Genomic DNA, 55,481 nt, shown 5'->3' on the forward strand with positions numbered 1-55,481 from the left:
GCCAGCACGTCCGGTTCCAGCACATTGGTCGCATCGAAGCGGCCGCCGAGGCCTACCTCCACCACGCAGGCGTCGGCGGGGACGCGCGCGAATTCGGTGAATGCGGCGGCGATGGTGACTTCGAAGAAGCTGGGGTTCAGGTCCTCGCCCGCATCCAGCACTTCGGCGAGGAGGTCCGCCAGTCTCGCGTCCGTAATCAGGTCGCCCGCAACACGGATACGCTCATTATACCGGACGAGATGCGGGCTGGTGGTAACGTGAACCTTGTACCCCTCAGCCTCCAGCATCGCGCGCAGGAATGCGCAGGTCGATCCCTTGCCGTTGGTCCCGGCGACATGGAACACTGGCGGCAACCGGAGATGCGGATTGCCGAGGCGCTCCAGCAAAGCCCGGATCGTCTCCAACCCCAACCGCCCGTCGGGCACGCTCAGCCTTGCCAGCCGGTCGAGCTGGGCCTGCACCGAAGCATCGTCGGAGCGGGCAAAATCCCGCATGCGAAAGGTCAGGCCGCCTTGGCGGGCGCCAGGTAATCGAGCACCGTCGCCAGCGTATCGCGCAGATCGTGGCGGTGGACCACCATGTCGACCATGCCGTGCTTGTGGAGGTATTCGGCGCGCTGGAAACCGTCGGGCAATTGCTCGCGGATGGTATCCTGGATCACGCGCTGCCCGGCGAAGCCGATGAGCGCGCCCGGTTCCGCGATATGGACGTCGCCCAGCATGGCATAGCTGGCAGTGACGCCGCCCGTGGTCGGATCGGTCAGTACCACGATATAGGGCAGGCCGGCTTCCTTGAGACGGCGCGTCATCACAGTCGCCTTGGGCATCTGCATCAGGCTGAGAATGCCTTCCTGCATCCGCGCCCCGCCCGCAGCGGTAACGACGACATAGGGCGCACGCAGCGTCAGCGCACGTTCGGCGCCCTGGCAGAAGGCCGTACCCACCGCCATTCCCATGCTGCCGCCCATGAAGGTGAAATCCTGCACGCCCACGACTGCCGGCTTGACTTCGATCGCGCCTGCGCCGACGAGGAAAGCATCCTTGTGCGGGCTCTTGGCGCGCGCTTGCTTGAGGCGATCGGTATATTTCTTCGAGTCGCGGAACTTGAGCGGGTCTTCCTTCACGTCCGGGATCGGAAGCGTCTCGAAGCCTTCATCGAGCAGCATGGCGAGCCGCTTGTCCGCGCCGATACGGCCATGATGGTCACAGCGTGGGCAGACATCCATGTTCTCGGCATATTCCTGACCGAAGACCATCTGTTGGCAGCCGGGGCATTTGACCCAGAGATCCTTCTCGGTCGCGCGCTTGGGAAGCCAGCTGATATTGTTACGGACGCGTGTAAACCAGTTCATGCCTAACCTTCTTTCGAGGGGGCCTTTGCCGCCGAATGCACCGCCTTGGCAAGGCCTGCCGTATATTCGCGCAGTTTCGACGGTGCGCCGGAGCCGTGTTCACCGACCAGTTCGACCAGTGCGGATCCGACCACGACTCCATCGGCGACCTTCGCGATCTCGCCTGCCTGTTCCGGTGTACGCACGCCGAAGCCGACTGCGATGGGCAGGTCGGTTGCGGATCTCAGGCGGGCGACTGCCTCCTCGATGGAGGTTTGCGCGGCCTGCTGCTTGCCGGTGATCCCGGCGACCGAGACATAGTAGAGGAACCCGCCCGAGCCTTCGAGCACCTTGGGCAGGCGCTTCGCATCGGTGGTCGGGGTGGCGAGCCGGATGGGCGCGATACCGAACTCGCGCAACATCGGTCCTAAGGCCTCGTCCTCCTCGGGTGGAATATCGACGCAGATCACTCCGTCGACTCCAGCTGCAGCGCATTGACTACCAAACCATTCCGGACCTCGTCGGATCATTGGATTTGCGTAACCCATGAGCACTAGCGGCACACTCTTGTGACGCTCGCGAAATTCGAAGGCGATGGCGAACACGTCATGCGTAGTGGTGCCCGCGGCAAGCGAGCGGATATTCGCTGCCTGGATCGCCGGGCCATCGGCCATCGGATCGGTGAAGGGCATGCCCAGCTCAATCACGTCCGCGCCGCCCTCGACCAATGCGTCGAGATTGGCAGCCGTGTCGCCATCGCCTGCGGTTATAAAGCAGACGAGTGCGGGGTGGGGCTTGGCGAATACGGAGGAGAGGCGATTCGGTGTGGGCATGGTGTCAGGTTCGTTCCCTTAATCCGGCAGAAGTCTGAGACATGGACCGGGTGTTACACTGTCCAATGGCAAAAAAGTTCAGGGGCGGCGGACCCCTGAAAAGGCGGCGATAATGGGTGTGTTTGGTGGTCGTCATGCGACTATAGTCGCACGAATGGGCTGCTGTAGGACAGTATCCATCCCGTTATCGTCACGCCGGCCCCCGAGCCGGGATTCCGCTGCCTTTTGCGCGACGCTGGAAGAAGCCGGACCCCAGATCAAGTCCGGGGTGACGCTGATGGGGGGCGGTTTAGCGAACTTGGATGTGAGGCAGTCAGTCATGAGGGACGGTTGTCGATCCATCTCGCATAGCCAAGCAAGAGCAGCACGGGGAGACCAATTAACAGGAAACCGGGCCTTTGACCTGAGAGGTCATAAGCGATGAGATCGGCTACAATCGGATGTTCTTGAAAATAGAGGACTAGACCGAGACCACCCAATAGAACGCAGCCGAAGTACAGTCCAAGCGCTGCTGCGTTCGGCGGATTGGAAGCGGAACCCTCGTTATTGTCGCTTGGAGCGTTGGCCGAAATGTAGCTAACCAGCCGGTCCAAGGCTGCGAGTAAAGCTAGAAGAACGACCAAAGTCAGTATACCAGGCAATGCGATCTTTGCGGCTGCCTCACCATCGATTTCGCCTGTTATGATGAAAATCGGCAGGATGAAGAACAATACGGTCGCGAGAAGCGCAACTCCCCTCACATCTCCACTCCCAACCTCTCGGCCACGGTGAAGATGTCCTTGTCCCCGCGCCCGCACAGGTTTGCGAGGATCACGCTGTCCTTTGGCATTTCCTTCGCGCGCTTCTGCACCGCTGCGATGGCGTGGCTGGGCTCCAGCGCGGGGATGATGCCCTCGGTGCGGCAGAGGAGCTGGAAGGCCTCCAGTGCCTCCTCGTCCGTAATAGCGGTGTATTCGACGCGGCCATTGTCCTTGAGCCAGGCGTGTTCGGGGCCGATGCCGGGATAGTCCAGCCCGGCGCTGATCGAGTGGCCCTCGGTGATCTGGCCGTCATCGTCCTGTAGCAAATAGGTCTTGTTGCCGTGGAGCACGCCGGGGAAGCCGCCGAGCAGGCTTGCCGCGTGCTCGTCGCCATCCAATCCGTGACCCGCCGCTTCGACACCGAGCATCTTTACGTCGGGATCGTCGAGGAAGGGGTGGAACAGGCCGAGGGCGTTCGAGCCTCCTCCGATAGCTGCAACCAGCAGATCGGGCAGGCGGCCGATGCGGTCTTGCATCTGTGCGCGCGCTTCTTTGCCGATCACGCTCTGGAAATCGCGCACCAGCTCCGGATAGGGATGCGGCCCGGCTGCGGTGCCGATGATGTAGAAGGTGTCGTGGACGTTCGCGACCCAGTCGCGCAGCCCTTCGTTCATCGCGTCCTTGAGCGTGCCGCGCCCGCTGGTGACCGGCACGACCTCCGCGCCAAGCAGCTTCATGCGGAAGACATTGGGCGACTGCCGCCGCACGTCCTCTGCGCCCATATAGACCACGCAGGGCAGGCCGAACCGCGCGCAGACGGTGGCAGTGGCGACACCGTGCTGGCCGGCGCCGGTTTCCGCGATGATCCGCGTCTTGCCCATGCGGATCGCCAGCAGGATCTGCCCGATACAATTGTTGATCTTGTGCGCGCCCGTGTGATTGAGCTCGTCGCGCTTGAACCACACCTGTGCGCCGCCGATCGCGTCGGTAAGCCGTTCGGCGAAATAGAGCGGGGAAGGGCGGCCCACGTAATGTTCCAGCAGGTCGTCGAACTCGCGCTGGAATTCGGGATCGGCCTGCGCTTTGCGGTATTCGCGCTCGAGATCGAGGACCAGCGGCATCAGCGTCTCGGCGACATAGCGCCCGCCGTAATCGCCGAAATGCCCGCGCTCGTCAGGCTGGTTGCGGAAGGAGTTGGGATTGCTCGACATGGGACCCCCCATGCCGAGGTGCCGCGCGCAAGTCGAGAGTGGGTTTCGTTTCCCCTCGACAAGGGGCAATCGCTTCGCCATGCGGCGCGGCCATGAGTAACGATTTCAAGCTGCCCGAAGACTGCACCGACATGCGCGAAGTGCGGATCGGCGTGGATACGACCGACCGCGAACTGATGGAACTGCTGGACCGCCGTTTCGGCTATATGCGCGCGGCGGCTCGTATCAAGGAAGACCGCAATGTGGTCCGCGATGAAGCGCGCAAGGCCGAGGTCATCGACAATGCGCGGGTCGATGCTGCAAACCGCGAATTGCCTAGTGAAAAAATCGCCGAAATTTGGGAACTTCTGGTCGAAACCTCGATCGCTTACGAACTCGCCGAGTGGGACCGGATCAGGGCTTAGGCCCGCGACCGAGCGAGGAGAGCACTCCGCGCAGCGTGCGCACTTCGAGGTGGTTCCAGCCCGGCTTGGTCAGCACGCCGCGAAGTGTCCTGCGGGTGGCATCTGCACGCGGCTCGGGGAGGAAATATCCCTTCGGTTCGAGCATAGCTTCGAGATGGGCGATGAGGCCTTCCAGCTCTTCCTGCGGCGCGGGCGGCAGGATTTCTTCCTGCGTCGGCTGGACGAGGCTTTCGTGTTTCGACCATTCATAGGCGCACAGGATCACCGCCTGCGCGAGATTGAGCGATCCGAATTCAGGGTTGATCGGCACGGTGAGGATCGCGCGGGCGAGCGCGACATCCTCGGTCTCCAACCCTGAACGTTCGGGGCCGAACAGGATCGCGCTGCGCCCCTCGGCCTTCGCAATTTTGAGGGTCGCTTCCTCGGGCGTATAGACTGGCTTGGTGACGCCGCGCTTGCGGACGGTGGTGGCATAGACATGCGCGCAATCCGCCACGGCTTCGGCAGTGCTCGCGAAGACCCGCGCCTTCTCCAGCACGACATCGGCCCCGGCGGCGGCAGGTCCTGCATCGGGATTGGGCCAGCCGTCGCGCGGTTCGACCATGCGCAGTTCGGTCAGCCCGAAATTGAGCATCGCCCGCGCCGCCTTGCCGATATTCTCGCCAAGTTGCGGACGGACGAGGACGATGACGGGCTTGCGGCTGTCAGGCCCGTTCATTCGCGGCTTCCTGCACCGTGCTGGCGAATTCCTCGAAATCGCGTGCCTCGCTGAAATCGCGGTAGACGGAAGCGAAGCGGATATAGGCCACGCTGTCGATCTGGCGCAGGCCGTCCATCACCATTTCGCCGATACGCTGCGAAGCGATTTCCGCCTCGCCGGCAGTTTCGACCTGGCGCTGGATGCCGCTCACCAGCTGGTCGATCCGTTCATGCGCCACGTCGCGCTTGCGGCACGCCAGCGAGATCGACTGTTCGAGCTTGCCCCGGTCGAATGGCTGGCGGCGGTCGCCCGATTTGATCACGGTGACTTCGCGAAGTTGCACGCGTTCGAACGTCGTGAAGCGCGCGCCGCAGCTGGAGCATTGGCGGCGGCGGCGGATCGAGGTCGAATCCTCGGTCGGACGAGAGTCCTTCACCTGACTGTCGTCATGGGCGCAGAATGGGCAGCGCATTTCTTATCCGTAAATCAGGGGCGCAGGCGCTTGTAGAGCATGAAGCCCGCACCGGCGACGAGGCCGATGGGCCAGGTAACCACGGGCAGGATGCCGCCTGCAATTGCGCCGATGGCGGCACCAGTCAACACAGGCTTGGTCGAAGGGTGATTGAGGCCTTCCTTCGCCATGCCCTTGATCTCTGCAGTGGCGTCCGGAACAAGGTCGTGGTCCTGATGCTTGGTGCGGCGATCTTCCGGCTCGCGGTCGTCTGGATCTATGGCCATGAAATTCTCCTCAGCGTCCGGGGTAGACGGGGAAAGCATCGCACAATTCGGCCACCCGGTCACGCACGCTCTGTTCGATCTGGCCATCACCTTCGGGTCCGTTGCGCGACAGGCCGTCGACGACTTCGCAGATCAGCTTGCCGATGGTCGTGAACTCGGCTTCGCCAAAGCCGCGCGTGGTCCCGGCGGGCGTGCCGAGACGGATGCCGCTGGTCACGAAGGGGCTGCGCGTGTCGTAGGGAATGCCGTTCTTGTTGCAGGTGAGCCAGGCACGGTCGAGGCCGGTTTCCGCCGCTTTGCCGGTCACATCCTTGGCCGTGAGATCGACCAGCATGGAATGATTGTCCGTTCCGCCGGAAACGACGCGTAGGCCGTTCGCCTCTATGCTCTTCGCCAGCGCATGCGCATTGGCGACGACATTGGCGGCATAGTTCTTGAACTCCGGCCGCAGGGCTTCGCGAAAAGCGACCGCCTTGGCCGCTATGACATGCATCAGCGGGCCGCCCTGCATGCCGGGGAAGACCGCCATGTTGATCGGCTTGGTCAATTCCTCGTCATTCCACAGGATCACGCCAGATCGCGGGCCTCGCATGCTCTTGTGGGTGGTAGTCGTCACGACATGGGCGTGAGGGATAGGCGAGGGGTGCGCTCCGCCTGCAACCAGCCCTGCAATGTGGCTCATATCAACCATCAGATAGGCGCCGACCTCGTCCGCGACCTTGCGGAAGGCTGCCCAGTCCCAGATACGCGAATAGGCGGTGCCGCCCGCGATAATGAGTTTGGGCTTGTGCTTCTTGGCGATCGCCATGACATCGTCCATGTCGATCAGCTCGTCGCCTTCGCGCACGCCATAGCTGACCGGGTTGAACCACTTGCCGCTCATGTTCACCGGCGATCCGTGCGTCAGGTGGCCGCCCGAATTGAGGTCGAGACCCATGAAGGTATCGCCCGGCTGCAGCAGCGCGAGGAATACCGCCTGGTTCATCTGGCTGCCGGAGTTCGGCTGGACGTTGGCGAAATTGCAGCCGAACAGTTCCTTGGCGCGTTCGATCGCCAGCGTTTCGACCACGTCGGCATAGTCGCAGCCGCCGTAATAACGCTTGCCCGGATAGCCTTCGGCATATTTGTTGGTGAACACGCTGCCGGTCGCTTCGAGGACCGCGGTGGACGCGATGTTCTCACTCGCGATCAGTTCGATCTTATCCTGCTGGCGCTTCAGTTCGTTGCGGACTGCCGCATGGATTTCGGGATCGGCTTGTTCGAGCGTGTCGTTCCAGAAACGGTTGTCGGTCATGCTTGTCCTTAGCAACTTGGGTTCGAGAGCTTGTCGACGCGGCGCTGGTGGCGCCCGCCGGTGAATTCGGTTTCGAGAAAGGCGGTGACGCAGGCCTTGGCCATGTCCACCCCGATGAGCCGCGCGCCCAGCGCAATGCAATTCGCGTCGTTATGTTCGCGGCACAGGCTGGCGGAAAGCGGTTCGGAAACGAGTGCGCACCGGAGTTTCGGATTGCGGTTCACGCTCATCGAAATGCCGATGCCGCTGCCGCACAGCGCGATGCCGCGTTCTGCCGTGCCGTCTGCCACGACTTCTGCCAGCCTGTAACCGAAGTCGGGATAATCGACGCTGTCGGTGGTTTCGGGCCCGAGGTCGGCGACTTCGTGACCCATCTCGATAAGCCAGTCGCGCAGAACTTCTTTCAGTTCGATGGCGGCATGGTCGGATGCAAGGGCGATACGCATGGTGAGCCCCATAGGTGCTGACGGCGATTCTCTCCACCCCGTTCGCTACCCTCTTACACACGAATATGCCGCCGGACGCAGAACTTGGTCAAATTCCTTAATAAATTGCGATTAGGGCCATAGGTATGACGATGCTCGCTCCTTCAATGCTGGTGCCCGCCGCGGCATCGAGACTCTCGGTCGAACCGCTCCAGAATTCGTCGATCGACAGGATCCTGCACGCCGTTCGTGTGCATCTAGGTACCGAGATCGCCTTCGTTTCGCGCTATGTCGAAAATAACGAGAAGGAACTGACGCATGTCGATTCCGATCTTGATTTGCCGATGGGGCCGGGCTTCCGCGATCCGCGCGAAAACAGTTATTGCTGGCATATCGCGGAGGGGCGGCTGCCCGAGCTGATACAGGATCCGGCGGACCATCCCTTTACCGGCACCATGGCGATCACCGAATTCCTGCCGGTAGGTTGCCACCTCAATACGCCGCTGCGCTTGTCCGATGGCACGCTATACGGAAGCTTCTGCTGCCTGAGCCGAAATCCCGACCGGAGCATGACGCAGCGCGATGTCGATGTGCTTCGAGCCTTCGCCGCCCTGGCAGTCGAGCAGATCGAGGACAATCTGGAAAAGGACCAGCGCCTGAGCAGGCTGGACGCACGGATCAGCGGGCTGATCGAGAGCAGCGGGATGCAGATCGTCCAGCAACCGATTCATTCGATCGGGGCGGGAAAGCCGGTAGGGGTGGAGTGCCTCGCTCGTTTTCCCGACGCGATGATACGCAGCCCCGACAAGTGGTTCGACGAGGCTGCGGAGATCGGGCGAGGAGTGGAGCTCGAGTTGCTCGCAATTCAGTGCGCGCTTGCCAGTGCCGATCTGATCCCGTCCGATTTCTACGTCTCGGTCAATGCGTCGCCTGAAGCGATAATGTCCGGCGCGCTAGAGGCCATTCTTGAAAGCGCAGGTCCAAGAAACATCGTCGTCGAGGTAACCGAGCATCAGCAGGTCAGCGATTTTGCAGCATTGCGCGAGGCTCTCGAGCCGATCTCCCGCTACGCCCGCATCGCGATCGATGATGTCGGGTCGGGATATGCCGGATTGCGACATTTGGTCGATCTTTCACCGGGCCTGCTGAAACTGGATATGAGCCTGACGCGCGATATCCATGAAGATGTGGCCCGACGCGCGCTAGTGGGAGCAATGGTTCGTTTCGCCGAAGCGATAGGATCGAAACTCATTGCCGAGGGCATCGAGTGTCCTGCCGAGGCGACCGTTCTGCAGGATCTGGGTGTCGAATACGGGCAGGGGTATCTCTACGCGAAGCCGATGCCGATTCAGGAAGCTGTTCGGTACCTGAAGAGAAACTGACCAACTTGCAGAGGTCTATCCCGTGAGGGGAGACCGCTTTTCATTCGCGTCAATTCCTACCGGAAATTTCGTCTGCGGTCTGCACTATCTGCACCAGCGAATATGGCTTGGTCAGCGTGGGAACCTGGGCGAAGTCTTCCGGGTGTTCCGCATCGCCATAGCCGGTTGCGAAAACAAAGGGGATTCCCTTGTCTTTCAGTTGATAGGCGAGAGGATAACTCTTCTCTCCATGTAGGTTCACGTCGAGAATCGCGAAATCGTAATTCTCATGCGAGAGAGTTTCCGTCGCCTCGCTCAACGAACTGGCGACCACTACAGTTGCACCTTGGTCGATCAACATATCTTCAAGAGCGAAAGCGATGATCGGTTCGTCTTCCAGGATCAGGACATGCTTGTCGGACAGATTCATATTCTACCCTCGATACGGCAGTGAAGACCGGTGTCGCGATAATCGATACTCGTGCGGCTCTGAGGGCTTCCGAGCCCTCGCTTGATCAGCCTCGTACCGAAGCCACTCCTGCTCGGTTCGTCGACAACGGGACCGCCATGCTCCTGCCAGTCGATAATCAAGGATTTTTCCTTACCCGTATTCTCGGTGTTCCAGGTGATATCGACGAATCCCTCGTCATTTGAAAGCGCCCCGTATTTCAAGGCATTGGTACTCAGTTCATGAACGATCATGGAAAGTGCAACAGCCGCCTGAGGGGCGAGCACGACGGATGGGCCATCGAGCGAATAGCGTGCGGAATCGAAACCTGCAGCCGCTTCGAGCGAGCCTTCGACGATCGTTCGCAAATCGGCGGATTCCCAGCTTCGTTCGGTAAGAAGATTATGCGCGCTCGCCAGAGCTGCGATACGATCCGTGAATACTTTCAGGCCGTGCGAACCTCCGTTGTCACGGAATGATTGGTGCGCAAGGCTCTGAACGACCGCCAGGGTGTTCTTTACCCGATGATTCAGTTCATTGATGAGAACCCGCTGGTGCTCTTCGAAGGCGACCTCTTCGGTGACGTCGTGGCCCTGCACCAGAATCCCCCGAAAGCCTTCCGCCCCATGGATCGGCTGGTAGATGAACTCGAGGAAGCGTGCTTCCAGCTCGTCATTGTCTCCGGTCTTGAGCAGGACCCTTTCCCTCTTGCCGAAGTAGGGCCGATCATTCTCGTGGACCTTGTCGAGCAGGGTGACGAAGCCTTGGTCGATAACTTCGGGCAGGGCCTCTGCCACGGTCTTGCCGACGAGGTCGCGCTGACCGACCAACTGGCGATATGCGGCATTCGCCATGATGAACCGATGGCTCCGGCCGCTGACCACCGCCACGAAGCCCGGTGCCTGTTCAAGGAGCGCGCGGAAGCGTTCGAGCTGTTTTGTCGCACCCTGATATCGCTGTTCGACCGCCTCGGCACGGCGTGCCACCCCGGCAGCATCCCGCTCGGAGCCGGACTGATCCATACCCGTGATCTTAACGGTGTGTTGGAGAACGTATTCGACGTTCCCTTCACCGTCGAGAAAGGGCGTATGGGTCGCGCTCCACACATGCGTGTCGAAACCGCCTTCTGCATTCGGTATCTGGTAAGGGATATGAGCGATCTCGTCCGGTTCGCCGGTTGTGAGAACTCTCTCGAACGACGACTTCAACTGGCGATAGCTCTCGCCTTCGCTGGGGAAGGCTTCGAACATGCCCCTGCCTTCGATTTCGCCCAAATTCCTGCCCGTCACCCTCAGATAGGCATTGTTGGCCCAAAGTATGTTCAGCGATGGATCGAGGATGACATAGGGGTTGGGGGAATGGGCAAGCACTTTCTGGAAGTCGATATTCATTCCCGGCACCAGTCTGGCGAGGCTTTGCGGTCTGCCACAAAGCCTTCGCTCAATTCGCCCAACCACATGCAGTGAGGAAAGCGCGGGAGAGAATACCGTTCCTGTCTTTTGATAAGCAGGTCGGCGCAGTGTGACACTTCGGTCACAAATCGTCCTGACGGTGCAGTCCTACTATTGATCGAGGAAGCTGCGCATCTTGCGGCTGCGGCTGGGATGCTTGAGCTTGCGCAGGGCCTTGGCCTCGATCTGACGGATACGTTCGCGCGTGACCGAGAACTGCTGGCCCACCTCTTCGAGGGTGTGGTCCGTGTTCATCCCGATGCCGAAACGCATGCGCAGCACGCGTTCTTCGCGCGGGGTGAGGCTGGCCAGGACCCGGGTGACCGTTTCCTTGAGGTTTGCCTGGATAGCGGCATCGACCGGGATGATTGCGTTCTTGTCCTCAATGAAATCGCCGAGGTGGCTGTCTTCCTCGTCGCCGATCGGGGTTTCGAGGCTGATTGGCTCCTTGGCGATCTTCATCACCTTGCGAACCTTTTCGAGCGGCATGGAGAGTTTCTCCGCCATCTCTTCGGGCGTGGGTTCGCGGCCTTGATCATGCAGGAACTGGCGCGAGCAGCGTACCAGCTTGTTGATCGTCTCGATCATGTGGACCGGGATGCGGATCGTGCGCGCCTGGTCGGCGATCGAGCGGGTGATCGCCTGCCTGATCCACCAGGTCGCATAGGTGCTGAACTTGTAGCCGCGGCGGTATTCGAACTTGTCGACCGCCTTCATCAACCCGATGTTGCCTTCTTGGATCAGGTCGAGGAATTGCAACCCGCGATTGGTGTATTTCTTTGCAATCGAAATCACGAGGCGCAGGTTCGCCTCGACCATTTCCTTCTTGGCGATACGCGCCTCGCGCTCGCCCTTCTGGACCATGTTCACGATGCGGCGGAATTCGGGCAGGGCCATGCCGGTGGCGCTGGCGATATCCGAAATCTCGGTGCGGATACGGTCGATCGCGTCGGCTTCCTTATCGGCGAAGGCAGCCCACTTCTTGTCCTTCTTGACGCGGTCGTCCATCCAGTTGTCGTCGAGTTCGTTACCGATATAGGCATCGAGGAAATCGACGCGCTTGACCTTGTGACGCTCGGCCAGGCGCAGCATCTGGCCGCCGAGTGCGGTCAGGCGGCGGTTGAAGGCGTAAAGATTGTCGACCAGGAATTCGATCTTGGTCGCATGGAACTGGACGCTTTCGACTTCTGCGGTCAACTGGTCGGAAAGCGCTTCGTACTTCTTTTCCTTGGCGGGCGGGAAAGCATCGCCGCGGCCCAGCACATCGACGCGCTCGGCCTGGAGCTTCTCGAATTTACCGAACAGGTCCTTGATCCGCGCGAAGCGTTCGATGGCATCGGGCTTGAGCGCCGCTTCCATCTGGGCGAGCGACATGGTGTTGTCCTCGTCGTCATCGTCGTCTGACTTGGACGAACCTTCCTCGCCGTCTTCGCTCTCGGAATCGGAATCGTCATCCTCCTCCTCGTCATCGTCGCGGATGGTCGGACCGGCGGTTTCTTCCGAAATCTCGCCGTCGTCGTCATCGTCCTCCGCGCCTTCTGCCAGCTTGTCTGCCGGTGGCTCCTTGGAAAGCATGGCATCAAGATCGAGGATCTCGCGCAGTTGCATTTCCTCGTTGTTGAGCGCTTCGGACCACTGGATGATGGCGTGGAACGTGATCGGGCTCTGGCACAGGCCCATGATCATCATGTCGCGGCCGGCTTCGATCCGCTTGGCGATGGCGATTTCGCCCTCGCGGCTGAGCAGTTCCACCGCGCCCATTTCGCGCAGATACATGCGGACCGGATCGTCTGTCCGTTCGCCGGCGGCGAGCTTTTTCGGCGCGGCCTTCTTGGTTTCCTTCTCCTTCGCGGAGGAAGGTGCGGGCGCAATTTCCTCGATCTCGTCTTCCTGTTCGGCATCCTCGTCGTTCTCGACGATCTGCACGCCCATTTCGGACAAGGCGGACTGGATGTCCTCGATCTGGTCGGAACTCATCTCGCCCTGCGGCAGGGCATCGTTGAGCTCGTCATAGGTGACGTAGCCCTTTTTCTTCGCCTTGGTGATGAGCTTCTTGATCGACGCTTCATTGAGATCGATGAGGGGAGCGTCGTCCTTGTCGCCAGACTTCGATTTGGTGGCCATAAACTGCAATCGGTCCGTTCTATGCACCGCCCGCAGGTTCTGTACCCTGCGCGCTGTCTCTATCCTTGGTGGCCGACGAAGCGGCCCTTCGACTTGCCATGTGTCCGAGTCGCGCCTCGAATTCCAGCTTCCGCTTCAACAAACGCTGTTGTTCGGCGAAAGCTCCTTCGGGGTCGGTTTCGAATCGCGCAGTCGCCTCTGCGAGCGCAGCTTCGAGCGCCGGCCTTTCGACCAGCAACGACACGGCTTCAGCCAGATCCTCGCGCGCATTAACCGGGTCGGTGCCTTTATCTAGAAAAGCGAAACGGGTGTTTGCCGGTGGGGCGGGTAGGCCTTCTGGCAGCGATATGGGCGATTGGGCGTGCGAATCAAGCATTTCCGCAGCGGCAAGTAAGGAATCTATCGCAGGGCCGACATTTCGGTCACGCGCGGCGAAGCGCGAAAGGGCCGCTTCGTGCCGGGCGATCTCGCCGGGATGGCGCAAAAGTCCGTGGATTACAGCGCTTGAAAGGGTGTCACGCGAACCGCCCGACATGGCGTGTTTCAGCCGGGCAGCAGTCTCGGGGGAAAGGCGGGGCGGGGGCGGTTTGAAACCGCCTTGCCATTGTCCACGCGGCTTGAATTCCCGGGGAGGGCGGGGCGGAAAGGCGAAATTGGAGAATCGCTCGAGCAGTTCGCGCTTGTAGAGCGCCTTGATATCGGGGTGCTGGATTGCGTCGACATGGTTCAGCAGGCGCTCCTTGAGCCCGGCTTTCTCTTCGGGAGAATTGAGCGGCATGGCATCGCGCTCGAAGGCCCAAAGCGTATCGAGCAGGCTTTCGGGATTGGCGAGAAGTTCCTCCATTGCGGCGGTGCCCCTCTCGCGCAGGAGATCGTCCGGGTCCTTGCCTGCGGGCATGCGCACGATGGCGAGCGAATGGCCCGGACGAAGCATCGGAAGCACGCGTCCGATTGCGCGCATGGCTGCGCGTTGCCCGGCGTTATCGCCGTCGAAGCACAGAATCGGCCGTTCCACCTGGCGCCAGAGAAGCTCGATCTGGTGCTCGGTCAGCGCCGTGCCGAGTGGCGCGACGGCTTCCGCGATACCGGCATTCGCGAGCGCGATAGCGTCCATATAGCCTTCAACGACCACGATACGTCCGCTCTGACGGGCGGCAGGCGCGGCGCGGTGCAGATTGTAGAGCGTGCGTCCCTTGTCGAAGAGCGGCGTGTCGGGGCTGTTGAGATATTTCGGCCCATGCGCCTCCGCATCCAGGATGCGTCCGCCGAATGCGATCACCCGGCCGCGCGTGTCCTGGATGGGCAGCATCAGGCGGTCCCTGAAACGGTCGTAGGGATCCTTGCCCTCGACCTCGATCCGCATCCCCGCTTCGACGAGCATGGATTCATCGAAGGGCAGGGCGTTCTTGAGAGCCTGCCGGTCGGACGGTGCGAAGCCGAAGCCGAATTCGCGCACCACTCTGTCGGAAAAGCCCCGGTTCTTCAGATAGGTCCGCGCCTCGGCGCCTTCGGATGAGGAGAGTCGATCGACGAACCACTGCTGCGCCGCGGATGTGACATCATGCAGGCTCGCCCGCTTTTCCGCCCTTTCCGCAGATCGCGGGTCGGGTGCCGGAACTTCCATCCCGGCTTCGGCGGCCAGTTCCTTTACCGCATCCATGAAGGGCATGCCGCGCTGGTCGGTCAGCCAGCGGATTGCGTCGCCATGTGCCTCGCAGCCGAAGCAGTGGTAGAATCCCTTTTCGTCGTTGACGTAAAAGCTGGGCGTCTTCTCGTTGTGGAAGGGGCAGCAGGCTTTGAACTCGCGCCCCGCCTTGGTCAGCCTGACCGTGCGGCCGATCACAGCGGACAGCGTCGTCCGCATGCGCAATTCGTCCAGCCATTGGGGTGAGAGGGCCATGCCCTTTCCCTACAACGGCGGGCTGCCAATCGCTAGTTCGCGCGCGGTGCCCCTGCCGGTTTTTCTTCGGCGGGGAAGGGGCCCTTGGCGACCGCCTGATTGCCATCGACCTCCAGCAGATAGGCATCGGCGGGACCCGCAGGGGGCAGGGTGGATTGCCACCAGAACGTCAGCGACGAACCCGGCTCCCAACTGCCCTGCGTCACACGCCAGATGATGCGTCCATCATCGCTGGTGATGGAAATCGCATCCTCACTGCCGAGCGCTGCCATCGCCTCGGCATTCGAATAGCCGACTGCGCGGTTGAAGCCGTGGGCTCTCTCCGTAGTTCGAAAGAGAGTAGGCGGGCTTTCGACCACCTCGGGCCCTTCGGTCGGCTCCGCTTCGGGTTCCTCTATATCGATAAGCGTCACGCGGTGGACATAGGTGTAGATGGTGCCTTCGGGCATTTCGCCCGGCTTGCATTCCTCGGTGCTCTCGGGACAGGCGACGAAGCTCACCATCTTGCCGATTTCACGATTTCCGGCGCTCAATACGGTTTCCACCTCAGGGCCCTGAGGCCCGACGATTTTCGCACCGAGCGTGGACAGGTCGAGGTCGGCCGCGGCCAGCGTACGGGGCTGGGCGACCGTGGGCGTCGGGGTGGGTGCAGGCTCGGGTTCGCTCTGGGAACAGGCCGCAAGGGCAAGCGGCGCGATCAGTAGCAGCTTCCTCAAGACAGGGCCTCCTTCACCAGCCCGCTCGCCTTGCTCATATCCAGGGTGGCGCCGTGGCGCGCTTTCAGTTCGGCCATGACCTTGCCCATGTCTTTCATACCTTCCGCACCGGTATCGGCCTTGATCTGCGCGATGGCGGCGCGGGTTTCGTCTTCGCTCATCTGCTTGGGCAGGAATTCCTCGATGACGGCGAGTTCGGCCTTCTCCTTGTCCGCCAGTTCCTGGCGGCCGCCGCTTTCATACATCTCGATCGATTCGCGGCGCTGCTTGGCCATCTTCATCAGCACATCGGTGACCAGCTCGTCATCACCCGGCTTCTTGTCCGAAGTCCGCAGCTCGATATCGCGGTCCTTGATCTTCGCCCCGATGAGGCGGAGCGCCGCGGTGCGCTCCTTTTCCTTGGCCTTCATGGCGGTGACTGTTTCGGACTGGATCTGTTCGCGGAGCATTTTGTCTCTTCTTGTTTAAACTGTGGATGTTTCGCCCTTCATTTAATGGAAGGTCGCGGAAAGCCAAGTGTTCCGCCGGGCAAGGTCATAAAGCGGCGCTTGACGGGACTCGTCGCTGGCCCTAGCGGCTGGGACTTAGCACACATCGCTGGAAACCCCTTACCCGGAGCGCCCATGGCCCTGTCCGCATTTTCGCACGCGCAACCCAAAGATGCGACGGGAGTCCTCGTTCTGGCAGATGGCACCTGCATCTGGGGCAAGGGCTTCGGCGCGTCCGGCAGCGCGGTGGGCGAAGTCTGCTTCAATACCGCGATGACCGGATACCAGGAGGTGATGACCGATCCCTCCTACGACAGCCAGATCGTCACCTTCACCTTCCCGCATATCGGCAATGTCGGCGCGAACGAGGAAGACGTGGAGAGCCGCGGGCTGGGCGCAGTCGGCCTCGTCGTGCGGCAGGACGTGACCCGCCATTCGAATTTCCGTGCCCGCGACGAATTCGTGGAGTGGTGCGTGCGGCACGGCAAGATCGGCCTGTCCGGCGTGGACACGCGGGCGCTGACCCGGCGCATCCGCATTCAGGGCGCACCCAACGCCGTAATCGCACATAATCCGCGCGGCCAGTTCGACATGAAGGCGCTCAAGAAGCAGGCCGCCGAATGGAGCGGCCTGGAAGGGCTCGACCTCGTGCCCGGCGTGACCCGCGATACGCACGAAGACTGGAAGGGCGGCTACTGGCAGCTCGGCACCGGCTATGCAGAAGCCGACAATGCAAAACCACATGTGGTGGCGATCGATTATGGCGCGAAGGACAATATCTTCCGCAACCTCGTGAAAGCGGGCGCGAAGGTCACGGTCGTGCCGGCACGCACCAGCCTTGATGACATTCTCGCGCTGGAACCGGACGGCGTGTTCCTTTCCAACGGTCCAGGGGATCCGGCGGCGACAGGCGAATATGCCGTGCCGGTGATCAAGGGACTGCTAGAGCGCGACGTGCCGCTATTCGGTATCTGCCTCGGCCACCAGATGCTCGGACTTGCCGTAGGGGCGAAAACCGCCAAGATGTTCCAGGGCCACCGCGGCGCAAACCACCCCGTCCAGCGGGTCGGGGAAGGGTGGGGCGAAAGCACCGGCCTCGTCGAGATCACCAGCATGAACCACGGCTTCGCGGTCGACGGCGAAACCTTGCCCGACGGTGTGGAGCAGACCCACGTCTCGCTATTCGACGGCACCAATTGCGGGATCAGCATCAAGGGCAAGAAGGCGTTCGGGGTGCAGTATCACCCCGAGGCATCGCCGGGGCCGCAGGATAGCTTCTACCTGTTCGAGAAGTTTGTGGGGATGTTGGTATGATGAATCTGCCAACTATTCTTCGTCAGACTTCAACAAAGCGAACTAGCGCACTCTCTGAAGGGTCGAAGTTGTGTGGAATTATTCTTGCAATTTGTGCGGCACCATTGTTCGTCGTCGAAGGTTGGATGGCAATTTGGTTGCTCTCGATAATTTCGCTCGTGGGCCTCGGGACGTTTGGTCTGTGGTTTTATAAAGAATTGAAAGGCAAAAATCTTCCCACGGAAGAACACACAGAAAACATGGCAGCTATCTCTTTGATGGGACAAAACCGCGACGGAAAAGAGCCGATCATCGAAGCGATTATGGACGAAACTCCTGTGGCAAACCCCCGACTTGGACAGGGGGAGCAAGCGCAATGACAAATTTTGTCTACGTTCTTTCCTACAATGCATTCGCGGCTAACCCAAGCGATAGCCAAGTACAGATTTTTATGAAGTCACACCGTGACATCGATAGGTGGTATCTGCCGTTTTTGGGTACATACATTTTTAAGTCTCATCGCGGAGTGCAGGAGCTGGCACCCGAGTTTCGGCAATTTTTCGGAGAGACTTTTTTCACACTCACTTACGCCGTTCCTCATTTCATGGGCGGTTCTCTCCCTTCAAGCGTGTGGCACTGGATAAATGACCTGCCGCCTCCCCCTCCTACGCTGGGAAGCTCTTCATAATGCCCAAACGCACTGACATCTCCTCTATCCTCGTCATCGGCGCTGGCCCGATCATCATCGGCCAGGCCTGCGAATTCGACTATTCCGGTACGCAGGCGATCAAGGCGCTGAAGGAGGAGGGCTACCGGGTCATCCTGGTCAACTCCAACCCCGCCACGATCATGACCGATCCGGAAATGGCCGACGCAACATATGTCGAGCCGATCACGCCCGAGATCGTAGCTAAGATCATCGCCAAGGAGCGGCCCGACGCGGTGCTGCCGACGATGGGCGGGCAGACCGCGCTTAACTGCGCGCTGGCGCTCTATCATGACGGCACGCTGGAGAAATACGGGGTCCAGATGATCGGCGCCGATGCGGACGCCATCGACAAGGCTGAGAACCGCCAGCGCTTCCGCGAGGCAATGGACAAGATCGGCCTCGAAAGCGCGCGCAGCGGCGTGGCCAAGACCGTGGACGAGGCTTACGCCGTGCTGGAACGCACCGGCCTGCCTGCCATCATCCGGCCCAGCTTCACGCTTGGCGGGACCGGGGGAGGCATTGCCTACAACCGGGCCGAGTTCGAGCGGATCGTGCGCGAAGGTCTCGACGCTTCGCCCACCACCGAAGTCCTGATCGAGGAATCGCTCCTCGGCTGGAAGGAATACGAGATGGAGGTGGTGCGCGACCGCAAGGACAATTGCATCATCATCTGTTCGATCGAGAACGTCGATCCGATGGGCGTGCACACGGGGGATTCCATAACCGTCGCGCCGGCGCTGACGCTGACCGACAAGGAATACCAGATCATGCGCACCGCCAGCATCGAGGTGCTGCGTGAAATCGGTGTGGAAACAGGTGGTTCGAACGTACAGTTCGCAGTCAATCCGAAGGACGGGCGCCTGATCGTCATCGAGATGAACCCGCGCGTTTCGCGATCTTCCGCACTGGCATCCAAGGCCACCGGCTTCCCCATCGCGCGGGTCGCTGCGAAGCTGGCGGTAGGCTATACGCTGGACGAGGTGCAGAACGAGATCACCGGCGCGACTCCGGCCAGTTTCGAGCCGACGATCGACTATGTCGTCACCAAGATCCCGCGCTTCGCCTTCGAGAAATTCAAGGGGGCAAAGCCTGAGCTGTCGACCGCAATGAAATCGGTCGGAGAGGTGATGGCGATCGGCCGATGTTTTGCGGAATCGGTCCAGAAGGCCTTGCGCGGCCTCGAAACCGGCCTCGACGGCTTCAACCGCGTGCCAGAACTCGAAGGCGTCAGCCGGGAAAAGATCACCGCTGCATTGAGCCAGCGCACACCCGACCGCATCCTCCGGATCGCGCAGGCTTTCCGCGAGGAATTCACCGTCGAGGAAGTGGCCCAAATCACCGGTTTCGACCCGTGGTTCCTGCGCCAGATCGAAGCGATCATCTACGAAGAGAACATGCTGGGCCATAATGGTCTTCCGCGTGACGAGGCGGAAATGCGCCGCCTGAAAGCAATGGGCTTTTCCGACAAGCGCCTCGCCACGCTGGCGGTGCGTTCGGTCGGTGTTGCGGGCGGCATGGCCGAAACGCAGGCGCGGCGTTCGGGCCTGCTGCACGATGCCCTTCGCGCCATGGCCGGTGCGACTTCGGAGCAGGAAGTGCGCAAGCTGCGCCACAAGCTCGGCGTCTATCCGGTCTACAAGCGGATCGACAGCTGCGCCGCCGAATTCGAAGCGGTGACGCCCTATATGTACTCGACTTACGAGGCCCCAAGTTTCGGTGAGCCCGAAGACGAGGCCGAGCCGAGCGACGCCAAGAAGATCGTCATCCTCGGCGGCGGTCCCAACCGGATCGGGCAAGGTATCGAATTCGATTACTGCTGCGTCCACGCCTGCTTCGCGCTGGCAGAAGCCGGGTTCGAGACCATCATGGTCAACTGCAACCCGGAAACGGTCTCCACCGATTACGACACTTCCGACCGCCTCTATTTCGAACCGCTGACCGAGGAAGACGTGCTGGAGATCATGCGCGTCGAAATGTCCAAGGGCGAAGTGGTCGGTGTGATCGTTCAGTTCGGCGGGCAGACCCCGCTGAAACTGGCCGCCGCGCTGGAGCGCGAGGGGATCCCCATCCTCGGCACCAGTCCCGATGCGATCGACCTCGCCGAAGACCGCGAACGCTTTGCCCGCCTAGTCAACCAGTTGAAGCTCAAGCAGCCGCTCAATGGCATAGCAAAGAGCCGCGACGAGGCGGTGGCTGCCGCTTCGCGCATCGGTTATCCTGTTCTCCTTCGCCCGAGTTACGTGCTTGGTGGCCGAGCCATGGAAATCGTCGACAGTGAAGCGCAGCTCGATGATTACATCGCGACCGCGGTTAATGTTTCGGGCGACAGCCCAGTGCTGGTCGACCAGTACCTGCGCGACGCGGTGGAATGCGACGTCGATGTGGTAGCCGACGGCAATGAAGTCCGCATAGCAGGCGTCATGCAGCATATCGAGGAGGCGGGTGTCCATTCGGGTGACAGCGCCTGTACCTTGCCGCCCTACAGCCTTCCTGCGGAAATCATCGAGGAGATGGAGCGTCAGGCGACTGCGCTCGCCGAAGCGCTGGAAGTGCGCGGCCTGATGAACGTCCAGTTCGCGGTGAAGGATGGCGAGGTTTACCTGATCGAGGTCAATCCGCGCGCGAGCCGCACGGTGCCCTTCGTCGCCAAGGCCATCGGGCGGCCCATCGCCAAGATCGCTGCCCGCGTGATGGCGGGTGAGCCCCTGTCCAGCTTCGAGCCCTTCGACCTCAAGCCGGGCCACATGGCGGTGAAGGAAGCCGTTTTTCCTTTCGCGCGTTTCCCCGGTTCTGACCCAGTGCTTTCGCCCGAGATGAAATCCACCGGCGAAGTGATGGGCATCGACCGCAGCTTCCCGGCCGCGTTCTACAAGTCGCAGCTCGGTGCGGGAATGCAGCTGCCCACGCAGGGAACGGTGTTCGTTTCGGTGAAGGACAGCGACAAGGAGGTCATCCTCCCCGCCGTGAAGACGATCATCGAGAAGGGTTTCCGCGTCATCGCGACAGGAGGCACCCAGCGGTTCCTGTCAGAACAGGGCCTGGAAGTGGAGCGCGTCAACAAGGTAGCCGAAGGTCGTCCGCATATCGTCGATGCGATTATCGACGGAGAGGTCGCGCTGATTTTCAACTCGACCGAAGGCTGGCAGTCGCTGCTCGACAGTCAGTCGATCCGCGAGGCCGCTCTCGAAAAGAAGCTGCCATACTATACGACGGCGGCGGGCAGCCTGGCCGCAGCGCGGGCAATTGCGGAGGTTTCGACCGAGCAACTTGAAGTGCGTTCCCTGCAAGACTATTATAGCTGACAAGAAACAAACGCGTACCCTCCAAACATTCGGTCACGATACGCACCGCAAGTTCGCGGTGCACGGTCGAATTGTCCGGATCGGTAGGCAAAGCAGGAAGGATTGAAGCCCATGGAAAAAGTGCCGATGCTGGCCGAGGGCTATGAAAAGCTGACCGCCGATCTCAAGGCATTGCGTGCCGAGCGGCCGAAGATCGTCGATGCGATCGAGGAGGCGCGTGCGCATGGCGATCTTTCGGAAAACGCCGAATATCACGCCGCCAAGGAACGCCAAGGCCAGGTCGAAGCGATGATCGGCGATCTGGAAGACAAGATCAGCCGCGCGCAGATCATCGATCCGACCACGCTTTCCGGCGACAAGGTCGTTTTCGGGGCGACCGTTACGCTGCTCGACGAGAACGACAAGCCGGTGAAGTACCAGATCGTCGGACAGACCGAAGCCGATGCTGGCAAGGGCCGGATCAGCTACACTTCGCCGATCGCTCGCGCACTGATCGGCAAGCAGGTCGAGGAAGAAGTCGAAGTCACCGTGCCGAGCGGGGACAAGTTCTACCTGATCGACAAGATCGAATTCGTCTGATCCATATATGAAGCGCCGCCGACCATGCTGCGCTTTCCGATCAAGCGGTATTCTTGGCCCTGTTTACGGGTTCGATGGTCTTCACCATCGCCCAGTTCGTGATCTCGACGCCTTCGATCTCGAAGGTGCGCTTCTTCATCGCCGTATAGCCCGCGCTTTCGAAGGCCGGCTTCGCGATCTCGCTCGCTTCGGTGAAGAGGTGGGTGATCCCGTGGTACTTCGCATATAGCGCTGCCGTTTCCAGCAGGCTCGAGGCGATGCCCTCGTTGGTATGGTCGGGATGGCAGTAGAGATGATCGAGGTGGCCGGTCTGCTCGAGCATGGCATAGGCGACCGGGACCTCGTGGTCGTCCGTGGCGATGAATATCTGTGTCCCGGCATCCGCCTGCGCCTGATAGACTTCCGGACCTGCGAAATTCGACAGCCAGGCTTCGACCTGCTCTTCGCTGTAGGCGTCCGGGCCGATTGCGCCGATGGCCGCGCGTCCGAGCTCGGCGAGCGCTTCGGCATCGCCTTCTTCGAACGAGCGGATCGAATAGCCCATTGCCGAACCCTCAGGCTTCCGGATCGAGCAGCTTGTGCAGGTGGACGATAACGTACTTCATTTCGGCATCGTCCACGGTGCGCTGGGCATTGCCGCGCCAGGCGTCCTCGGCGTCGTCGTAGTTCGAGTAAACGCCCGCAACATGAATGCTCTCCGGGTCGGAGAAGGTGACGCTGCGCGGATCGGTAACCCGGCCGCCCATCACCAGGTAGAGCGTCTGTTTGCTCTCTTTTTCTTCCATTGGTCCGTTCTTTCTCAAGGGAGGAGATAACGGCCACGCCCATAGCGGAAGCGGCGCGACAGGCAACCCTGTCACGCCGCTACTGCAAGTTGGTTTAGGAAGCGTTTAGTCCGTCAGGCGCGCACGCAGATCGCGATAGGCACGCGACGACTTGCGACCGGCCCGGCGCTTGCTTGAACGCAGTTTGTCGCCCATGGAATCGAGACGGTATCCGGTGTCGCGTTTGAGGCGGCGGGCCTGCGTACCGGCAGCATCGCCGAAGTCTTCGATCTTGTCGCCCGCTCCTTCCAGCATCGAAAGCCCGTAGGCGAGGGCAGTATCCGCTGCATAGGCCGCGAATGCACCACCGCGCCTGCCGAGATCGCGTCCACGGCGCGTCATCGCACCGATAACGAGACCTATGGTGATTGCACCGGCAATGGTGGCCACCGGGTGCCGCTTGGCGAAATCGACGGCACTGTCCGCGACATCCTTCGCCTGGTTCATCAAGCTGCGTTCCTCGTTCCGCTGCTCGCCTGCTTCAATACGGGCGCGGAGCTGGTCACGCTTTTCCTGATCGGTAAGCTTGCCGTCGGCGCTGATCGGGGTGACGTTGGTTTCGGCGGTGTCTGCCATGATTTTCCTCATTATTTCGTGTTCGCTAACCCAACGGTTTCAGCGACCGAAGTGTTCCGCCGGTTCGTCCCGAAGGTCCCACCCGTCGCCTTCTTCTTCTTCTTCGGCCTCGGGACCAAATCCGAAGATCGAAAGGATAGGGTTGCGGGCAAACCACACCACAATGGCGGCGACCAGGGCCGCAAGGGCGCCTTTGTTATCTTCCGCCACATCGATCGCCTCTTCATAGAGATCGATCGCACCTTCCTTGGCGCGGTCGATGATCCGCGTTCCGATGCTCTTCTGAACAAGGTCCGTCTTGAGGTGCTGTATGTCGGCTTCGAGAAGGGCCCGCGCGGAATCACGGAGGTACTTGTCTTCCAGCATGCGGATCTTGCGATCGCTCATTTTTCCTCATCCGAAAAAGCCGCGCGAATGTCGTCGATCCGCTTCTTGAGCATGCGCAATAACACGATGCCCACCACGATGAGTGTGAGCGAGACAATGGCCGTGGCGATCCACGGACCCACCAGCGGCATCAACGCGATAACGACACCTACGGTGAGGGCGATCAGCGCAAGGTGCAACACGCCGAAAGCGCCGAAGCCGAGGGCGACGGCGCTTTTCAGCCGGTTGGCGGTATAGCCTGCACGGCTCTTCTGATAGGCGACCTCCGCCTCGGCGTAGGTCTTGCCATCTTCGAACAGGGCAAGAAGATCATCGGCAAGGGAAGGGCCGTGTGGCGCCTCGTCCTCGTGATGAACATCGTGCTCGTCAGGCGTGTCGAGCGGGCTTTCGTAGCCCGCCCGGTCCCTTGGTTCTTCGTCCAGCATCCCGCTCCCTGTTTCCGGAGCGATCAGCGACGAAACAGGCGCGAGAGCAAGAAACCGGCCACGGCCGCGATGCCGATCGCGGTTCCCGGGCTCTTGCGGACAAATTCGCGGCTATCTTCGACAAGATCGTCGACGCTCTTCTGGTCGAGCTTGGCGGCATAGTCCTCGAGCGCAGTGGACGCGCTGCGGGCATATTCACCATATTTCGCGCCGAGCTTTTCGTCGACCTGATGCGCGTTCTCATTGATCGTGCGGCTGAGCGAACGGAGGCCTTCGCTGGTCTTGACCTTGCCTTCGGTGGCAAGCTCCCGCCCCTTGACCTTGGCGTCCTTGCCGTAGGTCTTGGCTTCGCTGACCCAGTCCTGGCTCTTGTCCTTGGCTTGACCGCGATAGGAAGCGGCACGCTCGCGACCCTCAGCTTTAAGCGCGGCGGCACCGGCCTTTGCTTCTTCCAGGGCGGCGTTGAAACGGCTCTTGGCTTCGGCGCGGTGCGGATTGGACGCGCCGGTCTTCGATTCCTGTGTCGTGGCAGTGTTGGTCACGGGGGTCATCTCCTTGGCTGCACCCTTCTTGGCCACGGTCTTGCGCGGCTTCTTCGCGGTGCTGGTTTTACTTGCGGTGGTAGTTTTGCGTTTCTTTGGCGTTCCGCCTGCGGTCGTATCGGCCATGCTTCTGTCCTAGCCCTCAATTCGTGATCGTATCCGGGCTCTGGAAAGCGCCCGGTCTTCTATGGTGCAACGCGGCTTGCGCGGGTGTGTTCCGGCGCATAGAGCGCTTCGCGTATTCCCCGATTTGGGGGTGTTTTACACCATTACAACACCAGAGGCCGGAGACTGTTCCGAAATGACCGCAATTATCGATATCCACGCTCGCGAAATTCTCGACAGCCGGGGCAATCCGACGGTGGAAGTCGATGTACTTCTGGAAGACGGCAGCTTCGGCCGCGCGGCAGTACCTTCCGGTGCATCGACCGGTGCGCATGAGGCGGTCGAACTGCGGGACGGGGACAAAGGCCGCTATCTCGGCAAGGGCGTCACCAAGGCAGTCGACGCGGTGAACACCGAAATCCGTGATCTTCTCGTCGGCAATTTCGATGCCGAAGATCAGCGCGACATCGACCATTCGATGATCGCGCTCGACGATACGCACAACAAAGGGCGTCTCGGCGCGAACGGCATTCTCGGCGTCAGCATGGCGACCGCCAAGGCAGCGGCAAACGCACGCGGCCTGCCACTCTACAGCTACATCGGCGGTGTTTCCGCGCATGTCCTGCCGGTTCCTATGATGAACATCATCAACGGCGGCGAACATGCCGATAACCCGATCGACATCCAGGAATTCATGGTCATGCCGGTGGGGGCGGACAGCTTCGCCGAAGCGGCTCGTTGGGGGGCGGAGATTTTCCACACGCTCAAGAAGAAGCTGGGCGAAAAGGGGCTGGCGACCTCGGTCGGTGACGAAGGTGGCTTCGCCCCGAATCTTGCGAGCACCCGAGACGCGCTCGATTTCATCATGGCGTCGATCGAGCAGGCCGGCTTCAAGCCCGGTGATGACGTGGTACTTGCGCTCGACTGCGCCTCGACCGAATTCTTTAAGGACGGCAAATACGAGATCTCGGGCGAGAACCTCTCCCTCGACGGGCCCGAAATGGCCGAATATCTCGACAAGCTCTGCCGTGATTATCCGATCCGTTCGATCGAGGACGGCATGGCCGAGGACGATTTCGAGGGCTGGAAGGCGCTGACCGATCGCATCGGCAAGAGCATCCAACTCGTCGGCGACGACTTGTTCGTCACCAATCCGCAGCGTCTGCGCGAAGGCATCGACCAGGGCCTCGCCAATTCCCTGCTTGTGAAGGTCAACCAGATCGGCACGCTCAGCGAGACACTGGACGCAGTCACCATCGCCAACCGGGCGGGCTACACGGCCGTCATGTCGCACCGCTCGGGTGAAACAGAGGATGCGACGATTGCGGATCTGGCGGTTGCCACCAATTGCGGCCAGATCAAGACCGGCAGCCTCGCACGGTCGGATCGGCTCGCGAAGTACAACCAGCTCATCCGTATCGAGGAAGAACTGGGTGACAGCGCTCTCTATGCCGGTCGAGATTGCTTCGGCAAGATCATCTGCTGACCATCAATCTTCCTTCCGGTTCTTGGGATGTAGCCAGTACTGGTACACCCCCCAGGCATTGATCAGCAGGAGGACGCCGTTCATCGTGGCAAGCGGAATGGCGTCCTCGGTCAGACCGATGTAGATCCAGAGCGCCGAGACGATACAGAACAGGATGAAGCCCCAGGCGGTCGCCCGCCGTCCCAGGTCGAAGGCGATCATCGAGGCCGCCGCGACCGTGCCGATCGAAGCAATCCATTCCAGCGGCCCGTTCATGATTTTCTGTCTCGCATAGAGCCGAGGACGGACGCGGCGTGATTGTGTTCCAAAAACCGCTGTTTATTCAGGCCTCGGTTCGACCTAGCTCGCGAACCGGCTCCGCAGTTCGAGCAGGGCGAGGGCAGCCTTGGCAGCTTCTCCGCCCTTGTCCTTCTGCTTCGGATCGGCGCGAACGAGAGCTTGCGCGTCGTTCTCGACCGTGAGGATGCCGTTGCCGATCGCAATACCGTCCATCGTCAGTGCCATGATGCCGCGTGCGCTTTCCCCAGCCACGATCTCGAAGTGGTAGGTGTCGCCGCGGATCACCACGCCGATGGCGACAAAGCCGTCATAGCGTCCGCTGTCCGCAGCAAGAGAGATCGCGCCGGGTATTTCCAGCGCGCCAGGGACGGTCAGGACCTCTACCGAATGCCCTTCGGCCTCCAGCGCGGACTTCGCACCTGCTATCAACTGGTCGTTGAGATGGTCGTAGAAACGGGCTTCGACAATCAGGAAATTGGCCAAAGGCTTACTCCGGAATGGGCATGTGATCGACGATGTTCAGGCCATAGCCTTCGATCGCGACGACATTGGGTTGTGAATTGCTGAGCAGGATCATGTCTTCCACACCCAGGTCTGCAAGAATTTGCGATCCGATGCCCACGTTACGTTCGGATTCGTTCTGGCCATAGCCCGAAGCGGGCCGGCCGGTGATAATCACGATGACGCCCGAGCCATGTTCGCCCATCGCCTGCATGGCGCGCTGGAGTGTGCGCTTGCGCGGACCAGGCTTGCCGAGCACGTCGTCGAAAATCGAGATCGGGTGAACACGGGTGAGGGTGGGCTTTCCCTCCTGCACCTCGCCCTTCTGCAGGACATAGCTCTCGCTGCCGTCGATCTTGTTGCGGTAGGTCAGCATCCGCCAGCTTCCCCCGTAATCGGAATCGAAGCTGTCTTCGGCGATGCGTTCTACCAGATGATCGTACCGCATGCGGTATTCGATCAGATCCCGGATCGTCCCGATCTTCATGTCATGCTTGCGCGCGAAGGCGACGAGATCGTCAAGCCGGGCCATCGTACCATCGTCCTTCATGATCTCGCAGATCACGCCCGATGGATTGAGCCCCGCAAGGCGCGAGATATCGACTGCAGCTTCGGTATGTCCAGCGCGGACCAGAACGCCTCCGTCGCGTGCGGTAAGCGGGAAGACATGCCCCGGGGTAACGATGTCCTCGGGACCCTTGGTAGGATCGATGGCGACCGACACCGTTCGCGAACGATCCGCGGCACTGATGCCGGTCGTCACGCCCGTCTTCGCCTCGATCGAAGTGGTGAAGGCGGTCTGCATGCTTTCGCGGTTGTCGCGGCTCATGGGCTGGAGGCCAAGCGCCTTCACGCGCTTGCTGTCCAGCGACAGGCAGATCAGCCCGCGGCCATAGGTGGCCATGAAATTGATGGCATTGGGCGTTGCCATCTGGGCCGGAATAATGAGATCGCCTTCGTTCTCCCGGTCTTCGTCATCGACAAGGATAAACATCCGCCCGTTGCGCGCCTCGTCGATGATTTCCTCGGCACCGACTATGACCGGCGTTTCGTCATTGGCCTCTAGAAAAGCGGCCAATTTGTTGAGCGTATCAGTGGTCGGGTTCCAGCCATCATCCGTACAGTCGCGCAAAGTATTGGCGTGAAGCCCTGCCGCACGTGCGAGGCCAGCCCGGGTCATCAACCCGTTGCCGACCAGGGTGCGAACTTTTTCGATCGTATCCATACCCGCCCATATATCACATCACAATGTGAATTCAATTCACAAATCACATTACGATGCATTTAAAGTCCTATTGCTCGTTGGCCTCGCGGCCATCGTGGCGTGGCGATCACGGCTTGTAGGGTGAGTTTCCAGGGGAGGAGTGAGTTTCTTGGCGCCGACTAGCTGGGCAAGAAAACAGACGTTGGCCAACATCTCTAAAAGGGGATAAGTATCTGAAAGGTTTGGTGGACGCACTAGGGCTCGAACCTAGGACCCGCTGATTAAGAGTCAGCTGCTCTACCAACTGAGCTATGCGTCCACACTCACGGCATGTCTCCGTGCCCGGCCCGGTGGTACGGGCGGCCCCGACTCGGGGAGGCGCTCATATAGCGGCTGTTCTGCGAATGAAAAGTCTCAATGTGGACTTTCAGTCGGCATTTCGACCTTTACCGGCGCGAGGCCTCAGCTGCTCCGTCATCCAGGAGGATCAACCTGGCACCGAAAGGGTCTGTTGGGTCATCCTCGATTCTTGCCAGTCTTTCGAATTCCAGCTTGCGGACACCTCCGAAGCATTCACTGAGGGTGAAGCCGGTTATCTGCGGCAGATCGTAGACCGGAAGGGCGAAACCCTGTTCGGCGCTCCGGTGCAGGATCCGCAGGATGGTGTTCGAAAGTTTTTCGTCATCTTGGCCTTGATGATCCGGGTGGAGGTCGTCTGCCCCTTGATGGCGAGAATCCACTCTCCCTGCAAAGGTGTAGTTGTCCGTTTTCATTGCGCGATCCCTTTTCACAAGGTCCGGATTCCACCGGGCTCCTGCGATCGGGTGTCCACATAGTCGCCGATATGCGCTAAGATAGTCACGCGGCTGGGGGACAGCCACGGCGGTTCAGCGCGAATGCGAACATTTTCGGCAGATATCGAACGGATGGAGGATTGCGAGGCAATCCTTGAATACGTATACTATTCTTGCCGAGAAGAGGGCGCGGCCTGGTTCAGCTATCATTTCACTCCAATTTTCGAATCACCCACTTCGCATAACGCTTTCATCTGGGCGCGGGGCTATCCTCTCGATCTCCAGAAAAAGTATTTCGGAGAGGGATATCGCCAAATCGATCCGGTTCCGCGGCTGACCCTGGAGCATGGCCACATACTTACTTGGCGAAAAGCAATGCAGCTTGCCAAAGGCGATCCCACTGCCAAACGATATATCGAGGAGTTCGGGATCGAGAACTGGGCGGGTTTCGCGCTATACGGTCCACGCAACCGGGATGCGTTCGCTGCGCTGACTTTCCTCGAAGATCCCGAACTGTTCGAAGCAGGGCGTCTGGCACATCTGCACACGTTGCTCCAAACGGCACATCTCCAGATATGCAAGGTGATGGATAATGCAGAGCCAGAAGTGATTTTGTCCGCGCGCGAACGAGAAGTTCTCACATGGATGGGGCGCGGCAAATCGGCGACCGAGACTGCGGAAATTCTGAACATTTCGCCGGAGACGGTCAAAACCTATGTAAAGCGGGTGTACGAAAAACTCGAAGCGAATGACCGGGTGACAGCGACCGTTCGGGCACTGAAACTCGGTCTCGTGAAGCTCTAGGCTTCAGCTGAGGATCAGGCCCGTCCGAGGCGACTTCTGGTTCCATCTGTGAACCATCATCAGCACGCCGATGCAGATCATGTTGGTCATCATCGAGCTGCCGCCGTGACTGATGAAGGGCAGCGGTATGCCCACCACCGGGGCGAAGCCCATTACCATTAACAGATTGATCGCGACGTAGAAGAAGATCGTGGCGGTCATGCCGGCCGCCAGCAGCTTGGCAAACCGGTCGGTACTCGCTTTCGCTACCTTGAGACCCCAGAATAGGATCAGGCCAAAGGCGCCGATTGTGAACAGGCCGCCGGCAAAACCCCATTCTTCGGCCATGGTCGCGAATACGAAATCCGTATGCGGCTCGGGAAGATAGTTGAGGTGGCTTTGCGAACCTTCATTGAAGCCTTTGCCGAACATGCCCCCCGATCCGATTGCGATCTTTGACTGGGTGATTTGATAGCCGTCGCCCAAGGGATCATTTTCAGGATCGAGGAAAGTCAGAACGCGCTTCTGCTGATAGTCCTGAAGCCCCACAAAGAATGCGACGGGTGCCAAAGCGATTGCCGCTATGCCCGAGAGCACGAACCAGCGCAGTGGCAGGCCAGCCAGAAACAGAACGACAAAGCCGCCGAATGCTATGGCAAGCGACGTACCGAGATCGGGCTGCAGAAGTACGAAGGCCATTGGCAGCAAGATGATCGCGGCGGCAGGCATGAGAGCTCGCCACGTCGGCACCATGCCGACGGGAAGCGAGCCGTAGTATTGAGCCAGTGCAAGCACGACTGCCGGTTTCATGAGTTCCGAAGGCTGAATGCGGATCGGGCCGAGTTCAAGCCAGCGCTGGCTCCCGCCTCCGACCTGACCGACGATTTCGACTGCGATCACGAGCAGCAGGATGGCGATATAGGCCGGGTAGGCGAGCAGCCCGACTACATCTCTTCCAAACCGTGAAATAACGACTGCCATGACAATGAAAATGGCAAAACGGATCAAATGCGACTGCGCGTAAGCCTCGAAGTTGCCGGCCGCCGCCGACGTGAGAACAAGTGCACCGAAACCAATCAGCGCGAACAGCGGGAACAGCATCATCCACGGCTGCCGGGCCACGGGCGCTGGAACGATATTGCTCATTCGACCTGATCCTCAGTCATGGAGGACGGGCCGCTGGGCGTTGAAGGAGACGGCGAACCTTCGGCCCGGGAGCTGCGTTGTTGCTGAGCCAGTTCTTCCGATTGACGTTGCGCCAGACGCGCTTCGGCATCAACCTGATCGAAGATCTGTTCGGTGCGCAACGGTACGGGTTCCACAACTTCGCCAGCTGCTGCGGCGTACGCGCGGTACTTGGCCTCGAGCCGCTGCGAGGCGGTGCCACCCCATTGTTCTTCCAGAGGACGCAAGGCCTCCATTCCCTTCACAGGGTCGAAGAGGAAAGTCATCACATCCCGAGCGATTGGATAGGCTGCGCCCGATCCTCCGCCATGTTCAATCACGACGGCGCCAGCATATTTCGGCTTGTCGAAGGGCGCGAAGAAAACGAAGAGCCCATGGTCGCGATATTTCCACGGGCCACTCCTACCGTCCGAAACGCTGAGCGAGACGACCTGTGCCGTTCCCGTCTTGCCCGCCATCTGGATGCCTTCGATCGGCAATCTTGCGCGGCCGGCAGTGCCTGGGCCGTTGACCACATCGCTCATTGCCTGACGAACGTAGTCGATTTCGTCCGAACTGAAATCGAAGTGCTCGAACTTTGGCCTGCGATCATCCATCCGAAGATGCGGCATCACCTTGTACCCAGTCGCAAGTCGTGCACTCATCACGGCAAGCTGGAGTGGATTCACAAGGTAATAGCCCTGTCCGATCGAAGCGTTGACGGTATCGTAAGGTTGCCAGGCCTGATCGTATTTCCGCTGCTTCCACGCAGGGTCCGGGACCGTTCCGTAGAACTGGCTGGCAACGGGCAGGTCGAATTCTTCGCCCAGGCCCATTTTATGCGCCCATTCGGCTACTTTCTGGAAGCCGATCTGTTGCGCGAAGTGATAGAAATAGCTGTCGCAGCTCTGATAAATGGCCTTGGCCATGTCGACCCGGCCATGATTGCTCCAGCAGTTGAAGAACCGGTTTCCGATCCTTCGGCCGCCGCCACACATGATCGCTTCGTCCGGCTTCACACCTGCATCGAGGAAAGCCATGCAATGCATCGGCTTGACGGTAGAACCGGGCGGGTAAAGTCCCTTGAGGACCTTGTTGCGCAGTGGCACGCGCTCGTCCTCGCGCAGCATGGAGTATTCGACCCGGCCAATCCCAGCAGAAAAGCTGTTGGGATCGAAGCTCGGCATGGAAGACATGCACAGTATGTCGCCGCTTTCACAATCCATGACGACGCAGGAGCCGCTTTCAAGTCCGATGCGGCGCGCGGCGTAATCCTGCAAAGGCCCGTCGATCGTCAGCCGTACCGAAGCGCCCTGCCTGTCTTCCCGCGTTTCGAGGTCACGTACAATCCGGCCCGAGGCAGTTACCTCGACACGGCGCGCGCCGGGTTCACCTTGCAATTCCTCCTCGAATTGCGCTTCGAGCGCGTCCTTCCCGATCTTGTAGCCGGGAGTGATGAGGAGGGGATCGGGATTTTCCTCATACTCCTCCGCCGAGGCCGGTCCCACATAGCCGATAAGATGGCCGACGCTGGGGCCTGTGGGATAAAACCGTGAGAAGCCGCGCTGCGGCACGACCCCGGGCAGATCGGGAAGGCGAACGCTTATAGCAGCGAATTGATCGTAATTGAGCCCGGTAGCCACCTCGATTGGCTGGAACCCGCGCGCCTCTTCGATACGCTTCGATATGTCGGCCAAATTGTTTGTCGACAAATCGAGGATATTTGACAGCACGCTGAGCGTCTTTTCCGGATCAGCCAACCGATCCGGAATGACATCGACGCGAAAGTCGGCGCGGTTGGAGGCTAGCGGCGCACCGTTCCGATCGAGTATCCAACCCCGCCGGGGAGGGATGAGCGACAGGTTCACCCTGTTGCTTTCGGACTCCAGCACCCAGCGTTCATTTTCTGCAATGGCGATATAGGCCATGCGGGACGCGAGGATCATCCCGATCCCGCCCATGCCCGCACCGATCACGAAGGTGCGCCGATCGAAAGTGTTGTCGAGAGTGGTCTGGCTGACCAGTTCGCGCGGTTTCGCACCAGTTCTCCGGCGTCCGAACAAACCCATCAGACCCGCCTCCAGCGCCTCAGACGGAGTTCGTCGAGACGGGATACGAAGACGGCTACGAGTGGATAGATCAAAACTGTAAACACGAGTTGGGGCACGATAGCGACGAGCGAGGGCAGGGTGGGCGTGGCACCGGAAAGTAGCCAGCCTGCGCAGAGATAGCTGCCCGCCAATATACCGGCTGTGAACCAGTCCTGCCAGAATGCGCGCCATGGCCAGCGCATTTCCACCGCTTCGATCACGAGTAGAGTGACGGACCAGGTAAGGATCGCGAAGCCGAAGGGTTGCCCGCTGTAGAGATCATCGAACAGCCCAAGCGGGAAACCGGCCCACACGGGGAGCAATCCAGGCCTGACGAGCCGCCAGGCAAGAAGCATGAGAAAGCCCAGCGGGGGTACTATCGGCAGAGCAGAGGCAATCGGAAAGATCGGCAGAAGTGAACCGATCAGGATAGAGCCCCATGGAATGATATTGGCGAGCAGCGGCGAATGCGAACGATTGATGCGGCTGCCGTAGGCATCACTCCGGGCGCGCGGTTCGATCCGCTCCATCAGTCGCCCAGCTCTTCTTCGATCGGTGTCTGCGAGCCGACTACGGCTTCAGGTTCGAAGATCGGTTCTACCGAGACGAAATCGGTCGCCGCAGGATCGCTTACGATGCGCGCGAGTGCCCCGTCGTCGGTCAGTTCGGTTACAATGGCGACAGCTATGCCCGGTGGATAATAGCCACCGGCACCGCTGGTCACGAACATGTCACCCACCGCCAGCGGGTTGATGCCGAGATTGATGAGCTTGATACGCAGGAAGCTGTCCCCGCGGCCTTCGGCGAAAGCGACGGTTTCGCCGCCGGCGCGGATCACAGGCAAGACGCTTTCGCTGTCGGTCAGCAGCAGGACACGCGAGGAGGTCGTCCCGGTTTCGAGGATGCGACCCACGACGCCCCGCGCCGAGCGAACCGGCATTCCCACTTCTACTCCGTCCTCGGAGCCTGCACCGAGATAGGCGAAGCGGCGCGTGCTCGACGCAGTCGAACCGACGAGCCGCGCCACTGCCACGGGCTTGCGCTCTTCGTCCTGCAGATCGAGAAGGCCTTTGAGACGTACATTCTCGCGCCGGAGTGCCTCTGCTTCTGCGAGGCGAATGCGCGCAAGTTCCATCTCGCGCTTCAATTCTGCGTTCTTCGAACCAGCGCGGTAATAGCCGCTGATCGAATCCCACAGGGATTTCGAGCCGGTTCGTGCCACTGCGACCGTCTCCGTGGCCGGAGAGGCGGCATCTTGCGCGGCACCTCTCGGTCCGTCGAATATATCCGGCTGGAAAAAGGATATGCCAAGCAGAACCGCACCGATCAGCGCACCGGCCCCGGCGACGATGTAGCCGGTGAAAAGATTGTATTGCGCTCGCTTGGAATAGCTGGAGCGCCGCTGGCCGCTCGGCGCCATGGCCGGGTCCCCCTTATGCGGTCATCAAGACCCCGCGATAGATCGGATCTTCCATCGCACGTCCCGTTCCCAGCGCCACGCAGGACAACGGGTCTTCCGCGATCGTGACGGGAAGACCGGTTTCTTCGCGAAGATATTCGTCGAGCCCGCCGATCAGCGCTCCGCCGCCGGTGAGCACGATACCTTGGTCGACGATGTCGGCCGCCAGTTCTGGCGCCGTATTCTCCAGTGCGATGCGCACACCTTCGACGATCGCGCCAATCGGTTCGCTGAGCGCTTCGGCGATGTGACCCTGGTTGATCGTAATTTCCTTGGGCACGCCGTTGACGAGATCGCGGCCCTTGATGGTGATCTGTTCGCCAACACCGTCTTCGGGCGGACGTGCGACGCCATAGTCCTTCTTGATACGCTCGGCAGTGCTTTCGCCGATCAGCAGGTTGTGGTGTCGTCGGACATAGGAGACGATGGCTTCATCCATCTTGTCACCGCCGGTGCGGACCGAAGTGGTGTAGGCGAGACCACGCAACGATAGCACCGCGACTTCCGTCGTCCCACCGCCGATATCGACGACCATGGAGCCGACTGGTTCGGTAACCGGCATGTCGGCACCGATGGCCGCAGCCATGGGCTCGAGAATCAGATAGACCTGGCTGGCACCGGCATTCGATGCCGCATCGCGGATTGCGCGACGCTCGACGGAAGTCGAACCCGAGGGGACACAGATGGTGATTTCGGGATAACGCATCAGGCTCTTGCGGCCATTCACCTTGCGGATGAAGTGCTTGATCATTTCCTCTGCCACGTCGAGGTCGGCGATCACGCCGTCACGAAGGGGGCGGATGGCTTCAATCGAGTCGGGCGTCTTGCCCATCATCATCTTCGCATCATCGCCAACGGCTTTGACGCGCTTCATGCCGTTGATCGTTTCGAGCGCAACCACGCTCGGTTCGTTCAGGACGATGCCCTGATCCTGTACGTAAACCAGCGTATTGGCGGTCCCGAGATCGATCGCCATGTTCTGCACGCCAAATTTGAAGATATTATTCCAGAGGCCCATATTCGTTCGATAATCCGTGTGATGTCGGGGTCAGTCGACGGTTGTGAGGAGCCGCGCGCATCCACCCGTGAGGAAACGGTGGCGGAGCCTTAGCGATATTACGCGCCGAAAGCCAAAAATTTCCTTAGGGCAATTGGGGGATAGGCAAACGCGCCGTCTCGGATTCCTCGCGATTCGTCGCTATCGTTGCCTGTCCATGCCTGAAATACGACGCCTGCCCGATACTCTCGTCAACCGCATCGCTGCCGGAGAGGTGGTCGAGCGCCCGTCTTCCGCGCTCAAGGAGCTGGTAGAAAACGCAATCGACGCAGGTGCTTCGCGCATCGCGGTCAAGCTGGTCGAGGGCGGGCTGGCGAGCCTCGAAGTGACCGATGACGGCTGCGGAATGAATCCGGATGAAATGGCTTTGGCGCTGGAACGACATGCGACCTCGAAACTACCCGATGAAGCCATCGAACAGGTGTCGACGCTTGGCTTTCGCGGAGAGGCCCTGCCAAGCATAGCCAGCGTCTCACGGTTCACGCTGGAGAGCCGCCCTCAAGGTGCGGAGCAGGGCTGGAAGCGTGTGGTCGATCATGGCGAATTGATCAGCGAAGGTCCGGCTGCACTGCCACCGGGGACGCTAGTGCGGGTGGAGAATCTGTTCGGCAAGATTCCCGCGCGCCGCAAGTTCCTGCGTACCCCGCGCAGCGAGTATGCAGCCTGTCTGGATGTGGTAAAACGCCTCGCGATGGCGCGGCCTGATGTTGCAATCACGCTCGACCACGGGGATCGCCGCATCCTTGGCCTTCGGGCCGGAGAAGGGCTGGCCAATCGCGTTGCCCAGGTGGTTGCTCGCGAACTCAAGGAAAACGGCGTCGCTATCGATCTGGATCGAGGATCGATGCGACTGACGGGGATCGCGGGTCTGCCTACCTACAACCGTGGCATCGCCGATCACCAATACCTTTTCGTCAATGGCCGTCCGGTGAAGGACCGGCTTCTGACAGGCGCAGTGCGCGGCGCATACGCAGATATGCTTGCGCGTGATCGCCACGCCGTGCTGGCGCTGTTCCTCGACCTTCCCCCAGAGGAAGTGGACGTAAATGTCCACCCCGCCAAGACCGAGGTACGCTTTCGCGATGCGCAGGTGGTGCGCGGATTTATCGTCTCCGGTCTCAGGCAGGCGCTGGCAACCGGCGACAAGCGGAGCGCGCAGTCTCCCGATGCGGGAGCAATGTCGCGCTGGCAGCAGGAACCGGAAAGGGCGGAACCGGCGCCCGCGCTACGTTCCATCTTCGAAGGGCGCGACTGGTCGGCGCCGCGACAGGGGGTTTCCGAACCGGGTTCCACCTGGCGCGGCCCGGATACCGAGGTCATGGCCGCGCCGCGCGGCCGGGCAGAGGAAGCGGCTCCGGTGGCAAGGGAAGAAGCAGACTATCCCCTGGGCATCGCACGCGGACAGGTGGCGAACACTTATATCGTGGCCGAAGCGAAGGATGGCCTGGTCCTCGTCGACCAGCACGCTGCACACGAGCGCCTTGTGCTCGAGCGGCTGAAGGCGGCGGGTGCCGAGGAAGCGGTGGCCCGCAGCCAGTCGTTGCTTATTCCCGAAGTCGTGGAACTGGAAGAAACAAGCTGCGACCGGCTGGAAGAAGCGGCAGGAAGTCTGGCGAAACACGGGTTGGTCATCGAACGCTTCGGCCCCTCGGCCATGCTGGTGCGGAGCCTGCCGCATGCCATCGCGCGAACCGATCGCGAGAAATTGCTGCGCGATATCGACGACGATCTGGCCCTGAACGGGGAGGCGCTGCATCTTGGCGAGAAGCTCGACCTCGTGCTCGCCACGATGGCCTGCCACGGTTCAGTGAGGGCAGGGCGCGTATTGCGCGTCGACGAGATGAATTCTCTTTTGCGCGAGATGGAACGCACCCCGCGCTCGGGCCAATGCAACCATGGACGGCCCACGTGGGTTAAGCTCTCGATGGAAGATGTCGAAAAGCTGTTCGGGAGACATTGATGCGCTGGATTGCCTTGGCACTGCCCTTCGCGCTTCTGGCCTGCGACGAACCTACGCCTGCCGAAAAAGAAGCTGCGCGCCAGCAGGCCGTGGCGGAGGTCAAAGCCAATCAGAAACCGCCGCCGGAAGAACTCGTGCTCGATCCCATCCGCTATCCGGAAATTGAAAAATACGATTTATATGGTGCGGGATGCAGCTTCGTGCCCGATGGCGGCGGGCTCGGAGCGGTTGCGATCGGGATGGCGGACAAGGGTTACATGATTCGCAAAGGTGAATTGATGATATTCGCGGCGGATATGGGTAGTCACGAGCTACCGTACCTGGCGCGGCGTAAATACGATGGCCGGGAATATTCCTTTGTGCTCGATCTCGAGGAAGCGGGCGGAACACAAAGCGGGCACGAGACCACCGATTATCGAGGCACGCTGACTGTCAGGGATGGCACCGACGCTGTGGTATACAAGGCCAAAGGCCTGACCCAGTGCGGAGCCTGAGTTAGTCAGAACCTTCCGGATCACGGGTCCGGATCAGGCCATTGGAAACCATTTCAAGCACGATTTCATCGTTCTGGTTGAAGGTGCGGATACGGCTTTTGAAAATGCCCATTTCTGGCCGTGACGCGCTGCGGCGCTTTTCGATCACTTCGGTTTCGCAGCGCAGTGTATCGCCGGGATAGACAGGTTTTTTCCAGCGCAGCTGGTCGATCCCCGGCGAACCAAGACCGGCCGATTTTTCGCTTTTCATGTTTTCGACCATCATGCGCATGGTCATGGAACATGTGTGCCAGCCGCTGGCCGACAGCCTGCCGAAATGTGTTTGTGCGGCGGCCTCGTCGTCCAGGTGGAATGGCTGGGGATCGTATTTCGAGGCGAATTCCATCACCTCTTCGCGTGTAACCTCGTAAACACCGAAGTTGCTGGTCGCGCCGATTTCGAGATCTTCGTAAAATTTCATTCGTCGATCTTTGGTCCAGTCCGAGATGCGTTGCAATATGCAATTTATAAAGGCGTTGGCTCCGATCCTGTATCCGAAAGCTGGCGCGAACCAGCAGGATAAACTGGTCGAATGTGTTCACCCTGCTGGCCGCTGTCTGGTCAAGTGAGTTTCAAGCGCGGAATTTGGGGACACCGGCACTGCTGTCGAGCTCCGGAATGATACGATAGCGAGCGAGCACCAGACTGAAGAGACCGAACAGCATCAGGCCGATCGCGGTCAGCGTAAAGATGAAACCTTCCCCGGCAAGGCTTGCCACGGCATCGCCCAGCGTTTTCACCTGGCCTGCGCCGCTCGACATGAAGCCCGCCTTGAACAGCGACCAGCCGATAACGGTATAGACCACGCCGCGGGCGATGTAGCCTGCGCCGCCGAGCCAGCGCGTCGCGTCAGGGGCGCGGCCTGAAATGCGGTTCATGAATTCGCCGGTCATGCCCTTCTTCACCTGAAAGACGGCAGCGGCGAAAAAGGCGACACCAAGCAGGCCAAGAATTGCTCCGCCGAACTCCATCGACAGCACGCCCGAGGCAGCTTCCTGTGCACCTCCATTGCCGCCGGGGCTGCCGCTGGTGGCGAACTTGTAGGCGGAATAGGCAAGTACGAGGTGAGCGATACCGCTACCGACGTGGCCGATACGTTTGGCCCAACCTTTGCTGTCCGATCCGGTGTTCTCGATATCGAACAGGGGGGAGCAGAAGCGGAACAGTGCATAGGCAACAAGTCCGACGACCATGATCCACAGGATCAATGTCCCGGCGGGGTAATCATCAATCGCGCGGAAGATCCCGTTGGTGCCTTCGGCAATCTTGCTGGAGCTTGTCAGGGCGATGAGCCCGAGTACGAAATACAGGATCGCACGGCTGAAATACCCGACCCGCACGAGCCAGCTGAACTTTTCGGACTTGTCTATCACCTTGGAATCTCCCCTGGTTTGCACGGCTAACGGCAGGGGAGGATGTGCGTTCCGCCTCGGTGATCAATTGCCTGTGGACAGGGCGGGACGAAAGGTGTCAATCGAGCCGTCGGCACGGGCGGCCTGAGGCAGGCCTACGAGATGGCGCAACAGCGGGGCGACATCGGTATTGTCGAAAACTGGCATTGCGGCGCCGTTCCGGAAAGCCGGACCGTTGGCGATGAAAAGCGACAGCATCTCTGGCGCGTAAGGATCGTATCCGTGGTTGCCACCCGTCCAGCTGGAGGTAGGTGCGGTGGGCGTTATCGTCCATCCTGTCTCCGGAAGACACAGGTAAGGCGGGATGCGGTCATGCGTGCCGTAGTTGTAGCGGGCGGGAATGTCTTCCTTCGCCCAGCAGGTCATGTGTTCGTGGTCCGCAAGGATAGCTTCCCGGAACGCGTCGGCTTTCCCTTCCGCCGGTTCGAAAGTGGCATAGGCGCCTCCTTGCACCAGTCGATAGAGAGAACTGTCGAGGATTTCGTCGAGTGCGATCACGCGATCCGAACTCGTGGCGGCCATGCCGTGGTCGGATACGATCACGAGATTGGCGGGCTGGCCGAATTCACGCAGTCCTTCGACGAGCATGCCGATATGCGCGTCGACATCGCGCAGCGCGGCGTTCACTTCCTCGCTGTCCGGCCCTGCATCATGGCCCGCGGTGTCGACCGTGTCGAAATAGAGCGTCAGGAACTCGGGCCGGATATCCGCCGGACGGCGCAGCCAGTCGAGTACGGAGTTCACGCGCTGGGTGTTCGAGACCTGCATCGAAAACTGCTGCCAGTCGCTCGGCAAGGTTCCGTCTTCGACCGGGCCCCAGCCCTGCGCAGTGCCGCCCCACGGAACAGCCGAACCGGGCCAGAACATGGCCGCGGAGCGGATACCCGCTTCTTCCGCTTCGACCCAGACGGGCTTGGCGTCGTTCCACCAATAGGGATCTACGGTGGCCATGGTGAAAACCTCGTCGGGACGGGTTTTGTCTTCCATGCGGTTGGCGGTGATACCGTGGTGATCGGGCACGAGCCCGGTCACGAGCGTCCAGTGATTGGGGAAGGTCTTGGTGGGGAAGGACGGACGCATCGCCGCGCTCACGCCGCCGGCTGCAAGCGAGGAAAGCGTCGGTGTAATTCCGCGATCGAGATAGGAGGGATGGAAACCGTCGATAGAGACGAGGATCGTCACCGGTTCGCGCTGTTCCGCCTGTACCGACGAGACGCTTTCGACCTGCGGAGCGCAGGCCGGGAGAACAGCAGCCGCAGCAAGGGCGAGGGCAGTGACGAACTTCTTCATGGCGACCTGTTTTCCCGCTATCAGACGTTGAATTTGAACAGCATTACGTCGCCATCCTTGACGAGGTATTCCTTGCCTTCCTGGCGCAGCTTGCCCGCCTCGCGTGCACCGCTTTCGCCGTTCAGCGCGATGTAGTCATCGTATGCAATTGTTTCAGCACGAATAAAGCCGCGCTCGAAATCGGTGTGGATTTCACCCGCCGCCTGCGGGGCCTTGGCGCCTTCGGGGAAGGTCCATGCGCGTGATTCCTTCGGCCCGGCGGTGAAGAAGGTGTTGAGGCCGAGCAGCTTGTAGCCCGCCTTGATCACGCGGGAGAGCCCGCTTTCCTCTAGGCCAAGCTCGGTGAGATATTCGGTGCGGTCTTCCGCATCCATCGACACCAGTTCGCTTTCGATCGCGGCGGATACGACCACCGCTTGCGCACCTTCGGCCTTGGCCTTTTCGAACACGAGGTCGGAGAAGGCATTCCCCTTGGACGCGTCTTCTTCACCCACATTGCAGACGTAGAGCACCGGCTTGGCGGTGAGCAGCTGCGCCTGGCGAAGGACGCGGGCTTCTTCCTCGTCGTTCGGTTCGGTCAGGCGGGCGGGCTTGCCGTCTCGCAGCAAGGCGAGCGCCTGTCCCAGCACGCTGGCGGTGATCTTCGCTTCCTTGTCGCCGGCCGTGGCGCGCTTTTCAGCAGCGGGGACTCGCTTTTCCAGGCTTTCGAGATCGGACAGCATCAGTTCGGTTTCGACCACCTCGGCATCGGCAATCGGATCGACCTTGTTCGACACATGCTGGATGTCATCGTCTTCGAAACAGCGCAGGACATGGACGATGGCGTCCACCTCGCGGATATTGCCGAGGAACTGGTTGCCGAGGCCTTCGCCCTGGCTGGCGCCTTTGACGAGGCCAGCGATGTCGACGAAAGCAAGCTGTGTCGGGATGATCTTGGCCGAACCCGCGATTGCAGCGATCTTGTCCAGACGCGGATCGGGTACGGAGACCTGGCCTACATTCGGTTCAATCGTGCAGAACGGATAGTTCGCAGCCTGTGCGGCCTGCGTTTCGGTCAATGCATTGAAAAGGGTGGACTTGCCGACATTCGGCAGGCCGACGATCCCGCAACGGAAACCCATCTAAAACTCCGGAAATAATGGTCTGGCCGCGCCCTTAGCGGCGACAGGCGGGGAATGCCAGCATGTCAGACATTGTGCACCGCCTTGATCAGCGGCCCATACCCGCTTTCTCCCAGCCATCCGACCTGTGTTTTCGCCGTTACCTCGTTTATCGCGGTCTGCGGGATGTCGCCTCCGCTGACCGGCAGGCGGACCGGGCGCGTTCCGGGCGGCATGCCGAGGACGCGGGCCATGGCGCGGGGTATGTCCATCGGATCGGCACTGCGGCCCGAACCGTCTTCCTCGCCCATCCGGGCAACAACCTGCGGATAGCCTTCGAGGTGCTGCTCTGCCGCGCGCGCCTTCAGTTCGGCGGAATAACGATTACGGTTTACCCAGACCTTGGTCGGATAGCCGCCCGGTTCGATGATCGTGACACCGATGCCGTGTGGCACCAGCTCATAAGCCAGTTGTTCGCCCATTGCTTCCACGGCGAATTTCGTTGCCGAATAGTGCCCCGAATAGGGAACGATCACGCGGCCCAACTGGCTCGAGATGTTGAAGATGTGCCCCTGCTTGCGCGCCCGCATTTTGGGCAGCACTGCGCGCACCATGCGGTGATAACCGAAGACATTGGTGTCGAAGGCGAGCCGGGTCGCCTCCATGTCTTGGACCTCGGCCGGGCCCGTGATGCCGATGCCTGCATTGTTGACCAAAATGTCCAGCCCGCGACCCAGCTCGCGTTCGGCTGCGCCGACTGCATCGGCTATCTCCTGATCGAGCAGAACGTCGAGCCGCATGACGCGAATGTCCAGCTTCTCGTCGCTGGCCAGTTGCTTGAGTTCCTCTGCTTCGGGCCGCGGCGTATTGCGCATGGTCGCGAAGACCGTCGCGCCGAGCCGCGCGAAATGCTCCGCGGAAAGGCGACCGAAGCCGGATGAGCAGCCGGTAATGAGAATGGCTTTACCCGACAGGTCGGGAGCGGGGGCTTCTACCTGATCCAACTGGGCGCGAGCCGCGGTCGCGGCGATCGCTCCAGTTGCGGCGGCACCGACGAGCAAGGTTCGACGATCGAGATTAGGCATGGGCGGGTCTCCTCTGTTCGGGAGAACCTTAGCAGATCATTCCTGCATACGCAGGGCGATGTCGTTCATGAAGCGCACATCATCGCCTTTCGCCAGCCATTCGGCCTCTGCGGCGATTGCGCCGAGCATGGTGGCAAGCTGGTCCATCTCGCCTTTCGCATAATTGCCAAGAACATGGCCGGTAACCCGATCCTTGCTGCCGGGATGACCGATGCCTATGCGGACGCGGCGGAAATCCGGGCCCAGATGCTGGTTGATCGAACGCAGGCCATTGTGACCCGCCAGCCCCCCGCCTCGGCGCACCTTCACCTTGAAGGGCGCAAGGTCGAGCTCGTCGTGGAAGACTGTAAGGTCCTCGATTTCCAGCTTGTAGAAGCGCATCGCCTCGCCCACCGCGCGACCGCTCTCGTTCATGTAGGTCGCAGGTTTGAGCAGAACGATCTTCTCGCCGCCGATACGGCCTTCCTGCACCCAGCCGGAAAACTTCTTCTGGACGGGGCCGAAGGCGTGAATTTCGGCAATGGCATCGCACACGATGAAACCGATGTTGTGCCGGTGCATCGCATATTGCGGTCCGGGATTTCCAAGGCCTGTCCAGATTTGCATGTGTCGCCCTTAGCATGCTGCGCGTGCCCCTCAAGCGCCGCGCGCAGCATCTCGGTGGGTAGCGGCGGCGATGCGCAGGCGCGCTTTGACTGCCGTGATCAAGAACCGGGCCGACGGGAGGCCCGGCAAGGGCGACTGCCCGCCCGCAACGGGTGCGGCTTGCCGCACATCTAGCGAGGACGAAGCTGCGGATGCAGGTTCGGAATACAAGAACGCCGGCCTCTTTCGAGACCGGCGCCTTGGTGATTTGCGAATGCAAGAAGCGGATTAGTCTTCGCTCTTGTCTTCCTGTTCCTGCTCGGCGTCCTCGTCCGCACCCTGTTCGGTTGCGGGAACATCCTGCGCATCGGTATCGCCTTCATCTTCGCCTTCGGCGCCTTCGCTCTTCTTGAGCGCCGACGGAGCGACGAGGGTGGCGATGGTGAAGTCGCGGTCGGTGATGGCGCTTTCGCTGCCAGCCGGAAGCGTTACTTCGCTGATGTGGATCGAATCGCCGACTTCCTTGCCGGTGACGTCGATTTCGATTTCACCCGGGATCTTGTCGTTTTCGCAGACCAGTTCCAGCTCGTGACGGACGATGTTCAGCACGCCGCCCTTCTTGAGACCCGGGCTCTTCTCTTCATTGATGAAGACCACCGGCACCTGCACTTCGATCTTGCCACCCTTGGCAAGACGGAAGAAATCGACGTGCTCGGGGCGGTCGTTGACGGGGTGAAGCGACACGTCCTTGGGAAGGGTTTTCACCTTTTTGCCACCCAGCTCGATTTCGACGATCGAGTTCATGAAGTGGCCGGTGCCGAGCTGCTTGACCAGCTCCTTCTCTTCCACGTGGATCAGTGTGGGTTCTTCCTTGCCGCCATAGATCACGGCGGGGACGCGGCCTTCGCGACGCAGTGCACGGGAGGCTCCCTTGCCAGCCCGTTCGCGCGTCTCGGCCGGAAGTGTCAGAGCATCGCTCATGTCGCTTACCTTTCGAATGCAATTAGGTTACTCGGTCCGCCACGCCTCCAGGGATGACCATGACGCCGAAGCGCGCGCCTATAGCGGCGGCGGGTGGAAAAGCAAGCGCGAAGGCTATTGGACGCGCCGAACGGTGTAACCTTCGCGTGCCAGAAGGGCAGGCAATCCCTCCTGACCCAAAAGATGTGCCGCGCCCACCGCTATCAGGGGTCGTTCGTTTCTCTCCAGCAAGGGCAGCAGGCGGGACATCCAGGCCTCGTTGCGCGAAGTAAGCAATGCCGCGCGGAGTTCGGGATCGGCTAGCAATCCTTCGCCGGAAGCCTTTTCGAGGGCAGGGAGGTCCCCGGTTTTCCATGCTACCGTCATTTCGGAGGCGCGGTCTTCGCGGTCGGAAGCCTCCGCAATCACCGCTTCGAGCAGGTCGACCTGCTCGGTTTCAGGCAGGCTGTCGAACAGGGACAGCTGCCCGCGTACACCTTCGAATTCCACCACTGTTCGCCCGGCGAATTCGGAGATTAGTGCGCGATCGGCGCCATATTGCGGCTCACCTGTGGAAACCTGTTGGGCAAGCGTGAGGGCCGCAGCCCAGCTCTCCATCCTGTCGAGTTGGTCGGGCGGAATTCCGCTTTCGGCAAGGAGCAGGTCCAATTCCGCTCGTGCAGAAGATCCAATCCTCGCTTGGATGGAGGAGGCGGGAACAGCGTCGAATGCCATGGACCGGAAAATCCGTGCCATTCCTTCGCTGTCGGAAAGGTCGGCCACCTCGACCAGCAGCAGGTCGGCCTGATCGATAGCGGCATCGAGACGCTGCGATCGCCATTCGACATCGGGCGGCAGGGCGTGGACGGTTCCGAAGAGCCAGCCCTCCAACTCTCCGTCTCGCCCGGTGATTTCGTAGAATGCAGGAAAACCCTCCACCGAAGCCGCGGCGGAGGGTTCCGATGCATCGCTACCGCATGACGCGAGCAGCAATGCGAGAGTTGCGGCAAGCAGTCGGCCAGGGATCACTGGAGGCGGGTCACCTCGATGTCGCGTGAACGCAGGTAATCCTGCACGCTCTTCTCACCCGCCAGATGGCCTGCACCGACCGCGATGAAAACTGCACCCGGTTCGTCCATCCGCTCGTCGATCCATTCGGCCCAACGCTCGTTGCGCTGGTAGAGGAGCGCCGCTGCCACGACCGGGTCGGTAAGTCCGCGATTCATGATCTCTGCCAGGCCATCGGCATCGCCTTCCAGCCATTCGGCGACCATTTCGTCCATCATGGCGACGAGGCCATCCATGTCGCGCGCCGACGCCATCAGGAATTCGATCTGGCTTTCCTGCGGCAGCGTATCGAACAGGTCGATCTGCTGGTCTGCGGTTTCCAGCGCGCCGCGGGTGGCGGTTTTGGAGGCCGCCGCTTCTACCACTCGCTCGACACCGCTGGCCGGATCGTAACCCTTCTGCATCAGCGGCAGTACCGCCATGGTCATGCCGGCAAGCCACGGCTCGAACCGGTCGAACGCGGCAGGAGGCATCCCCAGCTTGCCGAGCGCCTGCTCATAGACCGCCCGATCCTCGTCGGAGAGCAGTTCGCGCAGCGTCTGGCCCTCGGGCAGCATTGCCTTGGTCATGATGGACGCCTGCATCGCGGGGTCGTTCATGGCATCGGCAGGAATTTCGGTGATGAGCGTGTCGGCACTTTCAAGAGCGGCCGCAATGTCCTCGTCATACCATTCGACGTCCCTCGGAAGGACATGGACAGTCCCGAACAGATAGATGGTCGTGTCCTCGTCGCTCACTTTCCAGAGAGCGGGGCCAGCGGGTGCGGGTGAAGGCGCGGTTGCCGCAGCGGCGGTCTCGACATCCTGGGCGTTCGCCGTGGCGCAACCGCCAAGCGCGAGTGCAAGGCCTGTGCATGAAGCAAGAAGTAAACGTTTCATAGGATTGTCTCTCTTTTCCAGGAGATTAGTGTGCATAATGGGTACTTGATCAAATTCAGGCACGGCGGGATACTGCCCAAACCAGCCCCCATACGATCATCACGATGACGAAAACGGTCATCGGTTGTTGCGGAGGAAGGTAGCCTGCACGCTCACCCACCCACCATACTGGCGCGATCATCGAGTAAGCGTAGATCCCGGCGAGGGCTCCTTTGCTGTTGGCGGCATTCTCGTGTTCGTCAATCGAACGGTGCCAGAGCCATCCGAGAATGGGTAGCGCCACGATATAAGCAGCCGAAAGTGCAAGGGCAGGAGTGCGCGGGATAGCTTCGTTGCTGAGGAGGCTGGCGGGGTCGCCATTTATCAATCCGCTCATCGCAAAACCCATCCCCAAGAGTACACCAAATCCGAGCGAAAGGGCAAAATACCTGCGTGTGCGCCGGGTAGAGGCCGAAATCGGCTCGTCGGCAGGTCCCAATGGCTTCAGCTTCCAAAACCACCATCCAGAGGCCACGACAATGAGGGTGCCGACCGAAAGAATGCCGGCTGCTTTTAAAGGATTCGCTGTTCCGTCCACGACCGCCATTGTCCCACCGGTGACCAATCCAGCAGAGAACAGGAACAGGGCACTGGCGATTACCAACTTCGTGACGCGCAAAACTGCGGGGCGCAGGCTGGAGTTCTCCGCGTCGATATCAGGCTTGTTCATCATCGAAAATGTCCTCGATCGGCATGTCGAATAGTCGGGCGATGCGAAATGCGAGTGGCAGGGAGGGATCGTGTTTGCCGGTTTCGATGGCATTCACGGCCTGGCGCGAGACATCGAGTTGGACGGCGAGTTCGGCCTGGCTCCATTCACGCTCGGCCCGCAGGACGCGGAGGCGGTTCTTCATTGCATTATCGCCTCGATAATTTTCCTTGGCCAAGTCGATAAGAAACGGGGCCAGATGTCAGGTTATCCTGACTATATGTCGCGATTCGCTGACAATGTCAACACTACCTGACATCGTGTCGCGAAAACCTGTCATTCTCTCTCCCGCCACACTGCGGCATTGACCCGTTTTCACGCTTCCGCCATTGCCCCGCGCATGGACCGTAATCCGCAAAATTCCTTTCAGGACATGATCCTCGCGCTGCATGATTTCTGGAGCGCGAACGGGTGCCTCATCCTGCAGCCCTACGATATGCGTATGGGCGCGGGCACCTTTCACACCGCTACCACCTTGCGCGCGCTGGGGCCGGAGCCGTGGAATGCGGCATTCGTGCAGCCCTGCCGCCGTCCGACCGACGGGCGCTATGGCGAGAACCCGAACCGGCTGCAGCACTATTACCAGTATCAGGTCATCCTGAAGCCGAGCCCTCCGGACATACAGGACCTCTATCTGGAAAGCCTGCGCGTTATCGGCATCGATCCGCTGAAGCACGACATTCGTTTCGTGGAAGACGACTGGGAAAGCCCGACGCTGGGCGCATGGGGGCTGGGCTGGGAGGTCTGGTGCGACGGGATGGAAGTCACCCAGTTCACCTATTTCCAGCAGATGGGCGGCTTCGACTGCAAGCCCGTGGCGGGCGAACTGACCTACGGACTCGAACGCCTCGCCATGTATATCCAGGGCGTCGACAACGTTTACGATCTCGACTTCAACGGGCACGGCGTTTCCTATGGCGACGTGTTTCTCGAGAACGAGAAGCAGATGTCGAAGTGGAACTTCGAGGTCGCCGAAACCGATGCCTTGTTCGACCTGTTCAACAAGGCCGAGGCCGAGTGCAGGAACGCGCTTGCCAATGAAGTACCCATCGCCGCCTATGAACAGGCGGTCGAGGCCAGCCACATCTTCAACCTGCTGCAGGCACGCGGCGTGATCAGCGTGCAGGAACGCGCCAGCTACATGGGCCGCGTCCGCGATCTGGCGCGCGGCAGCTGCGAAGCGCACATGGCCAAGGAAGCGCCCGTCTGGGCCGAGAAATATCCGGAGTGGAGCGCATGAGCGACTTTCTCCTCGAACTGCGCAGCGAAGAAATCCCCGCCCGCATGCAGGCGGGTGCACGCGCCGAACTGGAAAAGCTGTTCCGTCGTGAAATGGAAGGCGCAGGCATTTCTCCGAGCGAGGTCACCGTCTGGTCGACCCCGCGCCGCCTCGCGCTGATTGCGCGCGGGCTTCCCGATGCCACCCAGGCGGTCAGCGAGGAATTGAAGGGCCCGCCGGTCGGCGCGCCGGATCAGGCGCTTGAAGGCTTCTGCCGCAAGGCAGGGGTCGACAAGGCCGATCTCCAGACGCGCGACGTGAAGGGCAGGGCGACCTATTTCGCCGTGAAGAACATCCCCGGCCGGGCCACCAGAGACCTGCTGGCCGAGGCGATCCCGGCGATCATTCGCGATTTCAGCTGGCCCAAGTCGATGCGCTGGGGCGCGGCCTCCATCAGCACCGAGAGCCTGCGCTGGGTGCGCCCGCTATCGGGCATCGTCGCGCTGCTGGGCGAGGAACTGGTCGAGTGCGAGGTCCACGGCGCCACTTCGGGCTGGGTCACCCTCGGCCACCGCTTCCACCACTCTGGCGACATCACCATCGGCAGCGCCGCCGACTATGCCGAAAAGCTGCGCGCCTGCCACGTGATCGTGGACCACGAAGAGCGGCAGGACCTGATCCGCTCCGGCGCAGCAAAGGTCGCATCGGAAGCCGGCCTCAAGCTGGTCGAGGACGAAGGGCTGGTGATCGAGAATGCGGGCCTGACCGAATGGCCGGTCCCGCTCCTCGGCCGGTTCGAGGAGGATTTCCTCGAGGTTCCGCCCGAGACGATCCAGCTCACCGCGCGCGTGAACCAGAAGTATTTCGTCTGCGAAGACGACAGGGGCAACCTCGCCAACGCCTTCATCTGCACCGCCAATATCGAGGCGGAAGACGGCGGCGCGCGCGTGGTCGACGGCAACCGCAAGGTCCTCGCCGCCCGCCTGTCCGACGCGCGCTTTTTCTGGGATGTCGACCGTAAGAAGTCGCTCGCCGAGCACGCCAAGGGGCTGGAGCGCATCACTTTCCACGAGAAGCTGGGCACCGTCGCCGACAAGGTCGAGCGCGTGGCCAAGCTGGCCCGCTGGCTGGTGGAAGAAGGGATTGTAAAACCAACTTCCGTTCGCCCTGAGCCTGTCGAAGGGCTGTCCTTCACTGCAGAGTCTGCGCCGGAAGAAAAGAGCGGTGCTTCGACAAGCTCAGCACGAACGGTTTCGGAACTGGCGGACATGGCCGAACAGGCCGCACGCCTCGCCAAGGCCGACCTCGTCACTGAAATGGTCGGCGAGTTTCCCGAACTGCAGGGCCTGATGGGCGGCTACTACGCCCGTGCCGAGGGGCTGCCTGATGCAGTCGCCGGCGCCATCCGCGATCACTATAAGCCGGTCGGGCAGGGCGACGACGTGCCCACCGCGCCGGTGACGGTGGCCCTGAGCTTGGCGGACAAGCTGGATACGCTTTTCGGGTTTTTCGAGATTGGAGAATTGCCGACGGGCTCTAAGGACCCGTTCGCACTTCGTCGTGCGGCTATCGCGGTCATTCGCCTTGTGGAAGCCAATCAGGTTCGCGCGCTGGTGAGCGAAATCGCACGGTCATGGAGCACCGACAAAACCGTTGGACCAGGGCTGCAAGTTGAAGATTTTTTGCACGACCGCCTCGGCGTGATGATGAAAGACGCCGGTGTACGTTACGACGTTGTGCAGGCTTCCACTGATCTTGGTACTCGTCTTGATGGAGATGTCTGGCGTGTTCGCCGACGCGCTGCCGCACTGCAATCGTTTCTCGGAACAGAAGACGGCGCCAACCTCCTCGCAGGCTACAAGCGCGCTGCCAATATCCTCAAGAAGGAAGACTGGCACGGTATCGAGGGCGAAATCGCGCATACCGGTGAGGAAGACCCGCTGAGCCAGGTCGACGATCCCGACATGAAGGCTGTCATCGATGCCAAGATGTCGGACCGCCATGCGAAAGAGCTTTCCTACGAGCCGGAGCCTGCCGAAAAGGCGCTCATGGATGCTCTCGCAAAGTCGGAACCTGCTGCCGCTGTGGCCATTGATGCGGAAGACTTCTCCGGCGCAATGGCGGCGCTCGCCGCGCTTCGTGCACCCATCGACCGTTTCTTCGAAGAAGTGACGGTAAATGCGGATGAAGAAAACAAGCGGGCACATCGGCTGGATCTGCTTGCGGCTTTCCGTGCTGCAGTGCACAAAGTGGCGGATTTCTCTCGTATCGAGGGATAGCGAATTCAATTCCCAGGACACTGTCAACTGTGTCAACCTGGCCCAGCAAAAACCGGAAGCGAAATGAACGAAACAGTCTTCACCTTCGGCGGCAATGCCCCGCATTCGAATGCACGGCAGAAGGACAAGACCGTTAGCGGGGGCAAGGGCGCAAATCTTGCCGAAATGGCGAGTATCGGACTGCCGGTTCCTCCCGGCTTCACCATCGCGACCGAGGAATGCCTGAAATACCTCGCCGGCGGCAGCGACTTCACCGAGAAGCTGCGCGGCGACGTTGCCGAGGCGCTGAGCCACGTCGAAAGGACTGTCGGCAAGGGTTTCGGCGATGCGTCGGACCCGCTGCTCGTCTCGGTCCGCTCCGGTGCCGCAGTCTCGATGCCCGGCATGATGGACACCGTCCTCAATCTGGGCCTCAACGACATAACGGTAGAGGGCCTGGCGAAGACGTCGGGCGATGAACGCTTCGCCTGGGACAGCTACCGCCGCTTCATCCAGATGTATGGCGATGTCGTGCTCGGCCTCGATCACGGGCTGTTCGAGGAAGCGCTGGAGATCGCCAAGGAAGACAATGGCTATTATTCTGACACGGAACTGAGTGCGGAGGACTGGAAGGCGCTGGTCGCCGAATACAAGGCTATTGCGGAGCGTGAGCTGGGCCATGAATTCCCGCAGGACCCGGTCGAACAGCTATGGGGCGCGATCGCGGCCGTGTTCGACAGCTGGGATACGGAACGCGCCAAGATCTACCGACGGCTCAACAACATTCCGCATGACATGGGCACGGCGGTCAACGTGCAGGCAATGGTCTTCGGAAACATGGGCGATACCAGCGCCACCGGCGTTGCCTTCACCCGCGATCCTTCGACCGGCGAGAAGGCCTACTACGGCGAATGGCTGGTCAATGCGCAAGGCGAAGATGTGGTCGCGGGCATCCGCACGCCGCAATATCTCACCAGGGCGCGCCGCGAATCCGCCGGGGCCGACAAGCCGAGCATGGAAGAAGCCATGCCAGAAGCCTTCGCCGAACTGGCGCATGTCTTCGAGCTGCTCGAGAAGCATTACAAGGACATGCAGGATATCGAGTTCACCGTTCAGCAGGGCAAGCTGTGGCTGCTGCAGACCCGCAATGGCAAGCGCACTGCAAAGGCCGCGCTCAAGATGGCGGTCGACATGGTGGCCGAAGGGCTGATCGACGAAAAGACCGCGATCCTGCGCATCGATCCGATGGCGCTGGACCAGCTGCTCCACCCTACGCTGGATCCCGACGCACCGCGCGACGTGCTGACCACCGGCCTGCCAGCCTCCCCGGGGGCGGCCAGCGGCAAGATCGTGCTCGATGCCGATACGGCGGAACTCTGGGCGGGGCGGGGCGAGAAGGTCATCCTCGTGCGTGTCGAAACTTCGCCCGAGGATATTCACGGCATGCATGCCGCCACCGGCATCCTGACTGCGCGCGGCGGGATGACAAGCCACGCCGCCGTGGTGGCGCGCGGGATGGGCCGTCCATGTGTATCGGGTGCCTCGCAGGTTTCCATTGCGCGTGAAGGGCGCACGCTAACTATCGGAAATCGTGAGCTGAAGGAAGGTGACGTCATCACGCTGGATGGCGGAAACGGGCAGGTGATGGCAGGTGAAGTCGCCACCAACGAACCAGAGCTGGCCGGCGATTTCGGCACGCTGATGGAATGGGCGGACAAGCATCGGCGTATGAAGGTGCGGACAAACGCGGAAACCGAGGCCGAATGTCGCATGGCGCGCCAGTTCGGCGCCGAGGGCATCGGGCTTTGCCGCACCGAACACATGTTCTTCGACGCGGGCCGCATCAGCGCGGTACGCCAGATGATCCTCGCCGACGATGAAGCCGGGCGCCGGGCGGCGCTCGCCAAGCTGCTCCCCGAGCAGCGCAGCGATTTCGTGACCATCTTCGAGGTGATGGCAGGCCTGCCGTGCACCATTCGCCTGCTTGACCCGCCGCTCCATGAATTCCTGCCCTCGGGCGATGCCGAATTCGCGGAACTCGCCGAAGCGACCGGCAAGAGCGTGGACCAACTCCGCCGCCGCGCGGGCGAATTGCACGAATTCAATCCGATGCTCGGCCATCGCGGATGCCGCCTGGGGATCACCTATCCCGAAATCTATGAGATGCAGGCGCGCGCGATTTTCGAGGCGGCATGTCAGGTTGCCAAGGACAGCGGCGAAGCGCCGGTGCCCGAGGTGATGATCCCGCTCGTGGCGACGCGCCGCGAACTTGAACTGCTCAAAGACGTGGTCGACCGTGTGGCAGGCGAAGTGTTCGAAGCCACCGGCTGCACGGTGGAATATCTCGTCGGAACGATGATCGAACTGCCGCGCGCCGCTCTGATGGCCGGGGAAATCGCCGAAGTCGGCGAATTCTTCAGCTTCGGTACCAATGATCTTACCCAGACCACCCTCGGCGTGAGCCGCGACGATGCCGGCCGCTTCCTCACCGATTATGTCGACAAGGGCATTTTCGCGCGCGACCCGTTCGTCAGCCTCGATATCGACGGGGTGGGGCAGCTTGTCGAACTGGCGGCGGAGCGCGGACGGACGACCCGCGCCGACATCAAGCTCGGCATTTGCGGCGAACATGGCGGCGATCCGGCCAGTATCGCGTTCTGCGAGAAGACCGGCCTTGATTACGTCAGCGCTTCGCCCTACCGCGTGCCCATCGCACGGCTTGCCGCAGCACAGGCGAGTCTTCGTTAATCTTTCCAACCAGTTAGTGTGATTATCTCGAAATTTTCGAGTACCCGTCCGTTGCCATTGCGCGTGTCGAGAAATGCAGATCGGGCCCGCTCCAGCGCAGCCTTGCCCAGCGGAGAAGCGGCGCTCGAGAGGCTTGATGTCAGCCCCTGGTCGCGCAGGTCGGACACCAGCCGATCGAGCGATGGAAAGGCGACTTCCAGGCTCCGGCTGTCGACCACCTGCCGCCTGAACAGCGCGCGCTGCATCAGGGCAGAACCCGCCGCATTGTCGACCAGCGGATGCATGCGCGGGGCAGGGCGGTCCGGTTCCGCTGCAATCACTGCGCGGCGCAGATTGGCAAGACTGCCCGCCCCGATGATGGAAGCGATGAGGATGCCTCCCTCCGCCAGTGCGGCGCGAAGATGGAGAAGGGCGCCAGGCAGGTCGTTGACCCGGTCCAGCGACGCGAGGCTGACGATCAGATCATAGGGTCCGCTCTCCAGCGGGGCTTCTTCGTCGATGGTGCGGACATCGGCTTCCTCGACGGACGATCCCCGTCCGCGCAGCGAAAGCGCGAGAGTGCCCGTCCAGTCGCCGATCACAAGGACCTTGGCGGGTTCGAAGCGCATGAATTCCAGCCGGTCGAGCACATCCTCGACCATGTCGTCGAGTACATACCGCGCCGCATCGCGCTGGGACTGACGGACGAGCGCGCGGCGATATCCTGCCTTGCGACGCTGGCGACTGAATATGCGAGGAGGTGCCTTGGTATCCATCGCCGCCCCCGATGCCGCGCTTGCAACTGCCGTGCAAGCCGTGCAGCGAGTTCCTATGGGGAGAGTAACCATGCTTCGGCGGGCTGTGGGGGAGGGCATGGCCCCATTCGTGGACCTGGTCTATCCGCCGCGATGCCCGGCGTGCGGGGAAGGCACTGGCGAACAGGGCGGACTATGCGTCACCTGCTGGTCGGACCTCGCCATTCCCGGAAATCCCTCATGCGCGTTATGCCAGCGGCCATTCGGGGATAGCGGGCCAGCGGAAGGTGCGATCTGCGCGCCATGCCTGGGTAATCCGCCGGTTCACGACGGTATAGCAGCAGGTGTAGCGCGACATTCTGGATGAGAAGCAGCGACGATCAAGTTGAGAAGCGATGACCGCGACGCGGTATTGTTTGTCGTGTTTGATTGTCGCTGGCAAGCCTTATGTCGCGGGCTGATTGTCGCTGAGCGACACGACCGTGTTTTTCGGCGTGGCGGATTTCGCGGGTCTTCCCGGACCTTGCTGTTTTCGGTCGATGGCGGTTCGCCTGCGATAGCTTTCGACGTTCATTTCGAAGATCGTCGCATGATGCACGAGGCGATCCACCGCGGCGAGCGTCATGGCTGGATCGGGGAAGACCTTGTTCCAGTCGCCGAAGGGCTGGTTGGCGGTGATGAGCAGCGAACGCCGCTCATATCTGGCGCTGATCAGCTCGAACAGGACGGAGGTTTCGGCCTGGTCCTTGGCGACATAGGCAAGGTCGTCAAGTATAAGCAGATCGAACCTGTCGAGCCGGTTGATCGCATTTTCGAGCGCGAGTTCGCGCCGTGCGACCTGCAGTTTCTGGACAAGGTCCGACGTTCGGGCGAACAGCACCCGCCAGCCATTCTCGATCAGCGCGAGGCCGATCGCCGATGAGAGATGCGACTTTCCCCCACCGGGCGGTCCGAACAGGATCAGGTTGGCACCGTTGCCGAGCCAGCCATCGCCCGCGCAGATGGCCATGACCTGCGCCTTAGAGATCATCGGCACGGCATCGAAGTCGAACGTATCGAGTGTCTTGCCGGGAAGCAGCTTGGCTTCGGCGAGGTGACGTTCCCTGCGCCGCCGGTCGCGATCGGCGATCTCATGCTCGGCGATGGTGGCAAGGAAGCGTGCTGCCGGCCAACCTTCCTTG

At 61.0% G+C, this 55,481-nt stretch carries 58 protein-coding genes and 1 tRNA gene (2 of these 59 only partly in view); 14 read left to right on the forward strand and 45 right to left on the reverse strand.

Going from position 1 to position 55,481, the window contains the following annotated elements; translation table 11 throughout:
- The 5 genes from AC13CE_RS12555 to trpB all read right to left on the reverse strand — a co-directional run.
- Nucleotides 1–494, reverse strand: partial view of a bifunctional folylpolyglutamate synthase/dihydrofolate synthase gene (locus AC13CE_RS12555; RefSeq protein ID WP_482972639.1) — the 5' portion only. 802 nt of this gene lie to the left of the window's left edge; only the first 494 of its 1,296 coding nucleotides appear in the window; the start codon lies at nt 492–494; the stop codon falls past the left edge of the window.
- Between the two features lie 8 nt (nt 495–502).
- Nucleotides 503–1,351, reverse strand: a complete 849-nt coding sequence (gene accD / locus AC13CE_RS12560) for an acetyl-CoA carboxylase, carboxyltransferase subunit beta (RefSeq protein ID WP_221538758.1) — start codon at nt 1,349–1,351, stop codon at nt 503–505.
- A gap of 2 nt (nt 1,352–1,353) precedes the next feature.
- Nucleotides 1,354–2,163 (reverse strand): tryptophan synthase subunit alpha, encoded by an 810-nt coding sequence (gene trpA / locus AC13CE_RS12565; protein ID WP_221538760.1) that lies wholly within the window; start codon nt 2,161–2,163, stop codon nt 1,354–1,356.
- Nucleotides 2,164–2,480: 317 nt separating this feature from the next.
- Nucleotides 2,481–2,873: a hypothetical protein gene (locus tag AC13CE_RS12570; RefSeq protein ID WP_221538762.1), complete on the reverse strand. Its 393-nt coding sequence runs from the start codon at nt 2,871–2,873 to the stop codon at nt 2,481–2,483.
- A 26-nt stretch (nt 2,874–2,899) separates the two neighbouring features.
- The gene (gene trpB / locus AC13CE_RS12575; protein WP_221538764.1) at nt 2,900–4,114 is read right to left on the reverse strand and encodes a tryptophan synthase subunit beta; all 1,215 of its coding nucleotides are present in this window, start codon (nt 4,112–4,114) and stop codon (nt 2,900–2,902) included.
- 92 nt (nt 4,115–4,206) lie between these two features.
- Between trpB and AC13CE_RS12580 the strand changes: the two genes are divergently transcribed.
- Nucleotides 4,207–4,518, forward strand: a complete 312-nt coding sequence (locus AC13CE_RS12580; protein ID WP_221538765.1) for a chorismate mutase — start codon at nt 4,207–4,209, stop codon at nt 4,516–4,518.
- Here the strand turns inward: AC13CE_RS12580 and AC13CE_RS12585 are convergent.
- The 5 genes from AC13CE_RS12585 to rpiB are packed head-to-tail and all read right to left on the reverse strand — an operon-like array spanning nt 4,508 to nt 7,696.
- Nucleotides 4,508–5,236, reverse strand: a complete 729-nt coding sequence (locus tag AC13CE_RS12585) for an RNA methyltransferase (RefSeq protein ID WP_221538767.1) — start codon at nt 5,234–5,236, stop codon at nt 4,508–4,510. The genes AC13CE_RS12580 and AC13CE_RS12585 overlap by 11 nt on opposite strands.
- A complete protein-coding gene (nrdR, locus tag AC13CE_RS12590) occupies nt 5,223–5,690 on the reverse strand; it encodes a transcriptional regulator NrdR (protein WP_221538768.1) in 468 nt (155 codons plus the stop codon). The genes AC13CE_RS12585 and nrdR overlap by 14 nt, the downstream gene beginning before the upstream one ends.
- Nucleotides 5,691–5,704: 14 nt before the next feature.
- A complete protein-coding gene (locus tag AC13CE_RS12595; protein ID WP_221538771.1) occupies nt 5,705–5,956 on the reverse strand; it encodes a hypothetical protein in 252 nt (83 codons plus the stop codon).
- Nucleotides 5,957–5,966: 10 nt separating this feature from the next.
- Nucleotides 5,967–7,250, reverse strand: a complete 1,284-nt coding sequence (gene glyA / locus AC13CE_RS12600) for a serine hydroxymethyltransferase (RefSeq protein WP_221538773.1) — start codon at nt 7,248–7,250, stop codon at nt 5,967–5,969.
- A gap of 8 nt (nt 7,251–7,258) precedes the next feature.
- Complete coding sequence (rpiB, locus tag AC13CE_RS12605) at nt 7,259–7,696, reverse strand: ribose 5-phosphate isomerase B (RefSeq protein ID WP_221538775.1); 438 nt, start codon at nt 7,694–7,696, stop codon at nt 7,259–7,261.
- A 125-nt stretch (nt 7,697–7,821) separates the two neighbouring features.
- Between rpiB and AC13CE_RS12610 the strand changes: the two genes are divergently transcribed.
- Nucleotides 7,822–9,057: a sensor domain-containing phosphodiesterase gene (locus AC13CE_RS12610; RefSeq protein ID WP_221538777.1), complete on the forward strand. Its 1,236-nt coding sequence runs from the start codon at nt 7,822–7,824 to the stop codon at nt 9,055–9,057.
- A gap of 49 nt (nt 9,058–9,106) precedes the next feature.
- Here AC13CE_RS12610 and AC13CE_RS12615 read toward each other — a convergent pair whose 3' ends face one another.
- From AC13CE_RS12615 to AC13CE_RS12640, 6 genes are all read right to left on the reverse strand, one after another.
- A complete protein-coding gene (locus AC13CE_RS12615) occupies nt 9,107–9,466 on the reverse strand; it encodes a response regulator (protein WP_221538779.1) in 360 nt (119 codons plus the stop codon).
- The gene (locus AC13CE_RS12620) at nt 9,463–10,875 is read right to left on the reverse strand and encodes a PAS domain-containing protein (RefSeq protein WP_221538781.1); all 1,413 of its coding nucleotides are present in this window, start codon (nt 10,873–10,875) and stop codon (nt 9,463–9,465) included. Before AC13CE_RS12620 ends, AC13CE_RS12615 begins: the two co-directional genes overlap by 4 nt.
- Before the next feature lie 171 nt (nt 10,876–11,046).
- Nucleotides 11,047–13,059, reverse strand: a complete 2,013-nt coding sequence (gene rpoD / locus AC13CE_RS12625; protein WP_221538783.1) for an RNA polymerase sigma factor RpoD — start codon at nt 13,057–13,059, stop codon at nt 11,047–11,049.
- A 19-nt stretch (nt 13,060–13,078) separates the two neighbouring features.
- On the reverse strand, nt 13,079–14,959 hold the full coding sequence (dnaG, locus tag AC13CE_RS12630; protein ID WP_221538785.1) for a DNA primase: 1,881 nt from the start codon (nt 14,957–14,959) through the stop codon (nt 13,079–13,081).
- Between the two features lie 32 nt (nt 14,960–14,991).
- Nucleotides 14,992–15,675: a hypothetical protein gene (locus AC13CE_RS12635; protein WP_221538787.1), complete on the reverse strand. Its 684-nt coding sequence runs from the start codon at nt 15,673–15,675 to the stop codon at nt 14,992–14,994.
- The gene (locus tag AC13CE_RS12640) at nt 15,672–16,124 is read right to left on the reverse strand and encodes a GatB/YqeY domain-containing protein (protein ID WP_221538789.1); all 453 of its coding nucleotides are present in this window, start codon (nt 16,122–16,124) and stop codon (nt 15,672–15,674) included. Before AC13CE_RS12640 ends, AC13CE_RS12635 begins: the two co-directional genes overlap by 4 nt.
- A gap of 174 nt (nt 16,125–16,298) precedes the next feature.
- Between AC13CE_RS12640 and carA the strand changes: the two genes are divergently transcribed.
- From carA to greA, 4 genes are all read left to right on the forward strand, one after another.
- On the forward strand, nt 16,299–17,477 hold the full coding sequence (gene carA, locus AC13CE_RS12645) for a glutamine-hydrolyzing carbamoyl-phosphate synthase small subunit (protein ID WP_221538792.1): 1,179 nt from the start codon (nt 16,299–16,301) through the stop codon (nt 17,475–17,477).
- The gene (locus AC13CE_RS12650; RefSeq protein ID WP_221538793.1) at nt 17,474–17,836 is read left to right on the forward strand and encodes a hypothetical protein; all 363 of its coding nucleotides are present in this window, start codon (nt 17,474–17,476) and stop codon (nt 17,834–17,836) included. Before carA ends, AC13CE_RS12650 begins: the two co-directional genes overlap by 4 nt.
- 307 nt (nt 17,837–18,143) lie before the next feature.
- Complete coding sequence (gene carB / locus AC13CE_RS12655; protein ID WP_221538795.1) at nt 18,144–21,467, forward strand: carbamoyl-phosphate synthase large subunit; 3,324 nt, start codon at nt 18,144–18,146, stop codon at nt 21,465–21,467.
- Between the two features lie 111 nt (nt 21,468–21,578).
- The gene (gene greA / locus AC13CE_RS12660; protein WP_425594516.1) at nt 21,579–22,046 is read left to right on the forward strand and encodes a transcription elongation factor GreA; all 468 of its coding nucleotides are present in this window, start codon (nt 21,579–21,581) and stop codon (nt 22,044–22,046) included.
- Between the two features lie 40 nt (nt 22,047–22,086).
- Here greA and AC13CE_RS12665 read toward each other — a convergent pair whose 3' ends face one another.
- From AC13CE_RS12665 to AC13CE_RS12690, 6 genes are all read right to left on the reverse strand, one after another.
- Nucleotides 22,087–22,590 (reverse strand): GNAT family N-acetyltransferase, encoded by a 504-nt coding sequence (locus tag AC13CE_RS12665; RefSeq protein ID WP_221538798.1) that lies wholly within the window; start codon nt 22,588–22,590, stop codon nt 22,087–22,089.
- Between the two features lie 10 nt (nt 22,591–22,600).
- Nucleotides 22,601–22,831, reverse strand: a complete 231-nt coding sequence (locus AC13CE_RS12670) for a DUF4170 domain-containing protein (RefSeq protein WP_473822090.1) — start codon at nt 22,829–22,831, stop codon at nt 22,601–22,603.
- A gap of 105 nt (nt 22,832–22,936) precedes the next feature.
- Nucleotides 22,937–23,446, reverse strand: coding sequence for a hypothetical protein (locus tag AC13CE_RS12675; RefSeq protein WP_221538816.1), 510 nt, complete (start codon nt 23,444–23,446; stop codon nt 22,937–22,939).
- A 39-nt stretch (nt 23,447–23,485) separates the two neighbouring features.
- Nucleotides 23,486–23,833: a hypothetical protein gene (locus tag AC13CE_RS12680; protein ID WP_221538818.1), complete on the reverse strand. Its 348-nt coding sequence runs from the start codon at nt 23,831–23,833 to the stop codon at nt 23,486–23,488.
- On the reverse strand, nt 23,830–24,258 hold the full coding sequence (locus tag AC13CE_RS12685; RefSeq protein ID WP_221538819.1) for a phage holin family protein: 429 nt from the start codon (nt 24,256–24,258) through the stop codon (nt 23,830–23,832). Before AC13CE_RS12685 ends, AC13CE_RS12680 begins: the two co-directional genes overlap by 4 nt.
- A 23-nt stretch (nt 24,259–24,281) precedes the next feature.
- Entirely contained in the window at nt 24,282–24,926 is a 645-nt protein-coding gene (locus AC13CE_RS12690) for a DUF883 C-terminal domain-containing protein (protein ID WP_221538820.1), read from the reverse strand.
- A 175-nt stretch (nt 24,927–25,101) separates the two neighbouring features.
- On the opposite strand from AC13CE_RS12690, the gene eno reads away from it, so the two are divergent.
- A complete protein-coding gene (eno, locus tag AC13CE_RS12695) occupies nt 25,102–26,391 on the forward strand; it encodes a phosphopyruvate hydratase (protein ID WP_221538821.1) in 1,290 nt (429 codons plus the stop codon).
- Between the two features lie 3 nt (nt 26,392–26,394).
- On the opposite strand, the gene AC13CE_RS12700 is transcribed toward eno, so the two are convergent.
- The 5 genes from AC13CE_RS12700 to AC13CE_RS12720 form a co-directional block, all read right to left on the reverse strand.
- Nucleotides 26,395–26,646 (reverse strand): hypothetical protein, encoded by a 252-nt coding sequence (locus AC13CE_RS12700; protein WP_221538822.1) that lies wholly within the window; start codon nt 26,644–26,646, stop codon nt 26,395–26,397.
- Between the two features lie 84 nt (nt 26,647–26,730).
- The gene (ribH, locus tag AC13CE_RS12705; RefSeq protein WP_221538824.1) at nt 26,731–27,153 is read right to left on the reverse strand and encodes a 6,7-dimethyl-8-ribityllumazine synthase; all 423 of its coding nucleotides are present in this window, start codon (nt 27,151–27,153) and stop codon (nt 26,731–26,733) included.
- A 4-nt stretch (nt 27,154–27,157) separates the two neighbouring features.
- Nucleotides 27,158–28,396, reverse strand: coding sequence for a 3,4-dihydroxy-2-butanone-4-phosphate synthase (ribB, locus tag AC13CE_RS12710; protein ID WP_482972640.1), 1,239 nt, complete (start codon nt 28,394–28,396; stop codon nt 27,158–27,160).
- Nucleotides 28,397–28,618: 222 nt separating this feature from the next.
- A tRNA-Lys gene (locus AC13CE_RS12715) sits at nt 28,619–28,694 on the reverse strand.
- 127 nt (nt 28,695–28,821) lie between these two features.
- Nucleotides 28,822–29,148: a hypothetical protein gene (locus AC13CE_RS12720; protein WP_221538827.1), complete on the reverse strand. Its 327-nt coding sequence runs from the start codon at nt 29,146–29,148 to the stop codon at nt 28,822–28,824.
- A 123-nt stretch (nt 29,149–29,271) separates the two neighbouring features.
- Here AC13CE_RS12720 and AC13CE_RS12725 point away from each other — a divergent pair, with 123 nt between their 5' ends.
- Complete coding sequence (locus tag AC13CE_RS12725; protein ID WP_482972641.1) at nt 29,272–29,973, forward strand: helix-turn-helix transcriptional regulator; 702 nt, start codon at nt 29,272–29,274, stop codon at nt 29,971–29,973.
- A gap of 3 nt (nt 29,974–29,976) precedes the next feature.
- Here the strand turns inward: AC13CE_RS12725 and rodA are convergent, their stop codons facing one another.
- Genes rodA through AC13CE_RS12750 form a run of 5 tightly spaced genes read right to left on the reverse strand, consistent with a single transcriptional unit; the run spans nt 29,977 to nt 35,683 of the window.
- Complete coding sequence (gene rodA / locus AC13CE_RS12730; RefSeq protein WP_221538831.1) at nt 29,977–31,098, reverse strand: rod shape-determining protein RodA; 1,122 nt, start codon at nt 31,096–31,098, stop codon at nt 29,977–29,979.
- Nucleotides 31,095–33,185 carry a penicillin-binding protein 2 gene (mrdA, locus tag AC13CE_RS12735; RefSeq protein WP_482972642.1) on the reverse strand — a complete coding sequence of 697 codons (2,091 nt, stop codon included), beginning with the start codon at nt 33,183–33,185 and terminating at the stop codon, nt 31,095–31,097. The genes rodA and mrdA overlap by 4 nt, the downstream gene beginning before the upstream one ends.
- A complete protein-coding gene (locus tag AC13CE_RS12740) occupies nt 33,185–33,736 on the reverse strand; it encodes a rod shape-determining protein MreD (RefSeq protein WP_221538835.1) in 552 nt (183 codons plus the stop codon). The genes mrdA and AC13CE_RS12740 overlap by 1 nt, the downstream gene beginning before the upstream one ends.
- Nucleotides 33,736–34,626, reverse strand: a complete 891-nt coding sequence (locus AC13CE_RS12745) for a rod shape-determining protein MreC (protein ID WP_482972643.1) — start codon at nt 34,624–34,626, stop codon at nt 33,736–33,738. Before AC13CE_RS12745 ends, AC13CE_RS12740 begins: the two co-directional genes overlap by 1 nt.
- A 13-nt stretch (nt 34,627–34,639) precedes the next feature.
- A complete protein-coding gene (locus tag AC13CE_RS12750) occupies nt 34,640–35,683 on the reverse strand; it encodes a rod shape-determining protein (protein ID WP_221538839.1) in 1,044 nt (347 codons plus the stop codon).
- A gap of 196 nt (nt 35,684–35,879) precedes the next feature.
- Between AC13CE_RS12750 and mutL the strand changes: the two genes are divergently transcribed.
- Together mutL and AC13CE_RS12760 are read left to right on the forward strand one after the other, a co-directional pair.
- Complete coding sequence (mutL, locus tag AC13CE_RS12755) at nt 35,880–37,682, forward strand: DNA mismatch repair endonuclease MutL (protein ID WP_482972644.1); 1,803 nt, start codon at nt 35,880–35,882, stop codon at nt 37,680–37,682.
- Nucleotides 37,682–38,176 (forward strand): hypothetical protein, encoded by a 495-nt coding sequence (locus AC13CE_RS12760; protein WP_482972645.1) that lies wholly within the window; start codon nt 37,682–37,684, stop codon nt 38,174–38,176. The genes mutL and AC13CE_RS12760 overlap by 1 nt, the downstream gene beginning before the upstream one ends.
- A gap of 1 nt (nt 38,177) precedes the next feature.
- On the opposite strand, the gene AC13CE_RS12765 is transcribed toward AC13CE_RS12760, so the two are convergent.
- The 11 genes from AC13CE_RS12765 to AC13CE_RS12815 all read right to left on the reverse strand — a co-directional run bounded on the left by AC13CE_RS12765 (nt 38,178) and on the right by AC13CE_RS12815 (nt 47,486).
- Complete coding sequence (locus AC13CE_RS12765) at nt 38,178–38,636, reverse strand: MaoC family dehydratase (protein ID WP_221538845.1); 459 nt, start codon at nt 38,634–38,636, stop codon at nt 38,178–38,180.
- A 151-nt stretch (nt 38,637–38,787) separates the two neighbouring features.
- Nucleotides 38,788–39,588, reverse strand: a complete 801-nt coding sequence (locus tag AC13CE_RS12770) for a DUF1206 domain-containing protein (RefSeq protein WP_482972646.1) — start codon at nt 39,586–39,588, stop codon at nt 38,788–38,790.
- A gap of 63 nt (nt 39,589–39,651) precedes the next feature.
- Nucleotides 39,652–40,917: an alkaline phosphatase family protein gene (locus AC13CE_RS12775; RefSeq protein ID WP_221538849.1), complete on the reverse strand. Its 1,266-nt coding sequence runs from the start codon at nt 40,915–40,917 to the stop codon at nt 39,652–39,654.
- A 20-nt stretch (nt 40,918–40,937) separates the two neighbouring features.
- Nucleotides 40,938–42,038 (reverse strand): redox-regulated ATPase YchF, encoded by a 1,101-nt coding sequence (ychF, locus tag AC13CE_RS12780; protein ID WP_221538850.1) that lies wholly within the window; start codon nt 42,036–42,038, stop codon nt 40,938–40,940.
- A 65-nt stretch (nt 42,039–42,103) separates the two neighbouring features.
- On the reverse strand, nt 42,104–43,102 hold the full coding sequence (locus AC13CE_RS12785) for an SDR family oxidoreductase (protein WP_221538852.1): 999 nt from the start codon (nt 43,100–43,102) through the stop codon (nt 42,104–42,106).
- Nucleotides 43,103–43,138: 36 nt separating this feature from the next.
- Nucleotides 43,139–43,708, reverse strand: a complete 570-nt coding sequence (pth, locus tag AC13CE_RS12790; protein WP_221538854.1) for an aminoacyl-tRNA hydrolase — start codon at nt 43,706–43,708, stop codon at nt 43,139–43,141.
- A 267-nt stretch (nt 43,709–43,975) separates the two neighbouring features.
- Nucleotides 43,976–44,668 carry a 50S ribosomal protein L25/general stress protein Ctc gene (locus AC13CE_RS12795; protein ID WP_221538856.1) on the reverse strand — a complete coding sequence of 231 codons (693 nt, stop codon included), beginning with the start codon at nt 44,666–44,668 and terminating at the stop codon, nt 43,976–43,978.
- Nucleotides 44,669–44,782: 114 nt separating this feature from the next.
- On the reverse strand, nt 44,783–45,676 hold the full coding sequence (locus tag AC13CE_RS12800) for a TraB/GumN family protein (RefSeq protein WP_221538858.1): 894 nt from the start codon (nt 45,674–45,676) through the stop codon (nt 44,783–44,785).
- The gene (locus AC13CE_RS12805; protein WP_221538860.1) at nt 45,673–46,593 is read right to left on the reverse strand and encodes a TraB/GumN family protein; all 921 of its coding nucleotides are present in this window, start codon (nt 46,591–46,593) and stop codon (nt 45,673–45,675) included. Before AC13CE_RS12805 ends, AC13CE_RS12800 begins: the two co-directional genes overlap by 4 nt.
- Nucleotides 46,594–46,648: 55 nt before the next feature.
- Nucleotides 46,649–47,305 (reverse strand): hypothetical protein, encoded by a 657-nt coding sequence (locus AC13CE_RS12810; RefSeq protein WP_221538861.1) that lies wholly within the window; start codon nt 47,303–47,305, stop codon nt 46,649–46,651.
- Nucleotides 47,289–47,486 (reverse strand): helix-turn-helix transcriptional regulator, encoded by a 198-nt coding sequence (locus AC13CE_RS12815; protein WP_221538863.1) that lies wholly within the window; start codon nt 47,484–47,486, stop codon nt 47,289–47,291. The genes AC13CE_RS12810 and AC13CE_RS12815 overlap by 17 nt, the downstream gene beginning before the upstream one ends.
- A 195-nt stretch (nt 47,487–47,681) precedes the next feature.
- Here AC13CE_RS12815 and AC13CE_RS12820 point away from each other — a divergent pair, with 195 nt between their 5' ends.
- From AC13CE_RS12820 to ppdK, 3 genes are all read left to right on the forward strand, one after another.
- Complete coding sequence (locus AC13CE_RS12820; protein ID WP_221538865.1) at nt 47,682–48,581, forward strand: glycine--tRNA ligase subunit alpha; 900 nt, start codon at nt 47,682–47,684, stop codon at nt 48,579–48,581.
- Entirely contained in the window at nt 48,578–50,839 is a 2,262-nt protein-coding gene (glyS, locus tag AC13CE_RS12825) for a glycine--tRNA ligase subunit beta (RefSeq protein ID WP_482972647.1), read from the forward strand. The genes AC13CE_RS12820 and glyS overlap by 4 nt, the downstream gene beginning before the upstream one ends.
- Before the next feature lie 63 nt (nt 50,840–50,902).
- Nucleotides 50,903–53,566: a pyruvate, phosphate dikinase gene (ppdK, locus tag AC13CE_RS12830; protein WP_221538870.1), complete on the forward strand. Its 2,664-nt coding sequence runs from the start codon at nt 50,903–50,905 to the stop codon at nt 53,564–53,566.
- Here ppdK and AC13CE_RS12835 read toward each other — a convergent pair.
- Nucleotides 53,563–54,321 carry a methyltransferase domain-containing protein gene (locus tag AC13CE_RS12835; RefSeq protein ID WP_221538872.1) on the reverse strand — a complete coding sequence of 253 codons (759 nt, stop codon included), beginning with the start codon at nt 54,319–54,321 and terminating at the stop codon, nt 53,563–53,565. The genes ppdK and AC13CE_RS12835 overlap by 4 nt on opposite strands.
- A 97-nt stretch (nt 54,322–54,418) precedes the next feature.
- Between AC13CE_RS12835 and AC13CE_RS12840 the strand changes: the two genes are divergently transcribed.
- On the forward strand, nt 54,419–54,667 hold the full coding sequence (locus AC13CE_RS12840) for a double zinc ribbon domain-containing protein (protein WP_482972648.1): 249 nt from the start codon (nt 54,419–54,421) through the stop codon (nt 54,665–54,667).
- Between the two features lie 78 nt (nt 54,668–54,745).
- Here the strand turns inward: AC13CE_RS12840 and istB are convergent, their stop codons facing one another.
- Nucleotides 54,746–55,481, reverse strand: partial view of an IS21-like element helper ATPase IstB gene (istB, locus tag AC13CE_RS12845; protein ID WP_482972649.1) — the 3' portion only. It continues 101 nt past the right edge of the window; only the last 736 of its 837 coding nucleotides appear in the window; the start codon falls outside the window, past its right edge — the gene reads right to left on this strand; the stop codon is at nt 54,746–54,748.

This window comes from Qipengyuania sp. B-5 (assembly GCF_056857815.1).

Coding starts and splice junctions, on each gene's coding strand:
- AC13CE_RS12720 (WP_221538827.1), bottom strand. CDS start 29,148: ATGAAAACGGACAACTACACCTTTGCAGGGAGAGTGGATTCTCGCCAT.
- dnaG (WP_221538785.1), bottom strand. CDS start 14,959: ATGGCCCTCTCACCCCAATGGCTGGACGAATTGCGCATGCGGACGACG.
- AC13CE_RS12670 (WP_473822090.1), bottom strand. CDS start 22,831: ATGGAAGAAAAAGAGAGCAAACAGACGCTCTACCTGGTGATGGGCGGC.
- ychF (WP_221538850.1), bottom strand. CDS start 42,038: ATGGGTTTCCGTTGCGGGATCGTCGGCCTGCCGAATGTCGGCAAGTCC.
- AC13CE_RS12820 (WP_221538865.1), top strand. CDS start 47,682: ATGGACCGTAATCCGCAAAATTCCTTTCAGGACATGATCCTCGCGCTG.
- mrdA (WP_482972642.1), bottom strand. CDS start 33,185: ATGGGTTTGTTCGGACGCCGGAGAACTGGTGCGAAACCGCGCGAACTG.
- AC13CE_RS12760 (WP_482972645.1), top strand. CDS start 37,682: ATGCGCTGGATTGCCTTGGCACTGCCCTTCGCGCTTCTGGCCTGCGAC.
- AC13CE_RS12785 (WP_221538852.1), bottom strand. CDS start 43,102: ATGCCTAATCTCGATCGTCGAACCTTGCTCGTCGGTGCCGCCGCAACT.
- ribB (WP_482972640.1), bottom strand. CDS start 28,396: ATGGATACGATCGAAAAAGTTCGCACCCTGGTCGGCAACGGGTTGATG.
- AC13CE_RS12835 (WP_221538872.1), bottom strand. CDS start 54,321: ATGGATACCAAGGCACCTCCTCGCATATTCAGTCGCCAGCGTCGCAAG.
- accD (WP_221538758.1), bottom strand. CDS start 1,351: ATGAACTGGTTTACACGCGTCCGTAACAATATCAGCTGGCTTCCCAAG.
- glyA (WP_221538773.1), bottom strand. CDS start 7,250: ATGACCGACAACCGTTTCTGGAACGACACGCTCGAACAAGCCGATCCC.
- AC13CE_RS12815 (WP_221538863.1), bottom strand. CDS start 47,486: ATGAAGAACCGCCTCCGCGTCCTGCGGGCCGAGCGTGAATGGAGCCAG.
- AC13CE_RS12765 (WP_221538845.1), bottom strand. CDS start 38,636: ATGAAATTTTACGAAGATCTCGAAATCGGCGCGACCAGCAACTTCGGT.
- AC13CE_RS12690 (WP_221538820.1), bottom strand. CDS start 24,926: ATGGCCGATACGACCGCAGGCGGAACGCCAAAGAAACGCAAAACTACC.
- nrdR (WP_221538768.1), bottom strand. CDS start 5,690: ATGCGCTGCCCATTCTGCGCCCATGACGACAGTCAGGTGAAGGACTCT.
- greA (WP_425594516.1), top strand. CDS start 21,579: ATGGAAAAAGTGCCGATGCTGGCCGAGGGCTATGAAAAGCTGACCGCC.
- carA (WP_221538792.1), top strand. CDS start 16,299: ATGGCCCTGTCCGCATTTTCGCACGCGCAACCCAAAGATGCGACGGGA.
- AC13CE_RS12725 (WP_482972641.1), top strand. CDS start 29,272: ATGCGAACATTTTCGGCAGATATCGAACGGATGGAGGATTGCGAGGCA.
- AC13CE_RS12650 (WP_221538793.1), top strand. CDS start 17,474: ATGATGAATCTGCCAACTATTCTTCGTCAGACTTCAACAAAGCGAACT.
- AC13CE_RS12750 (WP_221538839.1), bottom strand. CDS start 35,683: ATGGGCCTCTGGAATAATATCTTCAAATTTGGCGTGCAGAACATGGCG.
- AC13CE_RS12680 (WP_221538818.1), bottom strand. CDS start 23,833: ATGAGCGATCGCAAGATCCGCATGCTGGAAGACAAGTACCTCCGTGAT.
- trpB (WP_221538764.1), bottom strand. CDS start 4,114: ATGTCGAGCAATCCCAACTCCTTCCGCAACCAGCCTGACGAGCGCGGG.
- AC13CE_RS12620 (WP_221538781.1), bottom strand. CDS start 10,875: ATGAATATCGACTTCCAGAAAGTGCTTGCCCATTCCCCCAACCCCTAT.
- rpoD (WP_221538783.1), bottom strand. CDS start 13,059: ATGGCCACCAAATCGAAGTCTGGCGACAAGGACGACGCTCCCCTCATC.
- AC13CE_RS12640 (WP_221538789.1), bottom strand. CDS start 16,124: ATGCTCCGCGAACAGATCCAGTCCGAAACAGTCACCGCCATGAAGGCC.
- AC13CE_RS12685 (WP_221538819.1), bottom strand. CDS start 24,258: ATGCTGGACGAAGAACCAAGGGACCGGGCGGGCTACGAAAGCCCGCTC.
- AC13CE_RS12595 (WP_221538771.1), bottom strand. CDS start 5,956: ATGGCCATAGATCCAGACGACCGCGAGCCGGAAGATCGCCGCACCAAG.
- AC13CE_RS12775 (WP_221538849.1), bottom strand. CDS start 40,917: ATGAAGAAGTTCGTCACTGCCCTCGCCCTTGCTGCGGCTGCTGTTCTC.
- mutL (WP_482972644.1), top strand. CDS start 35,880: ATGCCTGAAATACGACGCCTGCCCGATACTCTCGTCAACCGCATCGCT.
- AC13CE_RS12675 (WP_221538816.1), bottom strand. CDS start 23,446: ATGGCAGACACCGCCGAAACCAACGTCACCCCGATCAGCGCCGACGGC.
- pth (WP_221538854.1), bottom strand. CDS start 43,708: ATGCAAATCTGGACAGGCCTTGGAAATCCCGGACCGCAATATGCGATG.
- AC13CE_RS12805 (WP_221538860.1), bottom strand. CDS start 46,593: ATGAAACGTTTACTTCTTGCTTCATGCACAGGCCTTGCACTCGCGCTT.
- AC13CE_RS12745 (WP_482972643.1), bottom strand. CDS start 34,626: ATGGCGCCGAGCGGCCAGCGGCGCTCCAGCTATTCCAAGCGAGCGCAA.
- AC13CE_RS12585 (WP_221538767.1), bottom strand. CDS start 5,236: ATGAACGGGCCTGACAGCCGCAAGCCCGTCATCGTCCTCGTCCGTCCG.
- AC13CE_RS12840 (WP_482972648.1), top strand. CDS start 54,419: ATGGCCCCATTCGTGGACCTGGTCTATCCGCCGCGATGCCCGGCGTGC.
- glyS (WP_482972647.1), top strand. CDS start 48,578: ATGAGCGACTTTCTCCTCGAACTGCGCAGCGAAGAAATCCCCGCCCGC.
- AC13CE_RS12795 (WP_221538856.1), bottom strand. CDS start 44,668: ATGAGCGATGCTCTGACACTTCCGGCCGAGACGCGCGAACGGGCTGGC.
- AC13CE_RS12810 (WP_221538861.1), bottom strand. CDS start 47,305: ATGATGAACAAGCCTGATATCGACGCGGAGAACTCCAGCCTGCGCCCC.
- AC13CE_RS12665 (WP_221538798.1), bottom strand. CDS start 22,590: ATGGGCTATTCGATCCGCTCGTTCGAAGAAGGCGATGCCGAAGCGCTC.
- carB (WP_221538795.1), top strand. CDS start 18,144: ATGCCCAAACGCACTGACATCTCCTCTATCCTCGTCATCGGCGCTGGC.
- trpA (WP_221538760.1), bottom strand. CDS start 2,163: ATGCCCACACCGAATCGCCTCTCCTCCGTATTCGCCAAGCCCCACCCC.
- rodA (WP_221538831.1), bottom strand. CDS start 31,098: ATGAGCAATATCGTTCCAGCGCCCGTGGCCCGGCAGCCGTGGATGATG.
- AC13CE_RS12700 (WP_221538822.1), bottom strand. CDS start 26,646: ATGAACGGGCCGCTGGAATGGATTGCTTCGATCGGCACGGTCGCGGCG.
- ppdK (WP_221538870.1), top strand. CDS start 50,903: ATGAACGAAACAGTCTTCACCTTCGGCGGCAATGCCCCGCATTCGAAT.
- AC13CE_RS12610 (WP_221538777.1), top strand. CDS start 7,822: ATGACGATGCTCGCTCCTTCAATGCTGGTGCCCGCCGCGGCATCGAGA.
- AC13CE_RS12580 (WP_221538765.1), top strand. CDS start 4,207: ATGAGTAACGATTTCAAGCTGCCCGAAGACTGCACCGACATGCGCGAA.
- AC13CE_RS12740 (WP_221538835.1), bottom strand. CDS start 33,736: ATGGAGCGGATCGAACCGCGCGCCCGGAGTGATGCCTACGGCAGCCGC.
- eno (WP_221538821.1), top strand. CDS start 25,102: ATGACCGCAATTATCGATATCCACGCTCGCGAAATTCTCGACAGCCGG.
- AC13CE_RS12615 (WP_221538779.1), bottom strand. CDS start 9,466: ATGAATCTGTCCGACAAGCATGTCCTGATCCTGGAAGACGAACCGATC.
- rpiB (WP_221538775.1), bottom strand. CDS start 7,696: ATGCGTATCGCCCTTGCATCCGACCATGCCGCCATCGAACTGAAAGAA.